Genomic DNA, 56,533 nt, shown 5'->3' on the forward strand with positions numbered 1-56,533 from the left:
GGGCCTCCTTATCGCGTCGCGCAACTGTTCGAGGATTGCGTCCCTTCCTTGAATTTTGATCTGGAGCCTTCCATTTGGAGGGCGGAGGGGAGCAGTCGGATTGGCGCCTGTAAGCCGCCTCCGTGATGCGTCTCTGCTAGATGAAGGGGTCTGCTGCAACTGCAGCCAAGCGACTAAAGCAGTGCTGACGGCTACAACGAATCCTCCGATTTCCGCAAATACATCGACGCTCATCTTCACAGAGTATGACTTCGCCGCTTGGGCGTCCAGACCGCGAAAGTGTGCCTGCTGTGGCTGGTGTGGTTAAAGCATTCATTTGATGCCAGGAAGGCCGTTGTGGACTTCAGGCGGCTCCAGTCCCTGGCCCCGCTGCCGCCCAGGCTATGCCTTCGACCATGCTCTTTCCTTATCGACATCGAGTAATCCAGTAAAAAAGGTACTCGTGTGTGATTCGATGTACGGGATACGCCAGATGTTCCAAGAGTAGCCCTTCGGCCTTACAAAAAGAATATTGAGAAAGTCATGATTGTGCCACCCCCAGGATGGCGCATAGGGCGCGATGGAGAGGGTGATATCGAGGTGATCTGTGTTTCGGGCCAGTGTGGCTGGGGGCTATTTTCTGGGCTGTCCCTTGACCTCGCACAACTTGCAGTAACCGGTCGCGACAGCAGGCCGCCAACCGCGTGCTATCCGCAGCAGGGGCACCGTTTGAGCGCAGCTTCGCACGACTGAATTCCTGGGGATCTTCCGCAAAGCCCGATGCAGCCCAAAACGAATTTTGGCAATCTCTGCCGCTGTCCTCACCCTGGAGCGGCAGTGGTGAAACGGTTTACGGCCTCAAGCTCTCGTCACCACTCGTCCGCCGCCGTGGCTCGCTTTGGTCGACAACATCGGTAGCGTGGCCGAGGCCCGCAGGGGGCTAAGCGAGACATACGCGTGCGTGGTTGGTCGGCGCACCCGCTGTCGTGGCTGACTGTCTTCGGCTGAGGTTCAGACAGCGCGCATGGAGGGTGCTGGCCGTCAGACGAGCGCGCCAAAGCTGGGCCGTCTCTGGGTCGTCCGAGGCTGCTCGACAGTGGCCAATGACGACCAACGGCGACGGCCAGGCGCCCGAACCCACCACCGCTTCTGAGCAGCGAAAACACAGATCGCCAAGATCTCCGGCAAGGCCCAGGGCAAGAAGACAGGCGACCTCACGCGTCTGGCTTACCGTGGGGGCCCGGGCTCCCCAAGGTCTTGGCGACAGAGTTGATTATCTGCTGGGTCGTCTCCAGGCCGTGGTGTGTCATCTCCTTGGTCTTGCCGATGGATCGGACCCGACGGTGCCGGTCCCCTGGCTTTTCTGGCGCCTTGAGGTCGAGTTCGTGCACGATTTCGTTGCGTGCAACGAAGAGGGGCTTTAGCTCGCCGATCCGCTTGCGCAACTTCGCATCTGTCACTCCCAGCGCGCCGGCAACCTTCTGGACCTGTTCTATCGACTGCAGCGATGAACCGGTCAGCTCGTACACATAGTCATCGATCAAGGCACCCCGCGGATCACCGCTCGTCAGGTACCTAGCCAGGTGCTTCGGAGCCTGCTCCTGGGCCAAGCGAGCTTCTGCATGTGCCTGAAACTTGGATGCAGACTCCTTGTTGACCGGCAACAGCGCAGCCAAGGTGTCTCGAATGAGTTGCTTCAGCGCCGAGTCAATGCCGGCTCCAGCGAACGTGAGCGCAGCGCGTAGTAGGTCTTCCTCGTTGGATGTCAGGCGCCCTCGTAGGTCGCCTCCTTCCTCTCGGCGCGCCAACCGAACGATCTCCAGGTTCGTCAGAACCGCTTCAACCGAGTCGTAGGCCGACGCCAGGAACCGTTGGGCCTTGTCGGTGTTGGGATGGAACCAAGCTGCGGACAAGCCGTCGAGATGCATGCTTGATCATACGAGCGCCGCCCTGCCTAGCGGCGGTGTTCGCGAACCGAGCCCAGCGGTAGGGCGTCGTGCCATTCGCATGCCAGATAAGGCGGGAAACCACGGGGACCAGCGGGGGACCACTCGCGGGCGCAACCTAAGCTCCAACGTGACTCCGCCGCAGGTCAGTGCACTGACTGCACCCAGAAGACCCAAGCTTCCCAAGCTGATAGCTCAACTGTGTGCAGATACGGGATGAGGCTGCGGCATCAGATACCTGGCACGCTACAGGGTACGGCCGTCTGGCGATCACCCGCTTACTTCACCATCATGAAGCCCTGCCGGTCGACACGAGGGGGATCAACCTGTGACCGACAACGTGCAGCAGCATGGCGGGCCGAACATGAACGCCGTAGACGACGCTGCCCGCGAGATGCTCCGCCAGAGCCGTCTCATCCAGAATGAGCGCTCTGATACAAGTGGACTTCTCTCGTGCTTCAACGAGCTAGCAGATCTAGTGGGCTGGGATCGTCGCGCGGACGCGCGAGATGCGCTCGCGCTGGCACGTCTTTGTAGGCACCTCGCTACGCTCATCCGCTCTGGCTCGTGGGCCATCTTGCGACATCGGGAGAAGTTGCCACCGGAGCGGCCGGCTCTGACGGAAGCGACGACCGCCGAAGAAGTCGGATACGCCTACCTAGGACTGCAAGCTTGCGGAGCGGTCGGTTGGGAGGCGAAAGCACTCGACGACGCCCTCTGGTGCGTGGTGAACAGCCAACTTGCCATTCCCGGTGCCTTCTGTACATCCCTGATCAACGACCTCGCGCGAGGAGTCCGTCAAGAGAGGAAGGGGGAGCTCGACCGAATCGTGCATGAAATCGCCCAACTCACGAGTCCAGTAACGTGCCTCAAGTCAACGCGCCTCAAGCCAACCCACCGCAAGCCCGGCTGGGGTCCCAGTTGAGTGCACCTTGCCCGGGGCCGCCTCCTCGGTAGCCATCACAACCGGCCAACTCGCCTCCGCGATATGACCACCTGACCGGGAGTTCTGGACTCAGGTCGCGTACTGCCTTCGTCCTCAGATGCAGGGAACAGCCGCGGTCAACACCGTTACCCGACAGGACTGGTTGCACAGCGAGGTGTACGAGGGGCCCCTACCCGTGGCCTGCGGGCCGGCGCTGACTGCCACAACCCGCGGGGCCGGAGGACGGTCACCGTCTCACTTTCCGTCTCATTCATCAGCATTCACGGCCGTTCAGGTGGGACTACGAACCCGGTGGCACACGAGAGGTAGCCATTTGTGAACGCAGGTGAACGCCCCCGAACCCGACATGAGAGGCCACCATCACAGTTGGAAAGCGTGCACTGCTCGGCCGTCAAGCCAGTCACGCTCTGAGGCAGGCGGGGCGCAATTCGGCAGTCGTGCGCACGTGCGCCCGTGATGCGCCCCATCGTCACTCGCTAGCTTGCCTCGTCTGCCACGGATGGCAGCACCAGAGCACTTGTCAGGAGCTGTGATGGTTCAAGCCGATCAGGACGCGTGGGCAAGTCACCTGGCGGAATATTCCGCACTCAGAAGCGAGATAAATACCAGAATTAGCTTGCAGCATCAAGTGCTGGCCCTCCACATGACCGCCGTTAGTGTTGTGCTATCCGTGGCATTGTCTGGGAAATCTCGATGGCCAGTCCTGTTGGTGATCCCTTTTATTGCGTACACATCAAGCGAGATCCTGGCGTCGCTCTTCCGTACAGTGGAAGGAATAGCAAAATACATAGACGAGGAACTTAACCCTAAGGTTCCTGGTGGTTTAGGCTGGGAGTCGTGGCTGGTTCATCAGAAACCAACCAGCGAAGTGCAAAAAATGACACACCCGTATTATTTACTTTTTCCTGGGATATCCATCATTTCACTGCTGTCCGTCTTTTCTATCGTGTGGGGCGGTCGAGTAGGCGGCCATCAACCCAACGTATCCTTCTGGATGGTAATATCTGCCTGGCCATTCGCAGCCGTCTTCACCGTGCTGTCCTTCAAAGCAATCCGACGGCTACGCGCACCCTTTTGAAACTGTTGCTGTGTCGTCTACCTCTCAGGGCGACCGCACAACTACCGCACCAGATCGAGCGGGGAAACACGGTGAAAGCTACTCAGGCCAAACAGGCCACTGGGCGGCCGTCAGCCCAGGTCAGAGCCCGAACCGCCTCCGAATGCCCACGGCTTCCCAAGCTGAGCGCACAGTGCCAGCCTTGGCCGACAGGTGTTCTTGGGCGGCTAGACCCTTCCATTAGCACTGCTGCGAGTGCTGTTCGTCGACATGGATAGCACGCTACCCGTTCTAGTTGCGGTTCTGGGCACGCTGCTTGGTTCAGCTGTGACGTACCTTTTCCAGCTCAAGTCATCGAAACAAGCGGAGGTCCACGCCCATCAGCGACAGTTGAGGTCAGATCGCATGGCGATCTATAGTGAGTTTGCCGGAGCAGTAACCGAATTCAGGAGATGCCAGTACAGTCGGTGGCACAGCGATCACGGATCTCCTGATGGCGGGGGCTCTCAAGCAGTCCTAGAAGCTCGTCGGGCCAGGGGTATCGCTCAGCACGTCGGATTTCGAGTTCAACTCATAGCCAGTAAACCAGCGCTGATCGAGTCGGCTCGTTGCGCGCTGGAAGCCACGGCCGCCATGCATCGTGCAGCAAGCGCCGAGCAGCTTCGTGCCAAGGACGCTGAGGCCACAAGTTCGCTGGAGCACTTCATCGTGCTCGCCTCTGGCGACGTGAGGTAGGGGCTAATCGGGCATCCTAGTCCTACGTGCTTGTTGAGCCGTCCGATAGACCGCTTGGCAGCGGCTGACGACGATCGCTAGGCAGAGGGTGACTGGAACTCGTGTCACGCCGATTGTGTGCGTGTCTAACTGCGTGACAACGCCGACGCACAACGGCGGACGGGCACGGACGCCTACGGACCATCACCGCAGGTGACAGGTAGAGCAGCCCAAGGCAGAGCCCTCACCAAAGTTGCTTCGGGACGAAGAGGTCGTGGGTTCAGATCCCGCCACCCCGACAGTTGAAACAGCAGGTGAGGCTCCTACCGGGTTCGGTGGGGGCCTTTCCTGTTTCTGTGTGTGCAGGTATGCGTGACCGGTGGTTCGGGGCCTGCTCGGAGGGGGCGTGGGGGTGTGTATCGCGTCGCCTGTCATGTCCCCGCTGGCTACGCTGCACGGCGTGACCCTCGTTGAATCTTCCGTGGCCCCTGAGGCGCCCGTGCTCGTGCTGCTGCCTCGTGTGGCTGTTCGTGGGCAGGAGGTCACCGCGCCTCGGTTGCGGGGGCTGCTCGCTCTGCTTGCCGGGGAGTTGCGGGGTGGGTGCAGTACGGGGCGGCTGGTGGAGGGGCTGTGGGGGGACGAACTGCCCGAGCGGCCGGGGAAAGCCGTGCAGGTGCTCGTGTCCCGGTTGCGGGGGATCGTGGGGGACGGGGTCGTCGTCAGTACCGCGACCGGGTACCGGCTCCAGCTGAGTGATGAGCAGGTCGACAGCTCCGCGATCGTGTCGAGGTACGCGCGCGCTCTTGAGCTGGGGCGGGGCGGGGATCATCGCGGGGCGCTCGCCGAGGCCGAGGCCGGGCTGGGGTTGTGGGACGGGGGGTCGGGAGGGGGCGTCGGGGAGGAGTTGCATGATCCGGTCGCCGCGCTGAGGGCCGAGCGGGCGAAGACGCGGCGGGCGCTGGTGCGGGTGCGGGCGTTGTCGCTGGCCCGGGTCGGGCGGGGGGAGGAAGCGGTCGCGCCGCTCGTCGAGCTGGCCAAGCGGGCGCCCCGGGACGAGGAGGTGCTCGTCGCGCTGCTGCGGTGCGAGGCCGGGACGGCCGGACGGGCCGCGGCGCTCAGCCGTTACGACTCCTACCGGCGGCGGGTGCGCGATGAGCTGGGGGCCGAGCCGGGGCCCGAAGTGCGGCAGGTCTATCAGGAGTTGCTCCGGGACGACGCTCCGCTGGTGCGGCACGGGGTGCCCCATGAGGTGAATCCGCTGCTCGGGCGGGACGCGGATGTCGTCGCCGTCTCCTCGTTGCTGAGGAGCTCGCGGGTCGTGACCGTCGTCGGGCCCGGCGGGCTGGGGAAGACGCGGCTGTCGCATGCCGTGAGCCGGGCCGCGAAGGAACCGCTCGTGCACTTCGTCGCGTTGACCGGTGTCACGCAGGACGAGGCCGTGGCGCGGGAGGTGGCCTCGGCGGTCGGCGCGGCCGGGGAGGACGCCGTCGGCGGGATCGCCGCGGCGCTCGGCGGCGGGCCCGCGCTGCTGGTGCTCGACAACTGCGAGCAGGTCGTCGGGGGTGCCGCCGACCTCGTGCAGGCGTTGGTGGCGCGGGCCAGGGACGTGCGGGTACTGGCCACCAGCCGGGCTCCGCTCGGGCTGTCCTTCGAATCCGTCTACGCGCTGCCGGAGTTGTCGCCGGACAGTTCGGTCGAGCTGTTCGAGCAGCGGGCGCGGGCCGCCCGTCCCGGGGTCGAGCTGCCGCGCGAGCAAGTCAGCGCCATCTGCGCGCAGTTGGACGGGCTTCCGCTCGCCGTGGAGCTGGCCGCGGCCCGGGTGCGGGTGCTGTCCGTCGCCGACATCGGGCGGCGGCTCTCCGACCGGTTCGCGCTGCTGCGGGGCGGTGCGCGGGACGCGCCGGAGCGGCATCGCACGCTGCGGGCCGTCGTGGAGTGGAGCTGGAACCTGCTGGAGCCGGAAGGGCGGGCCGCGCTGCGGGCGTTGTCCGTCTTCCCTGGCGGGTTCGACGTCGCCGCGGCCGAGTTCCTGCTCGCCGGCCCGCTCGACGGCCCGCTCGACGGCTCCCCCGACAGCTCCCCCGACGACTCCCTCGACGCGCTGGAGTTGGTGGAGCAGCTCGCCGGGCAGTCGCTGGTCAAGGCGGACGACACTCCCGCCGGGGTGCGGTTCCACATGCTGGAGACCCTGCGGGAGTTCAGCGCCGGGCAGCGTGCCGAGGCCGGTGAGGAGGAAGCGGTCACCGGCCGATTCATGGACTGGGCGCGGGAGTTCGGGCGCGGGCACCATGACGTGCTGTTCGGGCGGGATCCCGTGCCGTCCTGGCTGCGCATCCGGGCCGAGCGGGACAACCTCGTGCTCGCGCTGCGGGTCGCCCAGGAGCGCGGCGACCTGCCGGCGCTGGCCGCCCTGACCGCCGTACTGGCCTCCTTGTGGGCCACCGACACCGAGTTCGGGCGGCTCGCGGCGCTCGCGCGGGAGACCGGTGAGCCGTTGTCGCGGTTCCGGCCCGGGCCCGAGGACGTCGAGCCGGCGCGCAGTGCGGCGGCGGTGTGCGCGGCGAGCCTCTTCATGGCCCACGGGCCGCACGCCATACGGCAGTTCGCCACCCTGCGCAGGCTGCCGCCCGCCGCGCCGGACACCCTGATGCGGGCGGTGTCGATCGTGCTGTGCGCGATCCCGGAGATACGGCCGCCCCAGTACGCGCGGCTGACCGAGCTCTGCGAGGCGCGCGAGCCGCTGCTGGCCGGCACGGCGGCCTGTGTCGCCAGCTATGTGTGGGAGGCGCGGCACGACACCGAGCGGGCCCTGGAGTACGCCCGGCGGATGCTCGGCACGCTGGTGCCGCTGGGCAATCCGCCGATGCTGCTGCTCACCCACGGCCGGATCAGCGAGCTGTGCCTTCAGTCCGAGCGCGCGGAGGAGGCGTACGAGCATCTGCGCGCGGCGCTCGACGCGCTGGACGAGTACGGCGACTGGTCGGACTCGATCGGTGTGCGCTGGGGGCTGGTGCTGGCCTCGCTCCAGCGCGGGGAGTTCGACGAGGCGGAGTACTGGCTGGAGCTGGCCGCCCTGGAGACGCCGTCGGAGTCGTCGCAGGTGTTCACCCCTGATCTGCCGGCCCGCGCGGAGATCGCGCTGGCCCGGGGGCTGACCGAGGTCGGACTCGGGGTGTGGCGGCGGGCGGTGGAGCAGATCGGCAGGGAACGCGCCCGGCACACCGACGACCCGTTCGTCGAGTCGTGGGAGCTCCAGGTGCAGGCGGCGACGGTCGCCTCGCACGCCCAGCACGGGCGCCTGGAGCCGGTCGCCGGGCTCGCCGCGCGGCTGCGGGAGCGGCTGCTGGCCAAGCTGTCCGGCGCGGGCGACGACGACTCCCCGGTGGATGTCCCGGTGTACGGCACGGTCCTGCTCGCGCTGGGCTTCGCCGGGATCGCCCGGGGCGACCGGGGTGCCGTACGGCTGGTCGCGCTCGCCGAACGGATGCCGGTGATCCGGGAGTTCCCGACGCTCACCTCGGCGCGTTCGCGCGCCGCGGCCGAGGACGCCGACGGGGCGGCGTACGCCGAGGCGAGATCGGCGTACGCCGCCCTGGGGCGGGAGGAGCTGCGGGCGGCGGCGCTGCGCGAGCTCACCGCCGGGCCGCACCCGAGTCCCGTTCTCTGAGGCCTCACTTCTGCTGTTCGGTCTCGAACCGGGCCTTGGACCAGAGGTATCCGGTGACCGCCAGCGCCAGGCACCAGGCGACGGCGATCCAGCCGCGGTCGCCGATCTCGCTGCCCATCAGCAGTCCGCGCAGGGTCTCGATGGCCGGAGAGAAGGGCTGGTACTCGGCGAACCAGCGGAAGCCGTCCGGCATGGCGTCCACCGGGACGAACGCGCTCGACAGGAGCGGCAGCAGGGTCAGCGGCATGCCCAGGTTGCTGGCCCCCTCGGGGTTGGGGCTCACCAGGCCGATGCCGACGGCGATCCAGGTCAGGGCGAGGCTGACCAGCGTCATCAGTCCGGCCGCCGCGAGCCACTCCAGCGGTGAGGCGTCGGGGCGGAAGCCGATGGCGACCCCGATGCCGAGGATCACCACGAGCGCCACCAGCGTCTGGATCACGCTGCCGATCACATGGCCCGTGAGGACGGAGGCCCGGGAGATCGCCATGGTGCGGAAGCGGGCGATGATCCCCTCGGTCATGTCGGAGCACACCGACACCGCGGTGCCGAGCGAGGTCATGCCGACGGTCATCAGCAGGATGCCGGGGACGATGTAGGCGACGTACGCGGAGCGGTCCGCGCCGCCGCCGGTGAGGCCGGCGCTCATCACGTCGCCGAAGACGTAGACGAAGAGCAGCAGCAGCATGACCGGCGTGAGCAGGAGGTTCAGGGTGAGGGAGGGGTAGCGGCGGGCGTGCAGCAGGCTGCGCCGCAGCATCGTCAGGTTGTCCTGGAGGGCGGTGGCGTTCATCGGGCGGACTCCTTCTCGGAGGACGTGGCGGTGGTCGCGGGGCTGGTGGCGGTGGTCGCGGGGCTCGCGGTCAGGGCGAAGAACACGTCGTCCAGGTCCGGGGTGTGCACGGACAGCTCGTCCGCCTCGATCCCGGCCGTGTCGAGCCAGTCGAGTACGGCCCGCAGCTCGCGCTGGCTGCCGTCGCTGGGGATCTGGAGGGTGAGGGACTCGTCGTCGCGGGTCACCTCGCGCAGGGCGGTCGCCGCGCTCTCGTAGGCCCCGGGGTCGGAGAAGCGGAGGCGGACGTGGCCACCGGGGACGAGGCGCTTGAGTTCCTCGGCGCTCCCCTCGGCGACGAGCCTGCCGCCGTTCAGGACCGCGATCCGGTCGGCGAGCTGGTCGGCCTCCTCCAGGTACTGGGTGGTGAGGAAGACGGTCGTCCCGCCGGAGACCAGTTCGCGGATGATCTGCCACATGGTGTGACGGCTGCGCGGGTCCAGGCCGGTCGTCGGCTCGTCGAGGAAGATGATCCGGGGGGCGCCGACGAGGGTCATGGCGATGTCCAGGCGGCGCTTCATGCCGCCCGAGTAGGTGGACGCGGGCTTCTTCGCCGCCTCGACCAGGTCGAAGCGGTCCAGCAGCTCGGCGGCGACCCGCCTGCCCTCCGCCTTCGGCAGATGGTGCAGGTCCGCCATCAGCAGCATGTTCTCCTCGCCGGTGATCAGACCGTCCACCGCCGAGAACTGGCCGGTGACGCCGATCGCGGCCCGTACGGCCTGGGCCTCGGCCCTGAGGTCGTGGCCGGCGATCCGCGCGTGGCCCGCGTCCGCGGAGACCAGCGTGGACAGGATGTTCACCGCCGTGGTCTTGCCCGCTCCGTTGGGGCCGAGCAGGGAGAAGACGGTGCCGGCCGGTACCTGGAAGTCGATGCCGTCGAGGACGGTCTTGTCCCCGTAGGACTTGCGCAGCCCGTGGGCCTCGATCGCGAGTTCTCGTTCGGATGTCGTCGTCATGGGCAGTACGGTGCGGGCGCCCGCCTTCAGAACGGCTTCAACCCGGTTTCAGCCCACGGGGACGGGAGAGCCGCCCTGAAACCGAGGCGGCCGGGGACGAACCCGGGGCGGTGGGAGGGGCGGGTGACGGGCATGGCCGCCGGGCGCGGAGCCAGGGGGGCGAGTGACGGGCGCGCTCGCCGAGCGAGGCACGGAGCCGGGGGCCAGAAGCCGGGTGAGGGGCACGACTGCCTGGCGGCGCAGGGCAGCCGCGGGCGATCAGCCGCTGCCGCGGCGGGCGACGGACGGGGCAGGCTTCCAACGGGAGGAGGAGGCCAGCCGAGAGGCCGGAAACGGAAAGCCGAGGGCCGGAGGAAGACAGTCGGCAGTGGGAATCCGAGGGCCGGAGACAGGAACCCAGGAGCCGGGGCCGATGGACAGAAGCCGAGGCCGATGGACAGAAGCCGAGGCCGATGGACAGAAGCCGAGGCCGATGGACAGAGGCCGAAGGCGCGAGGCCGGGGGCTGGAAGCCGGGGGACGGGAATCTCAGGGGCGCTCGTGGTCGTGCGCGGCGCCGCGCACCCTCGACCCGCCCCGGCGGCCAACCGCGGCACGATCCGAACGTGGGGTCCTGCCCCGACCCTGCCCGCCCCTGCCCCGACCCTGCCCGCCCCGCGACCGCCCTGCGTCAGCCGTGTGCCAGTCGTGCGTGAGTCCTGCATGAGTCCCGCGACCGCCCCGCGTCAGTCCCGCGTCGGCCCGGGCCCCGGCCCGTTCCGGCGCCGGTCCCTCCCCTCGTGGGGACCGGTGCCGGATGGTGTGGGCGGTGGCGGTGGCGCGGTGGCCATGGGGCGTGATCCTGCCAGCCGGGTCGTCCGGCGAGGAGATCCGATGGTCATCCGGAGGGTGAAACCGCAGGTCAGGCATATAAGGTGAGTTTTCCGGTCCGGATGTCCAGGCGGCGGAAGTGAGGGGTGGGGGCCTTGGGTCAGGGCTCGGGGACGGCACGTACGGCCTTCGCGGAACGGCTCGCGCTGCTGTACAAGGAGGCTGGCAATCCGCCGCTGAAGAGCGTGTCCGAGGCGGTCGTACGGCTTCAGCGGGTCGACGAGCGCGGGCGTCCGGTGCGGGTGTCCGCGCAGCGCATCAGCGACTGGCGGCGGGCCCGGAACGTGCCCGCCCAGTTCGCCGCCCTCGCCGCCGTCCTCCAGGTGCTCGTTCCCGCGGCCCGGCGCGCGCGGCCGACTCCCGTGGCGGCGGGGCTGTACGACCTCGGCCGCTGGCAGCGGCTGTGGGAGCGGGCCGTGGCCGATCCGGCCGGGGAGGAGGCGGAGCAGACCGCCGTCGAGGAGTCCGTGGTCGCCGGGGTCTGCCCCTACCGGGGGCTGGCGTCCTACCGGCAGGAGGACGCCCGCTGGTTCTTCGGCCGGGAGCGCAGCACCCGGGACCTGGCGCGCCGGCTGGAGGCCGGCGACGAAGGCGACGGCGGCGGCGACGGCCTGGTGATGCTGGTCGGGGCCTCGGGCGCGGGGAAGTCCTCGCTGCTCAACGCCGGGCTGGTGCCGGCGCTGCGGCGGGCCGGGCGGACCGTGGTGCAGCTCGTCCCGGGCGCCGATCCGGTCAAGGAGCTGAGCCGGCACATACCCGGGCTCACGGACCTGGTCGCGGAGGCCGCGGATCTCGCCGCCCTCGCGGACGGCGATCCCGGGCGGGACGACGCCGTACGGGCCGCGTTCTCCGCCTGGGCCGGTCCCGGGCCCGCCGCCACGGGAGTCGGCCGCCCCGTGCTGCTGGTCGACCAGTTCGAGGAGACCTTCACCCTCTCCGCCGAGGAGACCACCCGCCGCGCCTTCGTCCGGCTGCTGCACGCCGCGAGCACGTCCTCTTCCTCCGGGGACCCGGCACCCGCGCTGGTGGTGCTCGGGGTGCGCGCCGACTTCTACGAGCAGTGCCTCGCCCACCCGGAGCTGGCGGACGCCCTCCAGCACCGGCACATGGTGCTCGGACCGCTCACGGCGGCGGAGCTGCGCGAGGCGGTGACCGGTCCGGCCAGGGCCGTCGGCCTCGAACTGGAGCCGGGGCTCGCGGAGCTGATCGTGCGGGAGGTCGGCGGCGACGGCTCGCGCGGGGGGCACGACGCGGGCGCGCTGCCGCTGCTGTCGCACGCGCTGCTGTCCACCTGGCAGCGGCGCAGGGCCGGACGGCTCACCCTGGCCGGCTACCGGGCGGCGGGCGGCATCCAGGGCGCGGTGGCGGCCACCGCCGAGCAGGCCTGGTCGGAGCTGGACCCGGCCGCACGGGACGCGGCACGGCGGCTGCTGCTCAGGCTGGTCCGGCTGGGCGAGGACACCCAGGCGACCCGGCGGCGCGGGACGCGGCGCCTGCTCGCCGAGGAGTCGGCGGACCCGGGCAAGACGGAGGAGTCCCTGGAGGCGCTGGTGCGCGCCCGGCTGGTGACCCTGGACGCGGAGACCGTGGAGATCACCCACGAGGCGCTGCTGCACGCCTGGCCCCGGCTGCGGGACTGGATCGACGAGGGGCGCGGCGACCATCTGCTGCGCCAGCGCCTGGAGGAGGACGGCCGCTCCTGGCAGGAGTCCGGCCGGGACACCGCGCTGCTGTACCGGGGCTCGCGCCTCGACCAGGCCGGGACCTGGGCGGCCTCCGCCGCGGACACCGTGCTGACCCGGGGCGCCGTGGAGTTCCTGGCGGCCTCGGCCCGGCTGCGCAGGCGCACCACCTGGGTACGGCGGGCCGCCGTCTCGACGCTGGTCGTGCTGGCGATGCTGGCCGTGGGCGCGGCCTGGATCGCCCGCGAGCAGCGCAACGACGCCGTGTTCGAGCAGGTGGCCGCCGAGACGGACCGCTTCCAGTACACGGACCCCTCGCTCTCCGCCCAGCTCGCTCTGGTGGCGCACCGGCTGCGCCCGGACGACGAGGCCACGGACAACCGGCTCACCTCGATCGTCAACACCCCGCTGGCGACCTCGCTGCTGGGCCACACCGGGGCGGTCTACCTGACCGGTTTCAGCCCGGACGGCCGGACCCTGGCCACCGCGAGCTACGACCGCACGGTGCGGCTGTGGGACGTGTCCGACCCCTCCCGTCCCCAGGCCCTGGGCAAGCCCCTCACCGGCCATACGAGCTGGGTGAGCAGCGCCGTCTTCAGCCCCGACGGCACCACCCTGGCCAGTGCGGGCGACGACGGCACGATCCGGCTGTGGGACGTGCGGGACCCGGCCGCGCCGAAGCCCGTCGGCGCGCCCGTGACCAGCGGCCACGGCACGGTGTACCTGCTCGCGTTCGGCCCGGACGGCAGAACGCTGGCGTCGGTCGGCGAGGACGAGACCGTCCGGCTGTGGAGCGTGTCCGGCCGGTCCCGCCCCCGGGCCCTCGGCAAGCCCCTCACCGGGCACACCGCGCCCGTACGGGCCGTCGCGTTCAGCCCCGACGGGCGGACGCTGGCCACCGGCGGGGACGACGACGGGGTGCGGCTGTGGAACACCGCCGACCCGCGCCGGCCGGTGCCGCTGGGCCGGGTCCTGAGGGGGCACACGGCCACCGTGCACTCGCTGGCGTTCAGCCCGGACGGCCGGACCCTGGCGAGCGGCAGTTCCGACACCACGGTGCGGCTGTGGGACACCTCCGACCCCGGCCGGGCGTCCGCGGTGGGGGCGCCGCTGACCGGGCACACCGGGCCGGTGTGGTCGGTGGCGTTCGCCCCCGACGGCGGGACGCTGGCTGTGGCCAGCGCGGACAGCACGGCGAGCCTGTGGAACGTGGCCGACCCGGCGTACGCGTCGCAGGTCGGGGAGCCGCTCGCGGGCGCGAGCGGGGAGATGTTCGCGCTGGCGTTCAGCCCGGACGGCGGGACCCTGGCGACCGGCAGCGGGGACGGCGAGGTCCGGCTGTGGTCGGTGGCGGGGTCCGACATGGCCGGCCGCAAGGGCGCGTTCCGCCCGGACGGGAAGGTGCTGGCCACGGCCGCGCAGGGCGGCCGGGTGCGGCTGTGGAACGTGGCGGACCCCGACCGGCCCGTGGCGCTGAGCGCCCCGTTCATGGAGGCCGACGGCGGCAACCGCGCGCTGGCGTTCTCGCCGGACGGCCGCACCCTCGCGATCGTGGCCGGCAATCAGGCGCTGTACCTGTGGGACGTCGGCGATCCCGCGCACCCGGTGCGCCACCGCCCGCCCGTCGCCCTGCGCACCCGGTACACGGACGCGCTGGCCTACAGCCCGGACGGCCGGACGCTGGCCACCGTCTACGACGACCACACCGTCCAGCTGTGGGACGTGACCGACCCGGCGCGGCCCGCGCCGTACGCCGAGCGGCTCACCGGGCACAAGGGGTACGTCCTCGCGCTCGTCTTCAGCCCGGACGGCCGGACGCTGGCGAGCGGCGGCGCGGACGGCACGGTCCGGCTGTGGGACACCGCCGACCCGGCCCGCCCGGGGCGTCTCGGCGACGTGCTGCTGGACCATCACGGCACCGTCAGCGACCTCGTGTTCAGCCCGGACGGCTCGACGCTGGCCAGCGCGGGCGACGACGACAAGGTGCGGCTGTGGGACGTCACCGATCCCGCGGCGGCGCGGCTGCTGGGCTCGCCGCTGACCGGGCACACGGAGGCGATCGTGTCGCTGTCGTACAGCGAGGACGGCCGGACCCTGGCGAGCGGCGGCAACGACAACACCGTGCGGCTGTGGAACGTCTCCGACCCCGCCGACGCCTCCCCCATCGGCCAGTCGATGAGTCCGGGGGCCCGCACCGGCGAGTTCCTGTCGTTCAGCCCGCACGGGCAAACGCTCGGCGTCTCCAGCGGCGCCGGCACCATCCGGCTGTGGAACCTGGACGTGGACCGGGCCGTCCGGCACATCTGCGCGGCGACCCGGGGCGTGCTGACCGAGGAGAAGTGGCACGAGTACCTGCCGAGGCTGTCCTACGAACCGCCCTGCGAGACGTAGGACAAACCGGCACCCCCTCCCGTCCGGACGGCGACCTTGTTAGGGTTGGCCGCAGCCCGGTCGCTGACGCATCCCCCGTCGTCAGCGACCGGGCGCTTTCGCATTCACAGAAGGGCACCGTCGGGTGATCGTCTTCGGCACCAAGGGCTACCTGTACCAGCTCGCCATCCTCACGCTCGTCTGCGGCAGCTGCGGCAATCCCGCCGCGCACACGCTGCGCAAGCGCGTCACCAAGTTCACGCTGTTCTTCGTGCCCCTGTTCCCGTTCTCCACCAAGTACGCCACCCAGTGCACGTTCTGCGGCACCGAGGTCAAGGTCGAGCGGGAGCAGGCCGAGCAGCTCCAGGCGCAGGCCGCCGGGGGCCCGGCGGGCCAGGCCCGGCAGCCCTACCAGAACTGACGGTCGCTCCGCGGTCGCCGGCCGGACGGCTCAGTTGTTCCACGTCTCGTCGTACGGGTCGGCGGGTGTCGCCACCGGCCGCGACGAGGTGACCGTCAGATAGGGGATCGGGCCCCTGTTCACCGGGTCCTCGGTCCGCTTCGGCGAGTAGACGCCGGTCACCTCCAGCCAGGCGTCCGGGCGCAGCACCGGGGGGATGTCCCCGGTGAGGGCGATCTTCACCGGCTGCGCGTCCGCGGCGCAGCAGTTGAGGGCCATCCGCACCAGGTAGGGCCGGCCGGCGCCGTCCAGGGCGACGAACCCGGTGACCCTGATCTCCCGGCCGCGCAGCTCCCGCCCGTGGTCGTACACCGCGCGCCCCGCGTAGTCGGCCACCCCGAGCCTGAGCGGCCCCTGGGCGGGCAGCTTCTGGTAGCCGTAGGCCTGTTGCAGGGCCGTTCCGGCGCGCATGGCGCTGTAGGAGCCGAGGGCGGGCGGGGCGACGAGGACCAGGGCGAGCAGCGGCAGCACCAGCAGCCAGGAGACCCGGGGTTCGTGGTGCCGGTGCTCCGTCCTCGGCGCCCGTCGTTCGTACCAGAGCGTCGCGACCGCCGACGCGATGAGCACGGCCCCGGCGAGCAGGAGCAGCGGGCGCAGGCCCGCCTTGACGTACCGCAGGTACAGATCGGTGAACCCCGCGTGCAGCAGGGTCGCGCCGAGCAGGAAGAGGACGGCGGACTGCGCGTGCCGGTTCACAGGAGCACCGCCGAGGTGAGGACCGCGACGAGGATCGCGAGGACGAAGGTGGCGGGCGCGAAGCGCAGCGCGAAGCCCCGGCCGAAGGTGCCGGTCTGCATCGCGAACAGCTTCAGGTCGATCATCGGGCCGACCGTGAGGAAGACCAGCTTGGCGGTGAGGGAGAACTGGGTGAGGGACGCGGCGACGAACGCGTCCGCCTCCGAGCAGATCGACAGCAGCACGGCGAGGACGGCGAGCGCGAGGACGGACACCAGCGGGTTGTCGGCCGCCGTGCGCAGCCAGGTCTCCGGGACGACCGCCTTCAGCGTCGCCGCCGCCATCGCCCCGACGACGAGGAACCCGCCCGCGTGCACGGTGTCGTGACGCACCGAACCCCAGAACGCCGCGCCCTTGCCCTGCCCCTCGTGGGAGTGCCGGGCCGGAGGCTTCAGCCAGTCGGTGCGGCCCAGGCGCAGCCAGATCCAGCCCATGGCGCAGGCCGTGAGCAGCCCGGCGACGAGCCGGGCGAGGACCATCTCCGGGTCGCGCGGGAAGGCCACGGCGGTCGCCGTCAGCACGATCGGGTTGATCGCGGGCGCGGACAGCAGGAACGCCAGCGCCGCCGCCGGGGTCACCCCGCGCCGCACCAGCGCCCCGGCCACCGGCACCGACGCGCACTCGCAGCCCGGCAGCACCGCCCCGGCCACCCCCGCGACGGGCACCGCGAGGACCGGGTTGGCGGGCAGTGCCCGGGCGAAGAACGAGGCGGGCACGAACACCGCGATCGCCGCCGACAGCAGCACCCCGAGCACCAGGAACGGCAGCGCCTGCACGGTCACCGCCACGAACACCGTCATCCAGCTCTGCATCACCGGCGTCGACAGCAGCCCGCGCACCGGGCCCTGCGCGAGCAGGACCACGAGCAGGCCCATGGTGAGCAGCAGCGGCGAGTCGAGGTGCCGGCCCTGGTCCTCGGGCGGCGGCTGCGCGCCCGCCTTCCGGTCCGGCGCCTCTTTGGTCATCGCCACGGGCGGGTCACCTCCAGCGGTGCGTACGGTCGCCTCCCCTCTCCTACGGCGGGATCCGGCCGCCCGTTCACCGTGTGATCGACTCCTCCGGTCAACTCCTGGAACCACCCGTCACGTTGAGGCAGTCTTCTCCCTCGTGGCGAGCGTTCCGAATCAAGGACAGGCGGCGGACGCGTCCGCGCACATGGTGGTGTGCGGGGACGACGGTCTCGCGCACCGGCTGGCCGCCGAACTGCGCGGCGTCTACGGCGAGCAGGTCACCCTGGTCGTGCCGCCCGCCGAGCGCGGGGTGCGCACCCCGGTGGTGGGGCGGGCGCGGGCCGCGTCGGCGGCGCTGCTGGACCGGATGGTCGCCGCGGCCGGGCGGGGCGGCGCGGGTGAACCGGTCGGCGGCGAACGGCAGATGGAGGCCGCCGAAGCCACCGAGGCGGTGCTCGCGGACGCGGGCGTGGCCCGGGCCGCGGCGCTGGCGCTCGTGTACGACGACGACGAGACCAACATCCGGGCCGCGCTGACCGCCCGGCGGCTCAACCCCCGGCTGCGGATCGTGCTGCGGCTCTACAACCGGCGGCTCGGCCAGCACATCGAGGCGCTCCTCGACCAGGCCGCCGCGCTGGCCTCCGGCGACGGCTCCGGGGCCGGCGGGCCGGGGGCGGGCGGGTCGGGGGCGGACGCCTCCACGACCGTGCTGTCCGACGCGGACACCGCCGCGCCCGCGCTGGTCGCGTCCGCAGTCGCCGGGACGAGCAAGGTCCTGCAGACCGACGGGCTGCTCCTGCGGGCGGCGGAACGGCTGCCGGGACAGTCCGGCGACCCGGGCCTGGCCACACTGGCGCTGCTCTCCGACAGCACCGGCGACGGCGCCGAGCGCGGGCCCGAGCTGCTGCCCGACGCGGACGCGGTCCGGGAGGCCGCCGGACGCGGGACCGTCGTGCTCCAGCAGGTGTCCTACGCGGGGCCCTCGCTGCCCGCCGGACGCGGCGGGGGCGGGGGTGTGGTGCCGCCGTTCGCCTCGCTGTTCTCGCGGCGGCTGCGCTGGTCGCTGGCCGGCGTGGTGGGCTGTGTGGCGGCGCTCGCGGTGGCCCTGACCCTCGTGACCGGGGAGCACCCGCTCTACGCCACCTACCAGACCCTCCTCGACCTCTTCGCCATCAACGAACCCGCCCTGCACCAGCCGCTGGGCCGGCAGATCCTCCAACTCCTCGCCGGACTGCTGGGGTTGCTGCTGCTGCCGGTGCTGCTCGCCGCGGTCCTGGAGGCGCTCGGCACCTTCCGCACCGCGTCCGGGGTGCGCAAGCCCCCGCGCGGGCTCGGCGGTCATGTCGTCCTCCTCGGGCTCGGCAAGATCGGGACACGGGTGCTGGTGCGGCTGCGGGAACTGGACATCCCGGTGGTCTGCGTCGAGGCCGGGGCGGAGGCCCGCGGTCTGGCCACGGCCCGGCGGCTGCGGGTGCCGGTCGTCCTCGGCGACGTCACCCAGGAAGGCGTCCTGGAGGCCGCCAAGATCCACCGCGCGCACGCCCTGCTCGCGGTGACCAGCTCGGACACCACCAACCTGGAGGCCGCGCTGTACGCCCGCACGGTGCGGCCCGATCTGCGGGTCGTGCTGCGCCTGTACGACGACGACTTCGCGACCGCCGTGTACCGCACCCTGCGCGCCGCCCATCCGCAGGCCTCCACACGCAGCCGCAGCGTCACCCATCTCGCCGCGCCCGCCTTCGCCGGGGCGATGATGGGCCGGCAGATCCTGGGGGCGATCCCGGTCGAGCGGCGGGTGCTGCTCTTCGCGGCCCTGGAGGTGGGCGCGCACTCCCAGTTGGAGGGCCGGACCGTGGGCGAGGCGTTCCGGCCGGGAGCCTGGCGGGTGCTGGCCCTGGACACGGCCGCCTCCGGCGGGGAACCGGCCGCGCAGGGGGCGCAGGAGGAGCTGGCGCCGCCCTCCGGGCTGCTCTGGGACCTTCCCGACACGTATGTGCTGAAGGCCTCGGACCGTGTGGTGCTCGCCGCCACCCGGCGCGGCCTCGCCGAGCTGCTGGGCCGGCGGGGCCGGGAGGATGCCCTGCGGTGACAGAGCACCCTCCGCACCTCGCTAGGCCAGGTGCCGTGCCGCGAAGTCCAGTTCCAGTCCCACCTGCTTGATCCGCTCGTCCACGACGAGGGAGCCGTGGCCCGCGTCGTAGCGGTAGACCTCGTGGACGGCGCCGCGGGTCTCCAGCCGGTCGACGTAGTTGTCGATCTGACGGATCGGGCAGCGCGGGTCGTTGACGCCGGCGGAGATGTAGACGGGCACCTTGACCTGGTCGACGTAGGTCAGGGGCGAGGACGCCTCGAAGCGCTCGGGGACCTCTTCCGGGGTGCCGCCCAGCAGGGTGCGGTCCATGGCCTTCAGGGCTTCCATCTCGTCGTGGTACGCCGTGACGTAGTCCGCGACGGGGACGGCGGCGATGCCCAGCGCCCAGGAGCCGGGCTGGACGCCCAGGCCGAGCAGGGTGAGGTAGCCGCCCCAGGAGCCGCCGGTGAGGACGAGCCGGTCGGGGTCGGCCAGACCCGAGGTGATCGCCCATTCCCGGACCGCCGCGATGTCCTCCAGCTCGATCAGGCCGACCCGCACCTTCAGCGCGTCCGTCCACGCCCGGCCGTAGCCGGTGGAGCCCCGGTAGTTGACGCGGACGACCGCGTAGCCGTGGTCCACCCAGGCCGCCGGGCCCGCGGCGAAGGCGTCGCTGTCGTGCCAGGTGGGGCCGCCGTGGATGTCGAAGACCGTGGGCAGCGGGCCGCTCGCGCCGGCCGGCTTCTGCACCAGGGCGTGGATCCGGCCGCCGGGACCCTCCACCCACACGTCCTCGACGGCCACCGAGCCCGGGGACTTCAGACCGGGCGGGTCCAGGACCACGCCGCCCGAGGTGGAGCGCACCGCGGAGGGCTGTGCCGACGAGGACCAGAGGTACTCGACGCTGCCGTCGGGCCGGGCCGTCGCCCCGGACACCGAGCCGGGCGGGGTGTCGATGCGCTCCAGCTCGCGGACGGTGAGGTCGTAGCGGAACAGTTCGCTGCGGGCCTCGAAGCTGTGCGCGATGAGCAGGCCCGAGCCGTCCGGGTACCACTCCGCGCTGACGTCGCCGGGCAGGTCGAGGGCGAGGTCGCTCTCCACGCCCGTGGCCACGTCCCACACCAGGGGCTCCCAGCGGCCCCGGCGCTGATGGCCGATGAGCAGCCGGGTGTCGCCGTCGACGGGGGCGAACCCGAGGACCTCCAGGCCCAGTTCCTCGCTGCCGCCGCGGGTGTCGTCCAGTTCGGCGACGGTCGTGCCGTCGGGGCGGACCACGCGCAGCGCCGAGTGCATCGCGTCGCCGTGCTCGGTGTGCTCCAGGGCGATCAGGGAGCCGTCGTGCGAGAGGTCGCCGACGCCCGCGGACTCGGGGTGGCGGTAGATCTCCACCGGGGCCTCGCCGGTGCGGGCGACGTAGATCGTCGTGCCGTCCTCGTCCGTGGAGCGGCCCACGACCGCGGTGCGGCCGTCCCGGCCGAGCGCGAGACCGGCCGGGTAGGAGGCGTCCAGGCCGGGGGCGGCGAGCTCGTTCTCCCCGCCGGTGAACGGCTGGCGGCGCCAGACCCCGAACTCGTCGCCGTCCTTGTCGTCGAACCACCAGATCCAGGCGCCGTCCGGGGAGAGCACCCCGTCCGTCGTGCCGTTGGGACGGTCGGTCACCTGGCGCTGCTCGCCCGTGGCGCGGTCCCAGGCGTACAGCTCGTACGTGCCCGTCGCGTTCGACACGAACAGGGAGTGGTCCGGTGCGTCCTCGGCCCAGTCGGGCAGGGAGACCCGTGGCGCCCTGAAGCGCTTCTCCCAGTCGGGCATCGATGCGTTCCGCTCGGCCTCGGCGGACTCGTTGCTCTCAGTCATGGCCCCATACTGCCCGTCCTCACAGCTGATCCGCAGGCGAGGTCCCCTGCCTGTGGACAACTTCTCGCGCTCCCCTTACCCAGCAGGTCAACGCGGGTTGCCAGGGGCCGGGCGCGGGGGGCGGTGGAGTGCCCCGTACCGTTGAGGTGTGTACCGGTTTCTGCTGACACCGCGCTGGTGGGGCATCAACGTCTTCGTGCTGCTCGCCATCCCGTTCTGTGTGTTCATGGGCTCCTGGCAGCTCGGCCGGTTCGAGGACCGGATGCGGGACCAGGACGCGGCGACCGCCCAGGCGAGCACCGCGAAGACGGAGCCGGCCCGGCCGCTGGCCGAGCTGCTGCCGGTGGACAAGGCGACCACCGGCCGCCAGGCCACCGTCAGCGGGCGCTACGACGAACAGCTCCTGGTGCCGGACCGCACGCTCGACGGCCGCAGCGGCTACTACGTGCTGACCCTGCTGCGCACCGACGACGGCCGGGCTCTGCCCGTGGTCCGCGGCTGGCTGCCCGGGACGGCCGACGCGGCGAAGGCCCCGGCCGCCCCGAAGGGCGAGGTCACCGTCACCGGCGCCCTCCAGTCCTCCGAGCAGCCCGGGGAGAACGGCGTCAGCGCCCGCGGCGGCCTGCCGGCCGGGCAGACGGCGGCGATCAGCGCCGCGTCCCTGGTCAATCTGGTGCCGTACGACGTGTACGACGCGTGGATCACCCTCGACACGGCGGACGCGGGGATGAAGGCGGTGCCCGCGACCGCGCCCGCCGACAGCGGACTGAACCTGAAGGCCTTCCAGAACCTCGGCTACACCGGCGAGTGGTTCGTCTTCGCCGGGTTCGTGGTCTTCATGTGGTTCCGGCTGCTGCGCCGCGAGGTGGAGTTCGTCCGGGACGCGGAGCTGGGGCTGATCCCGGACGAGCGGGCCGCCGGCCCCGTCCAGGGACCGGCGGCGGCCGTTCAGGAACCGGCGAGCACGCCCGTCCAGTAGATCGCCCCGGCGCACGCGTTGCTCACCGTCGTCGACGCGGCGGCGACGCCGCCCTCGGCGGAGTTGGTGAGGGAGACGCTGCCGTCGAGGGTGCCCTCGGCGACCAGGAGCTGCGTCGTGGTGCCCGTGTCGCCGCCCGTGGAGGTGCCCTCGCTGCCGCTGCTGTCGCCGGTCGGCGTCGGGGTCGGCGTCGGGGTGGGCGTGCTGGTGTCGGTGGGGCAGGTCGCGGAGGGCACCCAGGCGAACTTCACGTCGTAGGACGAGCCGGGCTGGAGGACCAGCGCGGTCAGTTCCAGGGACGGGTCGGGCAGGGAGACCGCCGCGTCGCCGGAGACGTGCCGGTTCACGCCGATCCGGGTGGCGTCCGCCGCGCCGCCCGTGGCGAAGCTCAGGGTGCCGGGGCCGGTGACCGTGCACGCGGCGGTGGCGGTGTTGGTGTAGTGGAAGGTGCCGTAGACGACGCCGGTGGAGTCGGCGGCGGCGGCGTACGCGGTGGCCGAGCCCAGTTCGGCGGCCGTACAGGCGGCGACGCCCGCGGTGGTGCTGGTCGAGGGGTCGGTGCTGGTGGAGCCGTTGCCGTTGCCGGAGCCCTTGCCGGAGTCTCCGCCGGAGTGCTCGCCCTTGCCCTCGTCCTGGCTCCTGCCGGAGGAGCCGCCGGAGGTCGACTCGCCGCCGTCGGGCCCCTTGCCCTGGCTCGCGCCGCCCTGGGCCTGCGAGTAGTGGCCGGCCATCGAGGGGTCGGCGTCGGACCCGGTGGCGCCGGAGACGTGCACCAGGGCCGGGATCGCGGTGCCGACGAAGAGCGCGGCGGCGGCCATGCCGACGAGGGCCTGGCGCTTGCGGGCCCGCCGGGCGGGGACCGCCTGGCGCAGGTGGTCCAGCGTGCCGTCCCGTGGCTCGATCTCCTCGACCGCCTGGTGCAGCAGGCGGCGCAGCGCCAGCTCGTCCGAGTCGAACCCGAGGGGGTTCTGGTCGTCTGGGCCGTGGTTCACAGTTGCGTTCCCAGCGTGCGATTGCTTCGGATGGTGCTGCTCGTCCGTTCCCGGTTCGTGCTCGTGGGGAACGTCCTGCGGCCGTCCGTCCCGGTCCTCGCTCATGCCGTCGCCTCCATGGCGACGCGCAGGGCGGCGATACCGCGGGAGCCGTACGCCTTGACCGAGCCGAGGGATATCCCGAGCGTCTCGGCGACCTGCGCCTCCGTCATGTCCGCGAAGTAGCGCAGGACGAGGACCTCGCGCTGGCGGCGCTGGAGGCCCTTCATCGCCTTGATGAGGGAGTCGCGCTCCAGCTGGTCGTAGGCGCCCTCTTCGGCGCTCGCCATGTCCGGCATCGGCTTGGAGAGCAGCTTCAGGCCGAGGATGCGGCGGCGCAGCGCGGAGCGGGACAGGTTGACGACCGTCTGGCGCAGATAGGCGAGGGTCTTCTCGCGGTCCCGGACCCGCTTGCGCGCGGAGTGGACGCGGATGAACGCCTCCTGCACGACGTCCTCGCAGGACGCGGTGTCGTCGAGGAGGAGGGCGGCCAGCCGCAGCAGCGAGCTGTAGTGCGCCCGGTAGGTCTCGGTGAGGTGGTCGACGGTGGTGCCGGCCGTGACGGCCTCCTCCGCACCGTCACGCTGACCGGGTATGCGGGCGGGCCGCGCTGCGGGCATGGGCGCGATCACCGGCATGCCGCCGGACGCGCCGGGCATGCGGGGTCGCAGGCCCGCCGGGCGGGGCCGGAGGGCCGTACCGCCGCGTGCCGAACTGAACTCGAGAACCTCTGCCACGCCTGTTGGACACCGCTGACCCCATGAGGGTTGTACGTGCCGGGCGTCACGTTCGCGCCGGACTCCGCCGCCCCCCGTGACCCGGCCGACCGTCTGGTGTCAGGCAGCACAACCGACCCTGCGTCAAGCGCCCTCATGCCTACCCGCTCTTCCCCTGTGTCCTGAAGGATCCGGACGTCCCCACGCCCGTTCAAGCATCCGCGCACCCCCTGAAGGGCGTTCGCAAAGACGCTCCCCGCCCGTCACGCGGTTGCGGAGAGCGGAGAGCAAATTTTCGGTCGCGGAGACGGCTCGGATCAAGTGGTCCAGGCCATCGCGCGCGCCACAGTTTTCTGAAAGATCCTACAAAGGCGCGCTTCCCGGGCCAGGGGTTTTTCGGCGGGGAGGAGTGGCCGCCGGAGACCCGGCGGCCGTCGTGTCCGGTTTGTCAGACCAGTTCGCGGGCGACGAGCTCGGCGATCTGAGCGGTGTTCAGGGCGGCGCCCTTGCGCAGGTTGTCGCCGCAGACGAACAGTTCGAGGGCGGTGGGGTCGTCGAGCGCCCGGCGCACCCGGCCCACCCAGGTCGGGTCGGTGCCGACGACGTCGGCGGGGGTGGGGAACTCCCCGGCGGCGGGGTTGTCGAACAGGACGACGCCCGGCGCGGTCGCGAGGATCTCGCGCGCCCCGTCGACGGTGACCTCGCCCTGGAAGCGGGCGTGGACGGTCAGGGAGTGCGTGGTGATCACCGGCACCCGGACGCAGGTGACGGCGACGGGCAGGCCGGACAGCCCGAGGATCTTGCGGGTCTCGTCCCGCACCTTCATCTCCTCCGAGGACCAGCCGTCCTCGCGCAGCGACCCGGCCCACGGGACGACGTTCAGCGCGACGGGCTCGGGGAAGGGCCCGGTGTCGTCGCCGACGGCGCGGCGCACGTCCCCGGGGTGGGTGCCCAGCTCCGTGCCCGCGACGAGGTTCAGCTGCCGGCGCAGCGTCTCGACGCCGTCCCGGCCCGCACCGCTGACCGCCTGGTACGAGGAGACGACCAGCTCGCGCAGCCCGAACTCGGCGTGCAGGGCGCCGAGGGCCACGATCATCGACAGGGTCGTGCAGTTGGGGTTGGCGATGATCCCGCGCGGCCGGACCCGGGCGGCGTGCGGATTGACCTCGGGCACCACCAGGGGCACCTCCGGGTCCATCCGGAAGGCGCCCGAGTTGTCCACGACGACGGCACCCTTGGCCGCGGCGACGGGGGCCCAGCGCGCGGCGACGTCGTCGGGCACGTCGAACATGGCGACGTCGACCCCGTCGAAGGCGTCCTCCGTCAGGGCCGTGACCTCGACCTCCTCGCCGCGCACGGCCAGCTTGCGGCCGGCCGAGCGCGGGGAGGCGACGAGTCGGATCTCGCCCCAGATGTCCGCGTGCTGGGACAGGATCTGGAGCATGACCGTGCCGACGGCACCGGTCGCCCCCACGACCGCGAGCGTCGGTCGGTCGGTTCCCGCCATCAGCGTCCGGTGCCTCCGTAGACGACGGCCTCGTCGCTGTCGGAGTCGAGTCCGAAGGCGCTGTGCACGGCGCGCACGGCCTCGTTGACGTCGTCGGCACGGGTGACGACCGAGATGCGGATCTCGGAGGTCGAGATCAGCTCGATGTTCACACCGGCCTCGGAGAGCGCCTCGAAGAACGCGGCGGTGACCCCGGGGTTGGTCTTCATCCCGGCGCCGACGAGGGAGATCTTGCCGATCTGGTCGTCGTAGCGCAGCGAGTCGAAGCCGATGCCGTCCTTGCGCTTCTCCAGGGCGTCGATGGCCTTGCGGCCCTCGGCCTTGGGGAGGGTGAAGGAGATGTCCGTCAGACCGGTGGACGCGGCGGACACGTTCTGCACGATCATGTCGATGTTGATCTCGGCGTCCGAGATCGCACGGAAGATCGTGGCGGCCTCGCCCGGCTTGTCGGGCACGCCGACGACCGTGATCTTGGCCTCGGAGGTGTCGTGCGCGACACCAGAGATGATGGCCTGCTCCACCGGCTTGTCTCCCTGATTGATGGGCTCACTGCTGACCCAGGTGCCCTGGAGCCCGCTGAAGCTGGACCGGACGTGGATCGGGATGTTGTAGCGGCGGGCGTACTCCACACAGCGGTGGAGGAGCACCTTGGAACCGGAGGCCGCGAGTTCCAGCATGTCCTCGAAGGCGATCCAGTCGATCTTCTTCGCCTTCTTCACCACCCGCGGGTCGGCGGTGAACACACCGTCGACGTCGGTGTAGATCTCGCAGACCTCCGCGTCGAGGGCGGCGGCCAGCGCGACGGCGGTGGTGTCGGAACCGCCGCGGCCCAGCGTGGTGATGTCCTTCTTGTCCTGGCTGACGCCCTGGAACCCGGCGACGATCGCGATGTTGCCCTTGTCCAGGGAGTCGCGGATACGGCCGGGCGTGACGTCGATGATCCGGGCTTTGTTGTGGACCGAGTCGGTGATGACGCCTGCCTGGCTGCCGGTGAAGCTCTGGGCCTCGTGGCCCAGGTTTTTGATCGCCATGGCCAGCAGGGCCATGGAGATACGCTCTCCGGCGGTCAGCAGCATGTCGAACTCACGCCCGGCAGGCATCGGGGATACCTGCTCGGCGAGATCGATCAGCTCGTCCGTCGTGTCGCCCATCGCGGAAACGACGACGACCACCTGGTGGCCGTTCTTCTTCGCTTCCACGATCCGCTTGGCGACGCGCTTGATGCCCTCGGCATCGGCTACGGAGGAGCCTCCGTACTTCTGCACGACAAGGCCCACGTGCGCTCCTCGCTCAGTCCGTGTGTGTCGGCTCAGTTTAACGAGCGCCCGAATATCGCCTCCGCGGTATCGCATCGTGAGATCCCGGCGCCCAGGTCAGCGCATGCCCAGGAATGAACGCCGGGAAAAGTGCGGAGCGTCACAGCGGGGGTTTCCGGGGGGCGTTCGGACGTGCGCGGACGGCCGCCCACGCGCCCCTGTCGCAGCCCTGTCGCGGCCCGCCCGGATGGCGGAGGATGCGTGATCATGACGACCAACGGCTGGCCCGGCGACGTCCTGCTCACCGCGATCGTGCTGCTCGGCTCCTCCGTGCAGTGGCTCACCGGCATGGGCTTCGCGCTGGTCTCCGTACCGGCGCTGATCCTGCTGCTCGGCCCGGCGCAGGGCGTCGTGCTCGCCAACTGCGCGTCCGGGGCGATCTGCCTGGTGGGCCTCGCGAGCGGCTGGCGCCTCGTCCGCCCCGCCGCGATGCTCCCGCTCTGCGCGGCGGCGGCCTGCACGGTGCCGGCGGGCGCCTGGACGACCCGGCACCTCCCCCAGGCGTGGCTGCTGCTCCTGATGGGCGGGCTCGTCACCTGCGCTGTCCTGCTGGTCATGCGGGGGCTGCGGGTGCCCGCCCTGGGCGGGACCAAGGGCGCGGTGGCGGCGGGTGCCACCGGCGGTTTCATGAACGCGGCGGCGGGGGTCGGCGGCCCGCCGGTCTCCCTCTACGCCCTCAACGCGGGATGGACGGTACGGGAGTTCGTGCCGAACGCGATGTTCTACGGCGTGTTCGTCAACGTCTTCTCCGTGGCGGCGAACGGGCTGCCGCAGCTGAGCCCTCCGAGGTGGGTCGCGGTGCTCGCGGCGATGTCCGTGGGCGGCCTCATCGGCAGGGCGCTCGCCTCCCGGGTCCCCGAGCGGCGGGCCCGCACCCTGGTCCTGCTGCTGGCCCTGACGGGCGGGATCACGACCCTGGGCAAGGGGCTGTGGGGAATGTGGTGACCGCGGTCAGTCCGCGAACTCCTTGAGGGGCTCGGTGTCGAGGCTGATGTCCACCGGGTCGGGGAGCGTGAGGGTGGCGCCGAAGGGTTCGTTGAGCTGACGGCGGTAGCGGCCGTCCTTCGGTTCGGTGAAGACGGTGACGGTGCAGTCGTCGCGGTCGACGAGGAGGTAGACGGGGATGCCTGCGGCGGCGTAGCCGTCGGGTTTGTCGATGCGGTCGCGCTGGTTGGTGTCGGAGTCGTACGAGGTGATCTCTACGGCCATGAGCACCCCTTCGGCCTCGGACCACTCTCCATGCCCCTTGAGGCTTCGCCTGGGAACCAGTACCGCGTCCGCCCGGGCGCGTCCCTTCCGGTACGACTCCGTCTTGAGGCCCCGCTCGGGATGGAGGCGGAGGTCAGGGCGCAACCGCATGCACTGTTCCAGAAGCCACATGTAGATCTCACTGTGGTTGCCGTCCGGCACGCCCTTGACCTGGACCTTCCCCTTGATGAACTCCAGCCGCACGGTGTCCGGGGCACGGCGTTCCAGTTCCTCGAACTCCTCGACGGACATCTGCGGCCGGTCTTCGATCCTGGGGGTCATGGCGTCGCCTCCTCGACCCCATACTGCCCCGGCCGCCGTTTCCCGCACCCTCACAACAACCCCGCCGCGCGGCGAAGCGCGTCCACGCGGTCGGTGACGTCGATGACCTCGTCGGCACCCGGCAGCGCGCCGCCGTCGCGCTGGGCGGGGAGGAACGTGCGGGGAACCGGGTTCTGGTGGACATACACCGGCCCGTCCGCCTCGACCAACGCCAGGCACTCGCCGCACAGCCCGTTCACGATCTCGGCCGTCCGCTCGTCGGCGTCGCAGAGGCCGCAGGCCATGAGGGCGCGGGTCACACGGGCGCGGCGGGCGGGCTTCTGCCGGATCTTCGCCTTCTTCGGGGGCATCTTGGTCTCCAACCGGGTACGGGCGAGTCCGCCCGGGTTGCTGACGACCGACGGGAGCCCGTCGGTCAGGGCCTGGGTGATCTCCTGGGGCGTGGCACCGAGGTCCAGCCACCGGACGACGAGGTGTTCGAGGTTCTGGCAGTCCTGCTCGGAGAGCGGCATACGGGAGTCGACGGACTGCACGTCGGCGAGGGTCCGGTAGGCCTCGCTGGGCTCTTCGGCGAGCGGTTCGTCCGGCTCCGACGGCCGGTCCTCCGCACGGGCCAGTCCCGGCAGGTGGTCCTCGGTCACGTCCTTGCCGTCCCGGTCCCGTACGAAGTCCGCCCACCACTCCGGTGACCTGGGCGTTCGCGACCAGTACGTCCGGGTCACCCACCGCATCGAGTTGTCCTCGACGGTGATGTGCTCCTTGATCCAGCGCAGATGACCGGCGAGGGTGATGCGGCCCATCGCGGAGCGGACCGCCTGCTGGCCGTACATCGGGTGTGCCGCCGCGATCGCCTTGTAGCCCATCGCGTGGCCCTCTTCGAGATGGTCGACGAAGACTGCGATCTCGCGCTCACGGGGGCTCAGATGTGCGAAGTCCGTTTCGGCGTGCGGGTCTTCGTCACCTGCGGGGCGCTTCCCGTAACCCGTTTTGGCCATCGGGTGGGACGGGGAGGGGAGAGCGGGGCTAGGCTGGGCGTCAGCCACGATCGAACCTCGTATTCGATGGTAGGTCAGGCCCCGGAGCCGGTGTTGGCGCACCGACCGGGGTCGAACTATTTGCTGGTGTTTGCGGCGAACCTAGAGCGGTTTCACGCTGCAACGCAAGCCGGTCACGGAACGTCACCCATTCGAGGTATGGCTCCCTAACTCCGGTTCAAACTTGGTCAGTTGGGTTGGAATTTCAACCAAACCCAAAACCAGAACCCCATGGAAGAGCTCGGGGCTCGGGGCTCAAGCCCCGGGCTGAACTGCGGCGATGAACGCCGACCAGGCGGGTGCGGGGATGTGGAGCTCGGGGCCGGTCGGGAGCTTGGAGTCCCGGACGTGGATCGCGGTGGCGAACGCGACCTCGACGCAGTCGCCGCCCTCGTTGTCGCTGTAGCTCGACTTGAACCACTTCAGCTGGTCACTCATTTGACTGATCCACCATCCGTTCGATGAAGCAGGCCGACTGGGCAAGGCCGAACGCCTGCGTGCGGATCATGCCAATGCCGTAGCAGGCAACGTTTGCCCTGTCGCCGCCTGGGGCGTCAGCTCGTGCTGAGTGGTGCGCTCTCCCCAGCGTCGAGCTGGTGGTCCGCCCAGATGTAGCTTTCGGGAAGCAGGTCGGTTACGGGTGCCATCCGGAGGCCGTCGCTTGTCCCGACGATGACCTTCAGGGCTGGGAAGTAGTCAAGTAGTACCTGGCGGCAGCGGCCGCATGGGGGCACGACGCCTCGGTCACGGTCGCCCATGGCGACGATGGTGTCCAGGTGGTAGGCGCCCTGGGCGGCAGCAGCGCCGATGAGGACCAGCTCCGCGCAGGGGCCTCCGGTGAAGTGGTAGGCGTTCACCGCGGTGATGATCCGGCCGTCTCGGGCGCGGGCCGCAGCCGCCATGGTGTGGTTGTCGCCCTGGCAGCGTGTGGCCGCGACGTGCGCCGCTGCCCAGATCAGCTCGTGGTCGACGCGGTCGGTCTGTGTGGTCGTCTTCTCCGCCTTCATGCTGTTTCAGGCTCTGGGCTCAAGCCCCGGGCTGAACTGCGGCGATGAACGCCGACCAGACGGGGGCGGGGACCTGGAGCTCGGGGCTGGAGGGGAACTTGGAGTCCCGGATGTGGATCGCGGTGGCGAACGCGACCTCGACGCAGTTGCCTCCCTCGGAGTCGCTGTAGCTCGACTTGAACCACTTCAACTGGTCGCTCATGGCTGATCCACCATCCGCTCGATGAGACAGGCCGACTCGACAGGGCTGAGCGCCTGCGTGCGGATCATGCTAAGTCGCTCGGATGCCCGATTGACAACGTCCGGATCGGCCAAGAGTTCACTGGCGAACGGGCCTTCCACAAAGGCGAATCGCTCGTGATCTCGCGTCTCCAGCAACACCATCGGCCCCATGAGGGCGGCGGGGACGACCTGTTCGAACAACAGCACCTGCACGACGACGTTACGCAGACGGGACACCTCCAGCAGGTGCCGCAACTGCTCCCCGTCCACCTGGGGAGGACGCAGAACCGCCTCGTAGAGGACGAAGCTCAGCCCCACTGGGGGCTTCTGTCCGGTGAGGATGGACTGCCTTTCCATGCGCGCGGCGATCCGCTGCTCCACCGTCTCGTCGTCGAGAGGCGGGACGTGGTTCTCGATCAGAGCCCTCGCATAGGCCTCTGTCTGCAACAGGCCCGGGATGTACATGGCTTCGTAGGACCAGAGGCTGATGGCCTCCCCCTCCCGTTCCATGAAGTCCTGCGCCCGCTTCGGGAACTTCTCCCGCTGCAAGTACTCCTTGGCCGAGCTCAGCATGCCCTGCGCCCCGCACAGCTCGTCGGCGACGTCCAGCACGCGTGGCGTCGGCATCCGTACGCCCTGTTCCATGGCCTTGATCGTGTCCGGTGAGTAGTTGGAGGCGGCGGCCAGTTCCTCACGGCTGACGCTCGCCTTGGTACGCCAGCGCTTGAGCTGGTTGCCGCTGTAGCGCCAGGCCACCGGCGCCGGCGAGGGGGAGTTGTACCGACCTGACACAGGACGCACCTCCGACGGACACGGCACCGTTCGTGGAGGCGGCGAAGCTGTGGACGACGCTGGAGGTGTAGGCCGGGCGCGCGGGGCGCGGCCTGATCGCCGCGCCCCGCGCCGTACGAAGTGAGCCGGTTACTTCGCCGGGCGCAGGCCCAGCGGGCCCGCGATCTCCTCCGCCATCACCCGGCCCGCCTCGAACTCCAGCGTCTCGTCGCCGACGGACTGGTCGGTGTCGAGGCCGTCCAGCTCCTCCAAGGGCTGGTTGAGGCGGACGTGGGCCAGGACGGAGTGCAGGGCGCGCAGGGTCGCCGAGGCCGTCGTGCCCCAGTTGGAGAAGTAGGAGAACTGCCACCACCACAGGGCCTCGGTGGTGCGGCCCGAGCGGTAGTGGGCCATGCCGTGGCGCAGGTCGGTGATGACGTCCGTGAGGTCGTCGGAGATGCGCGCCGGGACCGGTGCCGTACGGGGCGCGTACGGGTCGAAGACCTCGGAGTAGACGTCGATCGGCTCCAGGATGCGGGCGAGGTTCTCGCGCAGCTCGTCCACGTCGCCCTCCGGGCCCAGGTCGGGCTCGTAGCGCTCGTCGGGGACGATGTCCTCGTGGGCGCCGAGACGGCCGCCGGCGAGGAGCAGCTGGGAGACCTCCAGGAGGAGGAAGGGAACGGCCGCCTCGGGCTCGTCGCCCTTGGCCACCTCCGTCACCGCCACCAGGAAGCTCTCGATCTGGTCCGCGATCTGGACGGCGAAGTCGTCCGGGTTCTGGCTGGTCGCGTGCAGCGTGGCGTCAGACATCTAGGAGTCGTCTCCCCTCGAAGGCGCGGCCGAGGGTCACCTCGTCCGCGTATTCCAGGTCGCCACCCACCGGGAGGCCGCTGGCCAGGCGGGTGACCTTGAGGCCCATGGGCTTGATCATGCGGGCGAGGTACGTGGCCGTGGCCTCGCCCTCCAGGTTCGGATCCGTGGCCAGGATCAGTTCCGTGACCGTCCCGTCGGCCAGCCGCGCGAGAAGTTCTCGTATCCGCAGGTCGTCCGGTCCCACCCCTTCGATGGGGCTGATCGCCCCGCCGAGCACGTGGTAGCGGCCACGGAACTCCCTGGTCCGCTCGATCGCCACCACGTCCTTCGGCTCCTCGACCACGCAGATGACCGACAGGTCGCGGCGCGCGTCGCGGCAGATGCCGCACAGCTCCTCCTGCGCCACGTTCCCGCAGGTCGCGCAGAAGCGGACCTTCGCCTTCACTTCGAGGAGAGCCTGCGCGAGACGCCGTACGTCCGTGGGTTCCGCCTGAAGGATGTGGAAGGCGATCCGCTGCGCGCTCTTGGGACCGACGCCGGGCAGCCGCCCCAACTCGTCGATGAGGTCCTGGACCACGCCTTCGTACACGGACTGCCGTCCTTCCTGGGTGCCTTGGGTACGTACGGTAGTCGGCGAACGCCCTGATTAGAAAGGCAGACCGGGGATACCGCTGCCGCCGCCGCCCAGCCCCTGGGCCAGCGGGCCCAGCTTCTGCTGCTGGAGGTTCTGGGCGTTCTCGTTGGCCGCCTGCACGGCCGCGACGACCAGGTCGGCGAGGGTCTCGGTGTCGTCCGGGTCCACCGCCTTCGGGTCGATCCTCAGCGCCCTGAGCTCACCGGCGCCGGTCACCGTCGCCTTCACCAGGCCGCCGCCCGCCTGGCCCTCGACCTCGGTCCGCGCCAGTTCCTCCTGCGCGTTCGCCAGGTCCTGCTGCATCTTCTGGGCCTGCTGAAGCAGCTGCTGCATATTGGGCTGGCCACCACCGGGGATCACGATCAGCTCCCAATCTCAGATCGGCGTTCTGGTTCCGCGTTCTCGGTCCGCGTTCTGGTTCTGCGTCTTCGTCCGCTTCGTGCTCTGTGCTGAGCCTACGTGCTCGACGCAGCCGTCGCCCCAGCACTCTTTCGAGTGAGATGACGTCGAGTCCTATACCTGATCAAGCCCCACTTCCGGGCGGAAAAGGAGCGAAACCCATCTCTTCGCCACCCATTGGGAGGTAGGAAAGGTCCGGCACGTCGGCATCATGCGTCACACGCGCATGACGCAGCGTGATGGGCGCGCGAGGGGTACGTGATCGGTCGTGGAGGGAGTGCCGGGTGGGTCAGCCGGAGATGCAGCCCGAGGGTCCGCCTCAGGACGGGCGGGGCGAGGAGGCGGCGGCCGGGCCGCGGGCCGGCGATCTGGCGGGGCGCACGTTTCCGCTCGGTGACTGGGGCGAGCCCGCGCTCCGCCTGGACGAGCTGTACCGGTGGGTGGAGAGCGGGGCGCTGGAGACGGCGTCCTGGTACCTCACCGACCGGGTCTGGAAGCGGCGGGGCGCTCGCGCGCTGCGCGCCGGGGCCGCGGCGGGAGCCGCCACCGGCGCGGCGCTGCCCCTGCTCGACCTGACCGGTGTCGTCGGCGGGGTCGCCCCCTGGGGGTATCTGGCGCTGATGATCGCGGTCGCGTGCGTGGCCGTCGACCGGTTCTTCGGCGTCACGTCCGGCTGGATAAGGGACGTGGCGACCGCGCAGGCCGTGCAGCGGCGGCTCCAGGTGCTCCAGTTCGACTGGGCCTCGGAGAGCGTGCGGGAGGTGCTCGGCCCCACGGACGGCACCGCCGGTGAGGCGGCGGAACGATGCCTCGCGGTGCTGCGGAGGTTCTCCGAGGACGTGACGGAGCTGGTGCGGGTGGAGACCGCGGACTGGATGGTGGAGTTCCGCACCGGGTCGGCGCCCCTCGGCATCCAGGCCGCCGTCAGCGGCGGCGGGCGCGGTCAGGACGGGGTGGCGGTGCCGGGACGGTTCCCGCTGCCGCCGCAGAACGGGACCCGGCCCAACATGCCCCGGCAGAGGCCGCCCGAGCCCCGCTGAGCCGCTCCGTCCGCCCGGGCCGCTACCCGCACAGCTCCTCCTCGCGTGCGCAGGGCAGGTGGCCCTTCTCCCGGATGACGTCCTGGCTGGTCGTCTCGTCCAGGTAGGCGAGGAAGGCCGCGGTGAGCGAACCGGGCTTCGGCGCGCGGTAGGTGTAGGCGTACTCGACGCCCCGGTACGGATAGCGGTCCGTCCGCACGGAGGGGGCGACCCCGTCGAGGGGGACCGTGCGCACGCCGTTCTCGCCCGCGGCGAGGGTCGTCTCGCTGTAGCCGACGGCGCCGGGCACCGCCGCGACCTTGTCCAGCACCTCCTGGGTGGAGCCGAGTTCGCAGCGCACGACGGCCGCGGACCGGTCGTCCTTGCGCAGGCAGTCCAGGGACGTGCTGGGCACCCGCTCCCAGGTGCCCAGCACCCGCTGCTGGAAGGTCTGGCGGGTGCCGGAGTCGGCGTCCCGGCTGACCAGGACGACGGGGAGGTCGGGCAGGGCGGGGTCGAGCTGCCGCCAGCGGGTGACGTCGCCGCTGTACAGGCGCCGCACCTGCGCACGGGTGAGGCCGTCCGCGCCGAGCCGTACGCCGTCGTTGACGACGAGCGTGAAGGCCGACAGGGCGACCTTCTCGCCGTGCAGGCCGAGCCGGTCGCCCATGGCGCCGTCGGAGAACGCGATGACCTCCGACTCGCCCTCGGCGGCGGCGAGTTCGGCGACCCCGGCCTCGCTGCCGCGTGCGTCCACGGTGATGTCGGCGCCCTCGCAGTCCTTCTCGTACTCCTTCGCGAGGGTCGTCACCACGGGCGCGAACGCCGTCGAACCGGCGATCCTGAGGCTGCCCGTCTCGCAGCCGAGCGGCGGACGGCTGTCGTCCCCGGCGAGGATGATCCCGGCGAGCACGACCACGGAGAGCGTGAGCAGCGCGGTGAAGATCCGTGCCGGGCCGCTGAGCAGGGGCGGCGTCTCGTCGGGGGTGGCGCTGCGGTTGGGGTGGACGACGCCCTCGCGCAGCCCGCCCATCAGCCGGACGTCCCGGCCCACCGCGCCGCCGGACAGCAGCACCAGCAGCTTGTAGTGGTCGCCGCGGTTGAGCGGGACGCGCGGGATGCGCAGCCGGTTGTCCTCGTAGCCGAAGCCGCGTTCGGGCGTGAAGTGGTCCATGAGGTGGTCGCGGTCGCTGGGCTGGGTGACCGAGACGCCCATGATCGTGCGGTCGGTGAAGACCGCGGTCAGTCCGTGCGTGGTGGGGCTCGTGTAGTCGTCGCGGTCGACGCCCTGCGAGCCGTCGTTCTCGACCCGGATCAGCACGAGGGTGGCGTCCGCCATCATCGGGGCCTCGCTGAACAGGCCGAGCCGTACGTTGGCCCGGCCCAGGCGGATGTCGTCGCCGACCGGGGCGTCCATCTGGACGCGGTACCCGATCCGTTTGCGGCGCGGCACCCGCCGCTCGTACCAGACCATCACCCCGGAGGCGGCGATGCCGAGCACCGCCGTGCCGACGGCCACCAGGTTCTCCGCGTTCAGCCAGTCCACGGGTCGATCGTGCGGCCGTCGCACGGCCGTGCGACGGCCCGCGGGCGAAAGTTCGCCGTACGTTCAACCGGAGCGGGACGGCTCACTGCCGGGTGTACGCCAGTTTCTCCCCGGTGCCGCTGTTGACGCGTTCCAGCGTGCCGTCGGAGAGCAGGGTGATCCGGGAGGCCCCGCCGGGGCTGCACGAGGAGGCGGGCTCGCCGACGCTCACCGTGGACGGGCCGATCTCCAACGGCCCCTCGGCGGAGGGCTCTTCGGTGAGCGCGGCCTGGAACACACAGTGGTAGTCGGGGCCGTCCGCGACGAGCGAGAGCACCGTGTCCCCCACCTCGCCCTCCTGGACGGTGAGTTGACGGGTGTGATGGCCGTCCGCGTTGTCGATCGACGCCGCCCAGGTGCCCAAGTACCCCTCGGGCACGGCCCCTTCGGCGGGTGCCGAGGTGGTCGGGGTGGGGGACGGCGTGGGCGTCGGGGACGTCGGCCCGGGCGTGGTCGGCGCGCTCGCCACGGGTGTGCGGTCGCCCCCGCCCTTGCCGTCACCGCGGTCCTCGTCGCCGCTGCTCATCAGCGCGTACACGGAACCGCCCGCGCCGAGCGCGACGACGAGCGCCACCGCGATCAGGGCGGCGGTGGTCCGGCCGCTGCGGCCGGAGGGCTGCGGGGCGGCCCCGGGCCCGTACGGCTGCGTCACACCGGGCCCGCCTCCGCCGTACGGGTTGTACGCGGGCGGGGGTGCCCAGGACTGCTGCTGAGGGTGCGGGGGGTACGGCTGAGGGTGCTGCTGCGGATAGCCGTAGGCGGGGTGGGCGACCGGCGTGGGGGCGAGCGCGGGCGCCTGCGCCGGGGGATGACCGGCCGCCGGCACCGTGGGCGGCTGCTGCGGCGGCGGGGCCGCGACCGGCACCCCCGAGGGGTCCTCGGCGACGGGCGCGTGCTCCGGCGAGGTCTCCTCGTCCACCGCCCCCTCCGGGTCCTCGGTGTCCAGCAACCGCACGGCGTGCCGCCCGAGTTGGGCCACCAGCGCGCTGGGCAGCCACGGATCGCGGGAGCGTCCGTCGGCCACCGTGTCCGAGGCCCCGGTGCGCGCCCGCACCTGCGCGAGGCTCGGCCGCGCCGCCGGATCCTTCCTCAGACAGTCCCGTACGAGGTCGGCGAGGCCCTCGGGCACGCCCGTGAGGTCGGGTTCCTCCTGGGCGATGCGGAACATCAGCGCGTGCACGCCGCTCCCGCCCGTCCCGAAGGGCAGCCGGCCGGTCGCCGCGTAGGCGAGCACGGAGCCGAGGCAGAAGACGTCGCAGGCGGGCGTGATGCGGTCGCCGCGCACCTGCTCGGGCGCCATGAACCCGGGGGAACCGACGAGGGCGCCGGTACGGGTGAGGCCGCCGTCGGTGACGGTCTCCAGGGCCCGGGCGATCCCGAAGTCGATCACCCGGGGGCCGTCGATGGTGACGAGCACGTTGGACGGCTTCAGGTCCCGGTGCACGATCCCGGCGGCATGGATGTCCTCCAGCGCGCCCGCCAGACCCGCCGCCATGATCCGCACCGACCGCTCGGGCAGCGCCCCGTGGTCATGCCCCACCACCCGCTGGAGGCTCGGCCCGGCGACGTACCCGGTGGCCACCCACGGCACCGCGGCCTCGGTGTCGGCGTCCAGCACGGGCGCGGTCCAGTACCCGCCGACCTGCCGGGCGGCCCGCACCTCCTGCCGGAACCGGTCCCGGAACTCCTCCTGCGCGGCGAGCTCCTCACGCACCAGCTTCACGGCGACGGTACGGCCCCGCTCCGAACGCGCGAGGTACACCTGCCCCATCCCGCCGGCCCCGAGCCGCGCCAGCAGCCTGTACGCCCCGATCCGCGGCGGGTCCCCGGCCCCCAGCCTCTCCATCGCAGGCCCTCCCCCGATACGTGCCTGTGCGTCGGGCCCACGATAGTGCGCCGCCCCGACCCGCCGGACGCCCCACCGTCGACGGTTCCGTAACAGGCGGACCGGGCACCTCCGGCGGACCCGGCCCCGGCCCCGGGGCCCCGCCCGGCGCCGCGCCGACCCCGCCGTCCGACACGCGACAACCTGTCGCGTAAAGCCTCCGAGCGCAGACAGGACGCCCATACCTTTTCCGGATCGCGGACTTCTACGCTCGGCGCCATGACCCCTCAGCCAGACCCCGAGGCCGGCGCGGCAGTGAAGGCCGCGGACCGTGCGCATGTCTTCCACTCCTGGTCCGCCCAGGAGCTCATCGACCCGCTCGCCGTCGCCGGTGCGGAGGGGTCGTACTTCTGGGACTACGACGGCCGGCGCTATCTCGACTTCACCAGCGGCCTCGTCTACACGAACATCGGCTACCAGCACCCGAAGGTCGTCGCGGCGATCCAGGAGCAGGCGGCCCGGATGACGACGTTCGCGCCGGCCTTCGCCGTCGAGGCGCGCTCGGAGGCGGCCCGGCTGATCGCGGAGCGGACACCCGGCGACCTGGACAAGATCTTCTTCACCAACGGCGGCGCCGACGCCAACGAGCACGCGCTGCGCATGGCCCGGCTGCACACGGGCCGCCCGAAGGTCCTCTCGGCGTACCGCTCCTACCACGGCGGCACCCAGCAGGCGATCAACCTCACCGGCGACCCGCGCCGCTGGGCCTCCGACAGCGCCTCCGCCGGGGTCGTCCACTTCTGGGCGCCCTACCTGTACCGCTCGCGCTTCTACGCCGAGACGGAGGAGCAGGAGTGCGCGCGGGCGCTGGAGCACCTGGAGACGACGATCGTCTTCGAGGGTCCCGCCACCGTCGCCGCGATCGTCCTGGAGACGATCCCGGGCACCGCGGGGATCATGGTCCCGCCGCCCGGCTACCTCGCCGGCGTCCGCGAGCTGTGCGACCGGTACGGCATCGTCCTGATCCTGGACGAGGTCATGGCCGGCTTCGGCCGCACCGGCGAGTGGTTCGCGGCCGACCTGTACGACGTGACGCCCGACCTGATCACCTTCGCCAAGGGCGTGAACAGCGGATACGTGCCGCTCGGCGGCGTCGCGATCTCCGGCGCGATCGCCGAGACCTTCGCCCGGCGCCCCTACCCCGGCGGCCTCACCTACTCCGGGCACCCGCTGGCCTGCGCCGCCGCCGTCGCGACCATCAACGCCATGGCGGAGGAGGGCGTCGTCGAGAACGCCCGCACGCTCGGCGAGACGGTCGTCGGTCCCGCCCTGCGCGAGCTGGCGGAACGGCACCCCTCGGTCGGCGAGGTGCGCGGCGTCGGCATGTTCTGGGCGCTGGACCTCGTCAAGGACAAGGAGACCCGCGAGCCCCTCGTGCCGTACAACGCGGCCGGCGAGGCGAACGCGCCGATGGCGGCCTTCGGCGCCGCCGCGAAGCGGCACGGCCTGTGGCCGTTCATCAACATGAACCGCACCCATGTCGTGCCGCCCTGCAACGTCTCCGAGGCCGAGCTGAAGGAGGGCTTCGCGGCCCTGGACGCGGCGCTGACCGTGGCGGACGAACACACCGTGTGACCCCTGCTCCGGAAATGAGCGGCGAAATGCCGAACGCGTAAGGTGGCGTGCTCGTAGACATATACGTGCACGCCACCCCAACGCCTCGGAGGAGACAGCCGACCATGTCCGGCAGCAGCGGCAGCGGCGCCGTGACCCGCAGCACCCTGCGGCAGCAGATCGCCGACGCGCTTCGCGACGAGGTGCTGGCCGGACGGCTGCAACCCGGTCAGGAATTCACGGTCAAGGAGATCGCCGAGCAGTACGGGGTCTCCGCGACCCCGGTCCGCGAGGCGCTCGTCGACCTGTCCGCGCAGGGTCTGCTGGAGGCGGACCAGCACCGCGGCTTCCGGGTCCACGAGTACTCCATGGCCGACTACCGCGGCATAGTCGAGGCGCGCCGCCTCGTCACCGACGGCATGTTCCAGGCCCTGGACGACGGCCACCGGGGCCTGAAGGACAACCCCGACGACCCGCGGATCGCGGCGGCCCTCGCCGGGGTGCGGCGCCGCGCCGAGGAGGCCCAGCGGGCGGCCCTGGCCGGCGACCTGACCGTGCTGATCGGCTACGACCTGCGTTTCTGGCGGGAGTTGGGCGCCCTGTTCGGCAACACCTACCTCTCCGACTTCCTGCACCGGCTGCGCGTGCAGTCCTGGGTGTGCGCGGTGCAGCATCTGCGGATGCTGACCGACCTGCGGGGCGAGCTGTGGTCCGGGCACACCGACCTGGTCGACGCGCTGGTGCTGCGGGACACCGGTGAGGCGCGGGCGATCGTCGCGGCGTACAACACCCACTCCCTCTCGGTCATCGAGCGGCTGACAACGAGCTGACCCCGACCGGGGGGAGGCCTTGGGGCACGGCAGCGATTACGCTTCCCAGACCGCATGGCTACGCCCAGCGATGCGGCCGGACGTCCTGACCGACCCGAGGAGCCCTCTTTTGGCCTGTGACCTGTGGCTGGTACCGCTCGTCGACGTGTTGTGCCACACGCCGGACAATCCGTTCGCCGAGGAACTCGCCCAGTACAACAAGGTGCTCGCCGAGTCCGGGCTGCCGCCGGTGCCGGTGTACCAGTACATGCCGGGCCTGTCCGGCGAGGTCGCCCCGGTGGCGGGCTTCGACTACGACGCGCTGCACTTCCTGCGCCGCGCCTACCTGTTGCAGGTGTGCGGTCTGCCGGTGACCCCGGTCGACGAACTGGGCGGCGACTACGAGCAGTTGCTGGAGATGTTCGAGTCGACGGCCCAGCAGTCGCATCTGGTCTGGCACTACGACCACGCCGGGGCGTACGTCCCCGTCGACTTCCCGCACCCGCTGGCCAACGACGAACTCCTCGCGGGCGGCGGCCCCTTGGGCTCCTCGCAGACCCTGCTGCGCGAACTGGAGCTGGTGGCCGCGTCGATCGGCATCGACGCCGCCAACCCGCCCACCCCGCCGCAGGCCCCGCTCGCCCCGACCGAGCTGGAGGAACCGGCCGTCCCCGCCCCGTACGACCCGAGCCCCTTCGCCCGGGAACGGCACGTCTGGCTGGGTCTGCACGCGGCGGCGACCCGCAGCCTGGCCCAGGGCTCGATGATCATCTTCAGCTGACCGGGCCCGGCCGGGCTCAGTGGAGCCGGGACAGGCCCGTCCTCAGGTCCTCGGCGTTCATGACCGGGAAGATCTCGACCTCCGCGTCGAGCTGGGAGAAGAACGGTTCGCCGATCGGGGGAAGGTCCGCGCTCTCCTGCATGTCGAAGACGAGGAAGCAGGTCCGCCGCCCGCCCGCGGGGCCGAAGTACGCGGCCTCCGGCTTGATGTGCTCCATCATCTCGGCCATCAGGTCCTGCATCTTGCCGCTGCCCAGAACCTCGTTGGCCTTCGCCGTGTCCAGGGTCGCCCTCAGCATCACGCGCATCGCACTCACCTTCTTCTCCTCGGTGCATACGCGTACGCATACAGCGTAATCCCGTTCCCGCCCGGGTACCCGGGCGGGCGAAGCTGAGTACGGCTACTCAGGCGGACGACCGCGCCCGGACGCCATCGTGGAGGCCACGAAGAGCACCGACCCGGTCCCAGGAGGCACTCCCATGAGCGGCATACGTTCGTCCCTCGTCCCGGCCCTGCGCACCCCCGTCGCCCTCGGCTACCTCGGGATCGTGGCGGCCGTGTCGGTGTGGGCCGCGGTGGACGTGCTGTTCGTCGAGCACGCGGGGGTGAGCCTCGCCGGGGTGTGGGCCTTCCTGGTCACCGCGCCGACCTCGCTGCTCTTCGTGATGCTTCCGGCGCCGCTCGCGTGGACCGGGGTCGTGATCGGGGCGGTCGTCCAGGCGGCGGTGCTCGGACAGGGGTACCGGCAGCTCAACGGCTACCTCGCGCGCCGCACCGGACCGGGCACCGCCTGAACCCGCCTCCCCACGGCCTCACTTCACCCAGTACCGGGCGAGCGCTCCCTCCTTGTACGGGGCCGGGCTGACGTTCAGATCGCCGGCGAAGGGGCGGTCCAGGACGACGACCAGGAGCAGGCTGAACCCGACGAGCCCGGCGACCGAGGCGACGAACAGCAACTGCACCCGGAGCTTGCGCATGCCGTACAGGAACGTGAGCGGGACCAGGATCAGCGCGCCGCCGACGGCCAGCACCTGGAGCAGCGGCGGGAGTTCCTGCCGGGCCATGGTGAGCCGGGCGCGGCGCTGCGAGGCCACGTCGTCGAGATGTCCGACGGCCTGCTCGTAGAAGACCTGCTCCGTCCGGGTCCTCGGGTCGTACGCCTGGAGCACCTCGAACGCCGACCGGAGATGGGTCTCCGTCGCCCCGTAACCGGGCCGACCCTCGCGCATCCTGGGCCACTGGTCCTCGACGACCGCGTGCACGTACCCGCTCATCGCCTCGTCCAGTCGCGCCCGCACCGGCGCGGGGAAGGCCGCCGCGTCCCGGGCGATGAGCGCCGCGTCGGTGGCCTCCGTGGCGACGACGGTCTGGGTGTCGTCCAGCTGCGTCCACAGGGTGACGATCACGAACGCCAGGATGATCCCGTAGATCGCCCCGAACATCCCCAGCGTCACCCCGACCATCTCGTTGTGCTCGCCCGCCGCCAGCGACGGGTACCTGCGGCGCAGCAGCAGGCTCCCCGTGACGGCCAGGAGCGCGGTTCCGCCGACGATGACGACGGCCAGGGTGAACGAGCTGAAGTGGTTGAGCAGCCATAGGGACATGTGCGCGGAGTCTAGATCGGCCGCAACACCCCAAAAGCACGCGCAGGGTGACGATTGCCGCCATTACGGGGGAAGTTCACACCACCGAGTGGCCGCGCCCCGCCCGGCCCCGCCCCGCTCAGCCGCGCAGCAGCTCGTCCAGTTCCGCCTCGAACAGCAGGCCCGCGTCGAAGCCCATCCCCGTGAAGTGGCCCGCGAGTTCGAGGGAGAGCAGGCCGTGCAGGCGGGTCCAGAAGGTGAGCGCGCGGTGCAGGATCCGGGGCGGGGCGGGATGGTCGGCGGCCCACTGGCGGTGGGAGGCGAGGTGCTTGTCGAACGGGGTCGTGGGGGCGGGCGCCGACGTCACGCAGGCGTCGAGGAGGGTTTCCATGATCTCGCGGGCGATGCCGGTGATGTCGTCCGGCGCGTGATAGCCGGGCACGGGGGTGCCGTAGACGAGGAAGTACCGCTGCGGGTCGGCCAGGGCCCATTCGCGCAGGGCGTGGGCCAGGACGGCGGGGTCGGGGGCGGGGCCGGACGCCGCCGCCGCGCGGAGGGTGTCGGCGAGGCTGCGGTAGGCGTCCCGGACCAGTTCGGTGATCAGGTCGTCGCGGCTGGCGAAGTAGCGGTACAGCGCGGGACCGCTCATCCCCATCTTCTTGGCGATGGCGTTGAGGGAGAGCGCGGACGCCCCCGCCGTCGCGATCTGCTCCCACGCGTGCGCCTTGACCTCGGCGCGGACCTGGGCGCGGTAGCGCTCCCGCGGAGTCGCCTTCTCTTCGTTCACCATTGTTAGAGGTTATCACTGAAGCTATTGACAGTCACCGGACGAGACGGCTACAACTGAGCCCAGGAGTTAGAGCCTGTAACGAACACGAGCACCACTAATGAACGCGATCGCCACGGAGGCCGCCATGAACGCCGAGATCACTGAGCCCACCCCGTCCGCCGAAGAGCTCACCGAGATCGTCCTCCCGGGCAAGGTCGAGCCGGAGGGCCTCCGTATCCGCCGCGGCACCGTCCCCACCCCCGGCCCCGGACAGGTCCTGGTCCGGATGGAGGCCACCGGCGTCTCCTTCGCCGAGCAGCAGATGCGCCGCGGCAAGTACTACGACCAGCCGGCCTTCCCCTTCGTGCCGGGCTACGACCTGGTCGGCACCGTCCGCGCCACCGGCGCCGGGGTCGACCCGCAGCTGACCGGCGCCCGGGTGGCCGCGCTGGTCAAGACGGGCGGCTGGGCCAGCCATGTCCTCGTCGACGCGGCGGACGCCGTGCCGGTGCCCGCGGGCGTCGAGGCGGCGGCGGCCGAGACCCTCGTCCTCAACGGCCTCACCGCCTGGCAGATGCTGCACCGCAAGGCCCGGGTCCGCGCGGGCGGCACCGTCCTGGTGCACGGCGCGAACGGCGGCGTCGGCACGGTCCTCGTCCAGCTCGCCCGCGCGGCCGGCATACGGGTCATCGGCACCGCGTCCGCCCGCCACCACGACGCGCTGCGCGCCCAGGGCGTCGAGCCCGTCGACTACCGCACCGAGGACGTCCCCGCGCGCGTCCGCGCACTGGCCCCCGGCGGCGTGGACGCCGTGTTCGACCACGTCGGCGGCCCGGGTGTCGTCGACTCCTGGCGGCTGCTCGCGCCCGGCGGCACGCTCGTGTCGTACGGCAGCGCCTCCACCCGGGACGACGAGGGCTCCAAGCAGCTGCCCGTGCTGAAGCTGCTCGGCCGGGTGTGGCTGTGGAACGCGCTGCCCAACCGCCGCCGCGCCTACTTCTACAACGTGTGGGCCGGGCGCGCCCTGGCGAAGAACCGGTTCCGGTCCCTGTTGCGCGCCGACCTCGCCCAGGTCTTCGACGCCCTGCGGCGCGGCGACCTCACCCCGGGCATCGCGGCCCGGCTCCCGCTCACCGAGGCCGCCCGGGCGATGCGGCTGGCCGAGTCCGGCACGGTGGCGGGGAAGGTCGTCCTCGACGGCGCCGTCGGGTGAACCGCCCCGCCGGACGCACACCCCGGCCCACGCGAACCCCCGCGGACACACCCGTGCCCCCGGCCACGATCGGCGGCCGGGGGCACGGGCACGTACAGGGAGGGGTGTCCTGCGGTCCTGCGGTCCTGCGGGGTCCTACAGGAACGAGTTGATCTCGATCGTCTCGTCCCGGCCCGGGCCCACGCCGATCGCGGAGATCGGGGCGCCGGACATCTCCTCCAGCGCCTTGACGTACGCCTGGGCGTTCTTGGGCAGGTCGGAGAAGGACTTCGCCTGGGTGATGTCCTCGGACCAGCCCGGCAGGGTCTCGTAGATCGGCTTCGCGTGGTGGAAGTCGGTCTGCGAGTACGGGAGTTCCTCGACGCGCTTGCCGTCGATCTCGTAGGCGACGCAGACGGGGATCTGCTCCCAGCCGGTCAGGACGTCCAGCTTGGTGAGGAAGAAGTCCGTCAGGCCGTTGACGCGGGTCGCGTAGCGGGCGATCACCGCGTCGAACCAGCCGCAGCGCCGGTCACGGCCGGTGGTCACGCCCCGCTCGCCGCCGATGCGGCGCAGCGCCTCGCCGTCCTCGTCGAGCAGCTCGGTCGGGAACGGGCCCGAGCCGACGCGGGTCGTGTAGGCCTTGAGGATGCCGATGACCCGGCTGATCTTCGTGGGGCCGACGCCGGAGCCGGTGCAGGCACCGCCCGCGGTCGGGTTCGACGACGTCACGAAGGGGTACGTGCCGTGGTCGATGTCGAGCAGGGTGCCCTGACCGCCCTCGAAGAGGACGACCTTGTCGGCCTCGAGGGCCTGGTTGAGGACGAGGACCGTGTCGGCGACGTACGGCTTGAGCCGGTCCGCGTAGGACAGCAGTTCCTCGACGACCTGGCCGACCTCGATGGCACGGCGGTTGAAGACCTTGGTCAGGAGCTGGTTCTTGCCGTCGAGAGCCGCCTCGACCTTCTGGGTCAGGATCGACTCGTCGTACAGGTCCTGGATGCGGATGCCCACGCGGTTGATCTTGTCCGCGTAGGTCGGACCGATGCCGCGTCCGGTGGTGCCGATCTTGCGCTTTCCGAGGAAGCGTTCCGTCACCTTGTCCACGGTGACGTTGTACGGCGTGATGATGTGTGCGTTACCGCTGATCAGGAGCTTGGACGTGTCTACGCCTCGCTCGTTCAGCCCGTTCAGCTCGGAGAACAGGACCGACGGGTCGACGACGACGCCGTTGCCGATGACCGGGGTGCACTCCGGGGAGAGAATGCCGGAGGGCAGAAGGTGGAGGGCGTACTTCTGGTCGCCGACGACCACGGTGTGGCCGGCGTTGTTGCCTCCCTGGTAACGGACCACGTAGTCGACGGATCCGCCGAGCAGGTCAGTGGCCTTACCTTTACCCTCGTCACCCCACTGAGCACCGAGCAGCACAAGTGCGGGCACGCGCGTACACCCCTTCCGGGCGGGGCATGTCCAAGGTCAGGGGCGTACGTCACACCTGTGTGAGTGCGCACACCGGCGGCCTGCGTCGGCCGCCGACGGCCGTCTTCGGCCGCGAACCCGTCGGACCCGGATGCCCCGGAATAGACGAAGCCCCTGGCGCAATAGCGCAAGGGGCTCTTGCACAAAGATGCTACCCGAGGAAGCGAGGCAGGACCGAGGTGGCGACTTCAGCGACTTCCGATCGACTGCTGGTGGTCATCGATCCGGTCGCCCGGCGGACGGACGGCGAGTCCGTCCGGATCGCGAAAGACGTGCTCAGCGCGGGTGCGGCGGGGACGAAGGTGTGCCTGCCGGAGGACCCGGAGGACTTCGCCCGGATGCTGGCCCGGCGGGGCGCGCGGCGCCCCGTGGTCGTCGGTGACGACCAGGCGCTGGTGCGCACGGTGTCCCTGCTGCACCGGCGCCGGGAACTGGCCGGATGCGTGCTCTCGTACGTCCCCGTCGGCGCGGCCCTGTCGGCCGCGCGCTCGCTCGGCGTGCCCACGGGCGCGGTGGCCGCCGCGCGGGCCGTGCTGGACGGCGCGGAGCGGCGGCTGGACCTGCTCGTCGACGACAGCGACGGGGTGGTGCTCGGCGCGCTGCGCATCCCGGCGGTGGCCGGGCCGCAGGCGACGGCGTCCGACGCCCGGCGGCCCTGGCTCTCCCGGGTCCGCACCCTGGTGCCGACCCGGGAGGCCCCGGGGCCCGCGCCGCGGCCCGCCCTGCTGCGGGTGGAGGTCGACGGGACGACGGTGGTCGACCTGGACCAGCCGGTCGAGACGGTGTCCGTCACGCCCGGCCGGGGCGGGTTCGCCGAGGTGGAGGTGCGACCGCTGACCGCGGGCGCCCAGGCGTGCCCGCTGCTGGCGCGGGGCCGCACGGTGACCGTGTCCGGCGCGGACTTCCGCTACCGCGCGGACGCCGCCGAGGCCGGCCCGGTCCGGCGGCGCACCTGGACGGTGTGGGAGGGCGCGCTGGGGCTCACGCTGCCGCGGGCCTGACCGACGCGCCGGTGCGCCGGGCCGCGGACGGTGCGCTCAGTCGCCGAACGTCTCCGCCCGGTGGACCCGCCAGCGTTCCATCAGGACCGTCAGCTCGCCCTCCAGGTACTCGAAGAAGGCGAGGGTCTCGACCAGACGCCGGCCGCCGGGGGACTCGGAGCCGAGGCTGCTGACGCCGTCGCGCAGGGTGTGCTCCCAGCGCTTGAGGACGGCGTCCCGGTTGGTGAGGGCCTCGTACCACTGGTCGGAGTGGACGCGGTAGCGCTCGCGCCGGGAGCCGGGCTCGCGCTCCCGGGAGACCATGTGGACCTGGGAGAGGTAGCGGACGGCGCCGGAGACGGCGGCGGGGCTGACCCGGAGCTGCTCGCCGAGCTCCGCGGAGGTCATCGCCCCGGTGTCGGAGGCGAGCAGCGCGGCGAAGACCCGGGCGGCCATGCGCTGCATCCCGGCGTCGACGAGCTGGGCCGCGAAGGCCTCCACGAACCTCGACACGGCCTCGGCGTCCCGCGCCCCGCCCGTCGCCGCCCCGCCCGTCGCCGCGCCGCCCGTCGTCCCGTCGGGCGTCTTCCCGTCGGCCGTACCACCCGTCGCGCTCATGCCTCCACCCTACCCACCGTTTTCACTCTTCCTTAACTTCACAAATTTCTGAAAGAAGCGTACGTTCGTGAGCCATGACGACGGCGATCAGCGTCTCGGGGCTCCACAAGTCGTTCGGTACGACGCACGCGCTCGACGGGCTGGACCTGGAGGTCGGGACCGGCGAGGTGCACGGCTTCCTCGGACCCAACGGCTCCGGCAAGTCCACCACGATCCGCGTCCTGCTCGGCCTGCTGCGCGCCGGCTCCGGCACGGCCCGGGTGCTGGGCCGGGACCCGTGGCGGGACGCGGTCGAGATCCACCGGCGGATCGCCTACGTCCCCGGTGACGTCACCCTGTGGCGCAACCTCACCGGCGGCGAGGCCATCGACCTGCTCGGCCGGCTGCGCGGCGGCCTCGACCCGAAGCGGCGCGCCGACCTCATCGGGCGCTTCGAGCTCGACCCCGCCAAGAAGGGCCGCACCTACTCCAAGGGCAACCGGCAGAAGGTCGCCCTGGTGGCCGCGTTCGCCGCCGACGCGGACCTGCTGATCCTGGACGAGCCGACGTCGGGCCTGGACCCGCTGATGGAGGAGGTCTTCCAGGCCTGCGTGGAGGAGGAACGGGACCGGGGCCGCACGATCCTGCTCTCCTCCCACATCCTCAGCGAGGTCGAGGAGCTGTGCGACCGCGTCAGCATCATCCGGCGGGGCCGCACCGTGGAGACCGGCTCCCTCGCCGACCTGCGCCACCTCACCCGTACCTCCGTCTCCGCCGAACTCGCGGGCCCGCCGCACGGGTTGGACGGACTGCCGGGCGTGCACGATCTCGACGTCCGGGGCAACCGGGTCCGCCTCCAGGTCGACACCGACCACCTCGACGCGGTGCTGCGGCAGTTGAGCGAGGCGGGCGTGCGCTCGCTGACGTCGACGCCGCCGACCCTGGAGGAGCTCTTCCTGCGCCACTACCAGCCGGAGGCGACCGCCCGGTGAACACCCTCGCGGGCACCCCCGTCCTGCTGCGCTTCGCCCTGCGCCGCGACCGCCTGACCATCAGCCTGTGGGTCGCCGTGGACGCGCTGATGGTGCTGTCGATGCCGAACACCCTCGAGAGCCTGTACGGCACCGCCGCCGAACGCGCCTCCCTGGTCCACCAGGTCGGCACCAACGCCTCCTTCCGCGCCCTGATCGGCCCCGTCTTCGACACCTCGCTCGGCGCGCTGACCGCCTGGCGGGTCGGGGTGTACGCGGCGCTGGTCGCGGCGGCCATGAGCCTGCTGATCGTCGTCCGGCACACCCGCGACGAGGAGGAGAGCGGACGTCAGGAACTCGTCGCGTCGGGGGCGGTGGGCCGCCGGGCCTCCCTCACGGCGGCCCTGCTGACCGCGGCGGTCGCGAACACCGCGCTGGCGCTGCTGGTGACCGCGGGCCTCGCCGCCCAGGGCACGGCGGGCGCGCTGGCGCTGGGGCTGGGCCTCGCGGCCGTGGGCATGGTCTTCGCGACCATGGCGGCGGTCGCCGCCCAGCTCACCGAGAGCGCTCGGCCGGCCCGGGGCCTGACCGCCGGGGCGCTGGGCGCGGCCTTCGTCCTGCGCGCGGCGGGCGACTCGGCGTCGGCGGACGGGAGTTCGGCCCTGACCTGGCTGTCCCCGCTGGGCTGGCTGGAGAACCTGCGCCCCTACGCGGACGAACGCTGGTGGGTGCTCGGCCTGTTCGCGGCGGCGATCGCCCTCCAGGCCTGGGCCGCCTACGCGTTGGCGGGCCGCCGGGACGTCGGCATGAGCTTCTTCCCCACCCGCCCGGGACGCCCGGTGGGCCGCATGGGCACGGCCGGCGCCCTGGCCTGGCGGCTGCAACGCGGCTCCGTGTACGGCTGGGGGCTCGCCTTCTTCGTCGTCGGCGTCGTCTACGGCGGGCTCACGGACGGCGTCGCCGACCTGGTCGGCGACAACGACGGCGCCCGGGAGATCTTCGAGCGGATGGGCGGCCACGGCGGCCTCACGGACGCGTTCCTCGCGTCGATGGTCGGCATGATGGGCCTGGTCGCGGGTCTGTACATCACCGGCTCCGTCCTGCGGCTGCACGGCGAGGAGACCTCCGGGCGCGCGGAACCGGTCCTCGCCACCGCGGTCGGCCGGCTGCGCTGGGCCGCCGGCCATCTCACGGTCGCCTTCGGCGGGTCCGTGCTGCTCATGCTGGCCACCGGCCTCGGCTTCACGGTCGGCTACGGCCGGCGGGGCGGCGCGATCCTGGCCGCCTGCCTGGTGCAGGTCGTCGCGGTGTGGGTGATCGGCGGCCTGGCGCTCGCCCTGTACGGCCTGTTCCCGCGGGCGGCCCCCGCAGCGTGGGGCGTGGCCGGGGCGGTCCTGCTGATCGGCTGGGTGGGCCCGGCCCTGGACGCCCCCCAGCCCGTCCTGGACCTCTCCCCCTTCACCCACCTGCCCAAGCTCCCCGGCCACACCATGACCTGGCCCCCGGTCCTCACCCTGACCGCCCTGACGATCGCGCTGGTCGCCGCAGGCCTGACAGGCCTCCGCCACCGCGACCTCACCACCTGACCACACTGCCCGCCACAGGCCCGACGCGGCTACGCCACCGCGACCTCACCACCTGACCACACTGGCCGCACGCCCGACGCGGCCGCGCCACCCCGACCTCACCGCCTGGCTCCCGCCGGGAACCCCGCGACCGTCCGCGCGCGTCCATGCCGGGCATGGGGCAACGAAGGGAGGCCGCCGCGGGGTGTCTGACGGCGGTGGTCGGGGCGGGTGCGGGGCTCGCGGTGTGGTGTGTCGGGTTCAAGGGGCGATTCTGGCGGTTCGAGGCCGCTCCCGACTGGAGCGTCCTCTACGCCGAGCTGCCGCTCGCGGTGCTCGGCGGGACCATGGCCGCCCTCGGGCTGTGGGCCCTCGCACGGCGCCTCAGACGGTGACGGCGAGCCCCTCCAGCCCACGGATCACGAAGTTCGGCTTGCGCACGGGCTCCTCGGCGAGGGCCAGAGCGGGCGCCTTCTCCAGGAGCGCGGTCATCGACGCGGCCAGCTCGATCCGGGCCAGGGGCGCGCCGATGCAGTAGTGGATGCCCGCCGAGAACGAGATGTGCGGGTTCTCCGCGCGGCCCAGGTCCAGCCGCTCCGGCTCCCGGAAGACGGCCGGGTCGTGGTTGGCGGAACCGAACAGCATCGCGATCTCGGCGCCGCGCGGGACCGTCGTCCCGTCGATCTCGACGTCGTCGAGGACCCAGCGCTCGAAGAGCTGGAGCGGGGTGTCGTAGCGCATCAGCTCCTCGATCGCGGACGGGATCAGGGAGTGGTCGGCGCGGAGCCGTGCGAGCTCGCCGGGGTTGCGGAACAGCGCGTACCAGCCGTTGACCGTGGCGTTGACGGTCGCCTCGTGGCCGGCGTTGAGGAGCAGCACGGCCGTCGAGATCATCTCCTGCTCGGTGAGCCGGTCGCCCTCGTCGTGCGCGGCGATCAGCCCGGAGATCAGGTCGTCCCCCGGACGCTCACGCCGTACGGCGATGAGGTCCCGCAGATACTCCGAGAACTCGACGGAGGCCCGGACGGCCCGGTCGGCGACGTCCTGCGGCGGGTTCAGCTCGTACATCCCGCAGATGTCCGCCGACCAGGGGCGCAGCGGGCCGCGGTCGGCCTCCGGGATGCCGAGCATCTCCGCGATGACGGCGACGGGCAGCGGTTCGGCGACATCGCCCAGCAGATCGCCGGAGCCCTTCTCCACGAGCTGCTCCACCAGCTCCCCGGCGAGCCGGGTGACGTACGGCTTGAGCCGCTCGACCGTGCGCGGGGTGAACGCCTTGGAGACCAGGCGGCGGATCCGGGTGTGGTCCGGGGGCTCCAGGTCGAGCATGCCGTGGTCGTTGAGCGTGTGGAACGGCTCGTGCTCGGCGGGCGGGGCGGTCCGCCCGAACTCCTCGTGCGCGAAGCGGTGCTGGTACGTCCGGCCCAGGCGCCGGTCGCGCAGCAGGGCCGAGACGTCGGCGTGGTGCGGGACCAGCCACTGGTCGGTGGGCTCGAAGTACTGGACGCGGCCCCGGCCCCGCAGCTCGGCGTAGGCGGGGCTGGGGTCGGCGAGGAAGTCCGGGTCCCACGGATCGAAGGCTGCCATGGACGGACGGTATGCCGCCGCTCCCCCATCTGACCAGGGCCGTCTCATGGCTAGCCCGGCGTGACCAGCCGGGCCTCGTACGCGAACACCGCCGCCTGGGTGCGGTCCCTCAGGCCCAGTTTCACCAGGACGCGGCTGACATGGGTCTTGATGGTCGACTCGGCGACCACGAGACGCTCGGCCATCTCGGCGTTGGACAGGCCGCGGGCGATGAGGACGAGGACCTCCGTCTCGCGCTCGGTCAGCTCGCCGTAGGCCGCGTGGGCGGAGGGCATCAGCCGGGCCGTCTCGGAGAGCCTGGAGAACTCCGTGATCAGGCGCCGGGTCACCGACGGGGCCAGCAGCGCCTCACCGGAGGCCACCACCCGCACCCCTTCGGCGAGCCGGCGGGCCGAGGCGTCCTTGAGGAGGAAGCCCGACGCCCCCGCGCGCAGCGCCTGGTAGACGTACTCGTCGAGGTCGAACGTCGTCAGGACCAGGACCTTCGCCGTGCCGTCGGCCGCGACGATCTCCCGGGTCGCCTCGATGCCGTTCAGCTCCGGCATCCGGATGTCCATCAGGACGACGTCCGGGGCCAGTTCACGGACCTTGGCCACCGCCTCCCGGCCGTTGACGGCCTCGCCGACCACCTCGATGTCCGGCATCGCGTTCAGCAGCACCGAGAACCCCTCGCGGACCATCATCTGGTCGTCGGCGATCAGCACCCGGATGGCGGGCGCGCTCACGCGTCGGCCTCGCTCGCCGACGGCACCGGCAGGAACACCGTCACCTCGTAGCCCCCGTCGTCCGTCGGACCCGCCGTCATCTCGCCGTTCAGCATCGACACGCGCTCCCGCATGCCCGTGACACCGTGCCCGGCCCCGGGGGACGGCTTGACCAGCGACCCCCTGGGCATCGGCGTGTTGACCACCCGCAGGCCCAGACCGCCCAGGACATAGCCGATCTCCACCCGGGCGCTCGCCCCCGGCGCGTGCCGCAGCGTGTTGCTCAGCGCCTCCTGCACGATCCGGTACGCCGACAGCTCCACGCCCTGCGGCAGCTCACGGACCGCGCCCGTCACCGTCCTGTCCACCTCAAGGCCCGTGTCCCGGACGTTGGCCAGGAGCGCGTCCAGGTCGGCGAGGGTGGGCTGCGGGGCGTCGGGGGCCTCGTAGTCCTCGGCGCGCACCACGCCCAGGACCCGGCGCAGTTCGGTGAGCGCCGCCACCGCGTTCTCCCGGATCGTCACGAAGGCGCGCTCCAGCTCGGGCGGCGGGTTCTCCACCCGGTAGGGCGCCGCCTCCGCCTGGATGGCCACGACGGACATGTGGTGGGCGACCACGTCGTGCAGCTCACGGGCGATCGTGGAGCGCTCCTCCAGCAGGGTCCGCCGGGACCGCTCGTGCGCGGTCACCGTCCGCTGCGCGGTCACCTCCTGGCGGGCCTGGCTGCGGATGTGCCGGACCGAGACGAGCAGCAGGGACATCGCGGAGACGACCAGCATGGGGCCGGTGTTGGTGACGTAGTGGCCGCCGCCGAAGACGGTCTCGACGAGCAGGCCGTACACGCCCGTGACCACCCACATCCAGGCGGCCGTCCGGGGCCGGGTGCGTATCGCCACCACCGTGAGGACGGTGAGGTGGGTGAGGAAACTGCCCGGCAGCCAGGGCCAGTTGGACCAGGTCATGCTCAGCACGGCGACCGCGGACGTCGAGCCGAGGGACAGCCAGAACGCGGCGACCGGCCTGACCAGCGTGAGCAGGACGGGGCCCAGGGTGAAGAGGCCGCAGAGCAGCGCCTGCACCTGGCCCGTCGCGCTGCCCCAGGCGGCGAGCATCGCGATCAGCCCGGCCGCCGCCACCAGCGCGTGCGGCGTCCAGGCCGCGCACTCCCGCAGCCGGCCGCCCAGCCGGCGGGTGACCGGTCCGTCGACCGCCATGGGCGGCAGCGGGCGGTAGGCGAGGACGTCCTGGAGCAGGTCCTGGCGCATCCCGCGCAGGGCGTCCAGGGCGGCCCGCACCTCGGGGCTGCGCGGCTCGTACGGGTCGGACCCGGACCCGGACCCGGGTCGCGAGGGTGTGGCGTGGGTGTCGGTCGTCGTGTCGGTCACGGTGAAACCGTAGGCCGGACCCCCCGATCCCGTCGTCACCTGTGAGAAGGGTCCTTCCCCCTCCCTCTCAAGTACTACGGGTCCCGTGAGGGCCGGACGGGCCGGGAGGACGGGAAGGGACGCCGGGCGCGGCTCCGGGGTCGCGGTGCCCGCCGGTCCCTCTCACCCCGTGCCTCGGCACCCATGCCCCGCTCCTCCCCGGCCGTCCGCCCGGCCATCGGGCCTCACCGACGGGGAAGTCACGGAGACGCACAGGCAGTCCGCGTCACGCTGCGGAGCTCACCTCGGCCGTAGCTCTCAGGCGTGACGGGTACGACGGGGGCGGGGCGAATCCGCGGGGAGGGGGCGTCACCACCCGGGCTCACCAGGCCAGTTGGGCGATCTCCTCCACGACGACCGCGCACGCGTCCGCCACCGGGTCGATCAGCGGGAAGTGCCCCACGTCCTCCAGCAGCGTCAGCCCGACGACCTCGCCCGCCTTCGCCGCCGCGTCCGCGTAGGCCTCGGCGACGGCCTGCGGGACGACGTCGTCCGTGCGGCCCTGGACCAGGGTCGTCGCGATGCCCGTCGGCAGCAGCAGCGCGGGGTCCGCGTGCGGCTGACGTTCGGCGAAGTGCTCCTCGCCGCCGAGGAGTTGGAGGGCGGCGCCGCCGCACACCTCCAGCTTCCCGGCGACCGCGAAGTCCGCGATCGGCGCCAGCGCGACCACCCCGCGCAGCGGCGCGGGGCCCGCCGTGCGCCATGGCGAGCCGGCCGGCAGGACGTGCCGTGCCGCCGCCCAGAGCGCCAGGTGGCCGCCCGCCGAGTGCCCCGTCAGGACGGTCCGGCGGGGATCGGCGCGCGGGAGGGACCGCCGGGCCAGCTCCGGCAGCGCGTCCAGCGCCGCCGCCACGTCGTCGAAGGTGTCGGGCCAGCGGCCCGCGACCGGACCGTCACCGCCCTGCGCGGGCAGCATCGCGCCCCGCCGGTACTCGACGTTGGCCACGGCGAACCCGCGCCGGGCCAGCGCGTCCGCGAACGGGGTGATGTGCGCGCGGTCGTAGGGGGCCCGCCACGCGCCCCCGTGCAGGACCACGACCAGCGGCGCCGGGCCGTCGGAGCCGTCGCCCCTGGGCGCGTAGAAGTCGATCACCTGGTCGGGGTGATCCCCGTACGCGGCGCTGACGTCCGCGTCGACGGGCGGGTGGGAGAAGGCCGACTCCTCCTCGGCGGCGGACCGGGCTGCTGCGGAGTCGTCCGGCATGCTCCAACCTCTCAGCGACGAAACAGGTGTGGCGAAACAGGTTTGAACGAGACACGTGCGAGGGACCAGGAGGAATCCAGCCGTGTGTGCGGGACGGTATCAGGCCGATGACGTGCGCCGACACCGGGATGTCACGCTCGGTGAGGCTTAAACGGTTCGCCACCCGGCGGAGGATCTCGCGTGCGCGCACCGCGAGTTGGTCCCGGGACCGGCCGCGGGCCGGCCCCGGGAACCGGTCACCGCGCCAGCACCTCGCCCAGCACCCGCGCCGCCCGCTCCACGTCCCCGAACCCGACGTAGAGCGGCGTGAACCCGAAGCGCAGCACGTCCGGGTGGCGGAAGTCGCCGACCACGCCCCGCTCGACGAGCCGTTCCATCACGTCCCCGGCGTCCGCGCAGCGCAGCGCGACCTGGCTGCCGCGCTCCGCGTGGGCGAGCGGGGTCAGCGACTCCACCCGCTCCTCGGGCACCTGGGCGGCCACGCACTGGAGGAAGAAGTCGGTCAGGGCGAGCGACTTGGCGCGCACCGCCTCGATCGTCACCCCGTCCCACACGTCGAGCGCCGCCTCCAGGGCGAGCATCGACAGGATGTCCGGCGTCCCGACCCGCCCGCGCACCGCGCCCGGCGCCGCTTCGTACGACGGCCGCATCCCGAAGGGCTCCGCGTGCGAGTTCCAGCCCGGCAGCGGCGAGTCGAACCGCTCCTGGAGACCGTGCCGCACATACAGGTAGGCCGGTGAACCCGGGCCGCCGTTCAGGTACTTGTAGGTGCAGCCCACCGCCAGGTCGACGCCGTGCGCGTCGAGCCCGACGGGCAGCGCGCCCGCGCTGTGGCACAGGTCCCAGACGGCGTAGGCGCCCGCCTCGCGGACCGCCGCGGTGAGCGAGGGCAGGTCGTGCAGCCGTCCGGTGCGGTAGTCGACGTGGTTGAGCAGCACGGCCGCGGTCCGCGACGACAGCGCGCCGGGCACCTCCCGCGGGGTCACCGGCCGCAGGGTGCGGCCGGTGAGCCGGGCGGCGGAGGCGGCGATGTACCCGTCCGTGGGGAAGGTGGTGGCGTCGACGAGGATCTCGTCCCGCGCGTCGCCGGAGTCCTCCTGCGCCATCCGGACGGCGGCCACGAGGGCCTTGAAGACGTTGACGCTCGTCGAGTCGCCGACGACGATCTGCCCGGCCGCCGCGCCGAGAAGCGGGGCGATCCGGTCGCCGATCCGCTCGGGCGCGGTCCACCAGCCGCTCTCGTCCCAGGACCGGATGCGCAGCTCGCCCCACTGCCGCCGCACGACGTCCTCGACGCGTCCGGGGACCGCGGCGGGCAGGGCGCCCAGCGAGTTGCCGTCGAGGTAGACGGCGTCGTCGAGGACGAACCGGCCCCGGACCGGGGCGAGTTGGTCACCGGCATCCAACTCTGCCGCCTTGAAGGCGAGTTCGGGGGCGCGCTCAGACATAGGACCTGGCCGTCCACAGCTCGGGGAACACGTTCTTGCGGGCACGCTTCTCCAGCCAGGCCACCCCGGCCGAGCCGCCGGTGCCCGCCTTGGCGCCCATCGCGCGGCGGGTGGCGACCAGGTGGTCGTTGCGCCAGCGCCAGACCAGTTCGGCGACGTCCGTCAGCGCCTCGCCCAGGCGGGCGACCTCGGTGCCCGCGTCGCCCGCGTAGACCGCCGTCCAGGCGGCCTCGACCTGCGCCGACGGCTCGTACCGCAGGGCCACGTCCCGCTCCAGGACGGCCGCCGGGATCGGGTGCCCGCGCCGCGCGAGCAGCCGCAGGACCTCGTCGTACAGGCTGGGCTCGTGCAGG

At 71.7% G+C, this 56,533-nt stretch carries 51 protein-coding genes (2 of these 51 only partly in view); 18 read left to right on the plus strand and 33 right to left on the minus strand.

The window, feature by feature from the left end:
- Both ACIPSE_RS14455 and ACIPSE_RS14460 read right to left on the minus strand, forming a co-directional pair.
- On the minus strand, positions 1-234 hold the 5' portion of the coding sequence (locus ACIPSE_RS14455; RefSeq protein ID WP_401662126.1) for a tetratricopeptide repeat protein. 1,959 nt of this gene lie to the left of the window's left edge; only the first 234 of its 2,193 coding nucleotides appear in the window; it begins with the start codon at positions 232-234; its stop codon lies off the left edge, out of view.
- Between the two features lie 959 nt (positions 235-1,193).
- Complete coding sequence (locus ACIPSE_RS14460; RefSeq protein WP_401662128.1) at positions 1,194-1,907, minus strand: hypothetical protein; 714 nt, start codon at positions 1,905-1,907, stop codon at positions 1,194-1,196.
- Between the two features lie 346 nt (positions 1,908-2,253).
- On the opposite strand from ACIPSE_RS14460, the gene ACIPSE_RS14465 reads away from it, so the two are divergent.
- From ACIPSE_RS14465 to ACIPSE_RS14475, 3 genes are all read left to right on the plus strand, one after another.
- Positions 2,254-2,850, plus strand: coding sequence for a hypothetical protein (locus ACIPSE_RS14465; protein WP_401662130.1), 597 nt, complete (start codon positions 2,254-2,256; stop codon positions 2,848-2,850).
- A 520-nt stretch (positions 2,851-3,370) separates the two neighbouring features.
- The gene (locus ACIPSE_RS14470) at positions 3,371-3,949 is read left to right on the plus strand and encodes a hypothetical protein (RefSeq protein ID WP_401662133.1); all 579 of its coding nucleotides are present in this window, start codon (positions 3,371-3,373) and stop codon (positions 3,947-3,949) included.
- A 1,192-nt stretch (positions 3,950-5,141) separates the two neighbouring features.
- On the plus strand, positions 5,142-8,309 hold the full coding sequence (locus ACIPSE_RS14475) for an ATP-binding protein (RefSeq protein ID WP_401663091.1): 3,168 nt from the start codon (positions 5,142-5,144) through the stop codon (positions 8,307-8,309).
- Between the two features lie 4 nt (positions 8,310-8,313).
- On the opposite strand, the gene ACIPSE_RS14480 is transcribed toward ACIPSE_RS14475, so the two are convergent.
- Both ACIPSE_RS14480 and ACIPSE_RS14485 read right to left on the minus strand, forming a co-directional pair.
- Positions 8,314-9,099, minus strand: coding sequence for an ABC transporter permease (locus tag ACIPSE_RS14480; protein WP_401662136.1), 786 nt, complete (start codon positions 9,097-9,099; stop codon positions 8,314-8,316).
- Positions 9,096-10,094: an ATP-binding cassette domain-containing protein gene (locus ACIPSE_RS14485; RefSeq protein WP_401662139.1), complete on the minus strand. Its 999-nt coding sequence runs from the start codon at positions 10,092-10,094 to the stop codon at positions 9,096-9,098. The genes ACIPSE_RS14480 and ACIPSE_RS14485 overlap by 4 nt, the downstream gene beginning before the upstream one ends.
- Before the next feature lie 955 nt (positions 10,095-11,049).
- Here ACIPSE_RS14485 and ACIPSE_RS14490 point away from each other — a divergent pair.
- Both ACIPSE_RS14490 and ACIPSE_RS14495 read left to right on the plus strand, forming a co-directional pair.
- Entirely contained in the window at positions 11,050-15,036 is a 3,987-nt protein-coding gene (locus ACIPSE_RS14490; RefSeq protein WP_401662142.1) for an AAA family ATPase, read from the plus strand.
- A gap of 124 nt (positions 15,037-15,160) precedes the next feature.
- Entirely contained in the window at positions 15,161-15,436 is a 276-nt protein-coding gene (locus tag ACIPSE_RS14495) for a zinc-ribbon domain-containing protein (RefSeq protein ID WP_401662145.1), read from the plus strand.
- Between the two features lie 30 nt (positions 15,437-15,466).
- Here ACIPSE_RS14495 and ACIPSE_RS14500 read toward each other — a convergent pair whose 3' ends face one another.
- Positions 15,467-16,171, minus strand: coding sequence for a TIGR03943 family putative permease subunit (locus ACIPSE_RS14500; RefSeq protein WP_401662147.1), 705 nt, complete (start codon positions 16,169-16,171; stop codon positions 15,467-15,469).
- Positions 16,168-17,181: a permease gene (locus ACIPSE_RS14505; RefSeq protein WP_401662150.1), complete on the minus strand. Its 1,014-nt coding sequence runs from the start codon at positions 17,179-17,181 to the stop codon at positions 16,168-16,170. Before ACIPSE_RS14505 ends, ACIPSE_RS14500 begins: the two co-directional genes overlap by 4 nt.
- 184 nt (positions 17,182-17,365) lie before the next feature.
- On the opposite strand from ACIPSE_RS14505, the gene ACIPSE_RS14510 reads away from it, so the two are divergent.
- Complete coding sequence (locus ACIPSE_RS14510; RefSeq protein WP_401663093.1) at positions 17,366-19,249, plus strand: potassium channel family protein; 1,884 nt, start codon at positions 17,366-17,368, stop codon at positions 19,247-19,249.
- A gap of 21 nt (positions 19,250-19,270) precedes the next feature.
- On the opposite strand, the gene ACIPSE_RS14515 is transcribed toward ACIPSE_RS14510, so the two are convergent.
- The gene (locus ACIPSE_RS14515; RefSeq protein WP_401662152.1) at positions 19,271-21,085 is read right to left on the minus strand and encodes a prolyl oligopeptidase family serine peptidase; all 1,815 of its coding nucleotides are present in this window, start codon (positions 21,083-21,085) and stop codon (positions 19,271-19,273) included.
- Positions 21,086-21,233: 148 nt separating this feature from the next.
- Between ACIPSE_RS14515 and ACIPSE_RS14520 the strand changes: the two genes are divergently transcribed.
- Entirely contained in the window at positions 21,234-22,064 is an 831-nt protein-coding gene (locus ACIPSE_RS14520) for an SURF1 family protein (protein WP_401662155.1), read from the plus strand.
- Here ACIPSE_RS14520 and ACIPSE_RS14525 read toward each other — a convergent pair.
- The 4 genes from ACIPSE_RS14525 to ACIPSE_RS14540 all read right to left on the minus strand — a co-directional run bounded on the left by ACIPSE_RS14525 (position 22,034) and on the right by ACIPSE_RS14540 (position 26,595).
- Positions 22,034-23,056, minus strand: coding sequence for a hypothetical protein (locus ACIPSE_RS14525; protein ID WP_401662158.1), 1,023 nt, complete (start codon positions 23,054-23,056; stop codon positions 22,034-22,036). The two genes, ACIPSE_RS14520 and ACIPSE_RS14525, sit on opposite strands and share 31 nt — an antisense overlap.
- A 101-nt stretch (positions 23,057-23,157) precedes the next feature.
- A complete protein-coding gene (locus tag ACIPSE_RS14530) occupies positions 23,158-23,832 on the minus strand; it encodes a SigE family RNA polymerase sigma factor (protein ID WP_401662161.1) in 675 nt (224 codons plus the stop codon).
- A 427-nt stretch (positions 23,833-24,259) separates the two neighbouring features.
- On the minus strand, positions 24,260-25,318 hold the full coding sequence (locus tag ACIPSE_RS14535) for an aspartate-semialdehyde dehydrogenase (RefSeq protein WP_401662164.1): 1,059 nt from the start codon (positions 25,316-25,318) through the stop codon (positions 24,260-24,262).
- Positions 25,318-26,595, minus strand: a complete 1,278-nt coding sequence (locus ACIPSE_RS14540; RefSeq protein WP_401662167.1) for an aspartate kinase — start codon at positions 26,593-26,595, stop codon at positions 25,318-25,320. Before ACIPSE_RS14540 ends, ACIPSE_RS14535 begins: the two co-directional genes overlap by 1 nt.
- Positions 26,596-26,841: 246 nt before the next feature.
- Here ACIPSE_RS14540 and ACIPSE_RS14545 point away from each other — a divergent pair, with 246 nt between their 5' ends.
- Positions 26,842-27,579 (plus strand): sulfite exporter TauE/SafE family protein, encoded by a 738-nt coding sequence (locus ACIPSE_RS14545; protein WP_401662170.1) that lies wholly within the window; start codon positions 26,842-26,844, stop codon positions 27,577-27,579.
- 6 nt (positions 27,580-27,585) lie between these two features.
- Here the strand turns inward: ACIPSE_RS14545 and ACIPSE_RS14550 are convergent, their stop codons facing one another.
- From ACIPSE_RS14550 to ACIPSE_RS14590, 9 genes are all read right to left on the minus strand, one after another.
- A complete protein-coding gene (locus ACIPSE_RS14550) occupies positions 27,586-28,164 on the minus strand; it encodes a Uma2 family endonuclease (RefSeq protein ID WP_401662173.1) in 579 nt (192 codons plus the stop codon).
- Between the two features lie 50 nt (positions 28,165-28,214).
- Positions 28,215-29,159, minus strand: a complete 945-nt coding sequence (locus ACIPSE_RS14555) for a hypothetical protein (protein ID WP_401662175.1) — start codon at positions 29,157-29,159, stop codon at positions 28,215-28,217.
- Positions 29,160-29,453: 294 nt separating this feature from the next.
- Positions 29,454-29,636, minus strand: coding sequence for a DUF397 domain-containing protein (locus ACIPSE_RS14560; RefSeq protein WP_401662178.1), 183 nt, complete (start codon positions 29,634-29,636; stop codon positions 29,454-29,456).
- Between the two features lie 116 nt (positions 29,637-29,752).
- Entirely contained in the window at positions 29,753-30,205 is a 453-nt protein-coding gene (locus ACIPSE_RS14565; RefSeq protein WP_401662181.1) for a cytidine deaminase, read from the minus strand.
- A 19-nt stretch (positions 30,206-30,224) separates the two neighbouring features.
- Positions 30,225-30,407, minus strand: a complete 183-nt coding sequence (locus tag ACIPSE_RS14570; protein ID WP_401662183.1) for a DUF397 domain-containing protein — start codon at positions 30,405-30,407, stop codon at positions 30,225-30,227.
- Positions 30,404-31,183, minus strand: coding sequence for a helix-turn-helix domain-containing protein (locus ACIPSE_RS14575; RefSeq protein WP_401662186.1), 780 nt, complete (start codon positions 31,181-31,183; stop codon positions 30,404-30,406). Before ACIPSE_RS14575 ends, ACIPSE_RS14570 begins: the two co-directional genes overlap by 4 nt.
- Before the next feature lie 165 nt (positions 31,184-31,348).
- The gene (locus tag ACIPSE_RS14580) at positions 31,349-32,008 is read right to left on the minus strand and encodes a DUF5063 domain-containing protein (RefSeq protein WP_401662189.1); all 660 of its coding nucleotides are present in this window, start codon (positions 32,006-32,008) and stop codon (positions 31,349-31,351) included.
- Complete coding sequence (recR, locus tag ACIPSE_RS14585; protein WP_234512258.1) at positions 32,001-32,600, minus strand: recombination mediator RecR; 600 nt, start codon at positions 32,598-32,600, stop codon at positions 32,001-32,003. Before recR ends, ACIPSE_RS14580 begins: the two co-directional genes overlap by 8 nt.
- Before the next feature lie 57 nt (positions 32,601-32,657).
- Entirely contained in the window at positions 32,658-33,005 is a 348-nt protein-coding gene (locus ACIPSE_RS14590) for a YbaB/EbfC family nucleoid-associated protein (protein WP_401662192.1), read from the minus strand.
- Positions 33,006-33,328: 323 nt separating this feature from the next.
- Between ACIPSE_RS14590 and ACIPSE_RS14595 the strand changes: the two genes are divergently transcribed.
- Positions 33,329-34,084, plus strand: coding sequence for an SLATT domain-containing protein (locus ACIPSE_RS14595; RefSeq protein ID WP_401662194.1), 756 nt, complete (start codon positions 33,329-33,331; stop codon positions 34,082-34,084).
- Between the two features lie 22 nt (positions 34,085-34,106).
- On the opposite strand, the gene ACIPSE_RS14600 is transcribed toward ACIPSE_RS14595, so the two are convergent.
- Together ACIPSE_RS14600 and ACIPSE_RS14605 are read right to left on the minus strand one after the other, a co-directional pair.
- Positions 34,107-35,609 carry a PstS family phosphate ABC transporter substrate-binding protein gene (locus ACIPSE_RS14600; RefSeq protein ID WP_401662197.1) on the minus strand — a complete coding sequence of 501 codons (1,503 nt, stop codon included), beginning with the start codon at positions 35,607-35,609 and terminating at the stop codon, positions 34,107-34,109.
- Positions 35,610-35,691: 82 nt separating this feature from the next.
- Entirely contained in the window at positions 35,692-37,494 is a 1,803-nt protein-coding gene (locus ACIPSE_RS14605; RefSeq protein WP_401662200.1) for a serine/threonine-protein kinase, read from the minus strand.
- Between the two features lie 258 nt (positions 37,495-37,752).
- Between ACIPSE_RS14605 and ACIPSE_RS14610 the strand changes: the two genes are divergently transcribed.
- The 3 genes from ACIPSE_RS14610 (at position 37,753) to ACIPSE_RS14620 (ending at position 40,677) form a co-directional block, all read left to right on the plus strand.
- Entirely contained in the window at positions 37,753-39,108 is a 1,356-nt protein-coding gene (locus tag ACIPSE_RS14610) for an aspartate aminotransferase family protein (RefSeq protein ID WP_401662203.1), read from the plus strand.
- Positions 39,109-39,212: 104 nt separating this feature from the next.
- Positions 39,213-39,917 (plus strand): GntR family transcriptional regulator, encoded by a 705-nt coding sequence (locus tag ACIPSE_RS14615; RefSeq protein ID WP_401662206.1) that lies wholly within the window; start codon positions 39,213-39,215, stop codon positions 39,915-39,917.
- Between the two features lie 109 nt (positions 39,918-40,026).
- Positions 40,027-40,677, plus strand: a complete 651-nt coding sequence (locus ACIPSE_RS14620; protein WP_401662209.1) for a hypothetical protein — start codon at positions 40,027-40,029, stop codon at positions 40,675-40,677.
- A gap of 16 nt (positions 40,678-40,693) precedes the next feature.
- Here ACIPSE_RS14620 and ACIPSE_RS14625 read toward each other — a convergent pair whose 3' ends face one another.
- Positions 40,694-40,984, minus strand: coding sequence for a DUF3303 family protein (locus tag ACIPSE_RS14625; protein WP_401663095.1), 291 nt, complete (start codon positions 40,982-40,984; stop codon positions 40,694-40,696).
- 172 nt (positions 40,985-41,156) lie between these two features.
- Here ACIPSE_RS14625 and ACIPSE_RS14630 point away from each other — a divergent pair, with 172 nt between their 5' ends.
- Positions 41,157-41,471, plus strand: a complete 315-nt coding sequence (locus ACIPSE_RS14630) for an SCO4225 family membrane protein (protein ID WP_401662211.1) — start codon at positions 41,157-41,159, stop codon at positions 41,469-41,471.
- An 18-nt stretch (positions 41,472-41,489) separates the two neighbouring features.
- On the opposite strand, the gene ACIPSE_RS14635 is transcribed toward ACIPSE_RS14630, so the two are convergent.
- Positions 41,490-42,281 (minus strand): DUF4239 domain-containing protein, encoded by a 792-nt coding sequence (locus ACIPSE_RS14635; RefSeq protein WP_401662213.1) that lies wholly within the window; start codon positions 42,279-42,281, stop codon positions 41,490-41,492.
- A 118-nt stretch (positions 42,282-42,399) separates the two neighbouring features.
- On the minus strand, positions 42,400-43,050 hold the full coding sequence (locus ACIPSE_RS14640; protein WP_401662216.1) for a TetR/AcrR family transcriptional regulator: 651 nt from the start codon (positions 43,048-43,050) through the stop codon (positions 42,400-42,402).
- A 124-nt stretch (positions 43,051-43,174) separates the two neighbouring features.
- On the opposite strand from ACIPSE_RS14640, the gene ACIPSE_RS14645 reads away from it, so the two are divergent.
- On the plus strand, positions 43,175-44,242 hold the full coding sequence (locus ACIPSE_RS14645; protein ID WP_401662218.1) for a medium chain dehydrogenase/reductase family protein: 1,068 nt from the start codon (positions 43,175-43,177) through the stop codon (positions 44,240-44,242).
- A gap of 135 nt (positions 44,243-44,377) precedes the next feature.
- Here ACIPSE_RS14645 and ACIPSE_RS14650 read toward each other — a convergent pair whose 3' ends face one another.
- A complete protein-coding gene (locus tag ACIPSE_RS14650) occupies positions 44,378-45,661 on the minus strand; it encodes an adenylosuccinate synthase (RefSeq protein ID WP_401662221.1) in 1,284 nt (427 codons plus the stop codon).
- A 218-nt stretch (positions 45,662-45,879) separates the two neighbouring features.
- On the opposite strand from ACIPSE_RS14650, the gene ACIPSE_RS14655 reads away from it, so the two are divergent.
- Complete coding sequence (locus tag ACIPSE_RS14655; RefSeq protein ID WP_401662223.1) at positions 45,880-46,701, plus strand: diacylglycerol kinase; 822 nt, start codon at positions 45,880-45,882, stop codon at positions 46,699-46,701.
- A gap of 36 nt (positions 46,702-46,737) precedes the next feature.
- Here the strand turns inward: ACIPSE_RS14655 and ACIPSE_RS14660 are convergent, their stop codons facing one another.
- Positions 46,738-47,298, minus strand: a complete 561-nt coding sequence (locus ACIPSE_RS14660; protein ID WP_401662226.1) for a GbsR/MarR family transcriptional regulator — start codon at positions 47,296-47,298, stop codon at positions 46,738-46,740.
- A 74-nt stretch (positions 47,299-47,372) separates the two neighbouring features.
- Between ACIPSE_RS14660 and ACIPSE_RS14665 the strand changes: the two genes are divergently transcribed.
- From ACIPSE_RS14665 to ACIPSE_RS14675, 3 genes are all read left to right on the plus strand, one after another.
- The gene (locus ACIPSE_RS14665; RefSeq protein ID WP_401662228.1) at positions 47,373-48,269 is read left to right on the plus strand and encodes an ATP-binding cassette domain-containing protein; all 897 of its coding nucleotides are present in this window, start codon (positions 47,373-47,375) and stop codon (positions 48,267-48,269) included.
- Positions 48,266-49,834, plus strand: coding sequence for an ABC transporter permease (locus ACIPSE_RS14670; RefSeq protein ID WP_401662230.1), 1,569 nt, complete (start codon positions 48,266-48,268; stop codon positions 49,832-49,834). The genes ACIPSE_RS14665 and ACIPSE_RS14670 overlap by 4 nt, the downstream gene beginning before the upstream one ends.
- A gap of 155 nt (positions 49,835-49,989) precedes the next feature.
- Positions 49,990-50,208: a hypothetical protein gene (locus ACIPSE_RS14675; RefSeq protein ID WP_401662233.1), complete on the plus strand. Its 219-nt coding sequence runs from the start codon at positions 49,990-49,992 to the stop codon at positions 50,206-50,208.
- On the opposite strand, the gene ACIPSE_RS14680 is transcribed toward ACIPSE_RS14675, so the two are convergent.
- From ACIPSE_RS14680 to ACIPSE_RS14705, 6 genes are all read right to left on the minus strand, one after another.
- Positions 50,198-51,400: a cytochrome P450 gene (locus ACIPSE_RS14680; RefSeq protein ID WP_401662236.1), complete on the minus strand. Its 1,203-nt coding sequence runs from the start codon at positions 51,398-51,400 to the stop codon at positions 50,198-50,200. The genes ACIPSE_RS14675 and ACIPSE_RS14680 overlap by 11 nt on opposite strands.
- Positions 51,401-51,450: 50 nt before the next feature.
- Complete coding sequence (locus ACIPSE_RS14685) at positions 51,451-52,125, minus strand: response regulator (protein WP_401662239.1); 675 nt, start codon at positions 52,123-52,125, stop codon at positions 51,451-51,453.
- The gene (locus tag ACIPSE_RS14690) at positions 52,122-53,528 is read right to left on the minus strand and encodes a sensor histidine kinase (protein ID WP_401662241.1); all 1,407 of its coding nucleotides are present in this window, start codon (positions 53,526-53,528) and stop codon (positions 52,122-52,124) included. Before ACIPSE_RS14690 ends, ACIPSE_RS14685 begins: the two co-directional genes overlap by 4 nt.
- 322 nt (positions 53,529-53,850) lie before the next feature.
- A complete protein-coding gene (locus ACIPSE_RS14695) occupies positions 53,851-54,732 on the minus strand; it encodes an alpha/beta hydrolase (protein ID WP_401662243.1) in 882 nt (293 codons plus the stop codon).
- A gap of 236 nt (positions 54,733-54,968) precedes the next feature.
- Entirely contained in the window at positions 54,969-56,180 is a 1,212-nt protein-coding gene (kynU, locus tag ACIPSE_RS14700; RefSeq protein ID WP_401662246.1) for a kynureninase, read from the minus strand.
- Positions 56,173-56,533 carry the 3' portion of a tryptophan 2,3-dioxygenase family protein gene (locus tag ACIPSE_RS14705; RefSeq protein ID WP_401662249.1) on the minus strand. The gene runs 479 nt beyond the window's last position, so 361 of the gene's 840 nt are visible here — the last part of the coding sequence; its start codon lies beyond the right edge, outside the window; it ends in the stop codon at positions 56,173-56,175. Before ACIPSE_RS14705 ends, kynU begins: the two co-directional genes overlap by 8 nt.

It is taken from the genome of Streptomyces sp. NPDC090106 (assembly GCF_044747265.1).
GTDB lineage: Bacteria > Actinomycetota > Actinomycetes > Streptomycetales > Streptomycetaceae > Streptomyces.

Excerpts from the sequence above, each read along its gene's own strand:
- ACIPSE_RS14485 (WP_401662139.1), bottom strand. The coding sequence starts at position 10,094 with ATGACGACGACATCCGAACGAGAACTCGCGATCGAGGCCCACGGGCTG.
- ACIPSE_RS14515 (WP_401662152.1), bottom strand. The coding sequence starts at position 21,085 with ATGACTGAGAGCAACGAGTCCGCCGAGGCCGAGCGGAACGCATCGATG.
- ACIPSE_RS14645 (WP_401662218.1), top strand. The coding sequence starts at position 43,175 with ATGAACGCCGAGATCACTGAGCCCACCCCGTCCGCCGAAGAGCTCACC.
- ACIPSE_RS14460 (WP_401662128.1), bottom strand. The coding sequence starts at position 1,907 with ATGCATCTCGACGGCTTGTCCGCAGCTTGGTTCCATCCCAACACCGAC.
- ACIPSE_RS14560 (WP_401662178.1), bottom strand. The coding sequence starts at position 29,636 with ATGAGTGACCAGCTGAAGTGGTTCAAGTCGAGCTACAGCGACAACGAG.
- ACIPSE_RS14565 (WP_401662181.1), bottom strand. The coding sequence starts at position 30,205 with ATGAAGGCGGAGAAGACGACCACACAGACCGACCGCGTCGACCACGAG.
- ACIPSE_RS14580 (WP_401662189.1), bottom strand. The coding sequence starts at position 32,008 with ATGTCTGACGCCACGCTGCACGCGACCAGCCAGAACCCGGACGACTTC.
- ACIPSE_RS14550 (WP_401662173.1), bottom strand. The coding sequence starts at position 28,164 with ATGACCCCCAGGATCGAAGACCGGCCGCAGATGTCCGTCGAGGAGTTC.
- ACIPSE_RS14630 (WP_401662211.1), top strand. The coding sequence starts at position 41,157 with ATGAGCGGCATACGTTCGTCCCTCGTCCCGGCCCTGCGCACCCCCGTC.
- ACIPSE_RS14675 (WP_401662233.1), top strand. The coding sequence starts at position 49,990 with ATGGGGCAACGAAGGGAGGCCGCCGCGGGGTGTCTGACGGCGGTGGTC.
- ACIPSE_RS14615 (WP_401662206.1), top strand. The coding sequence starts at position 39,213 with ATGTCCGGCAGCAGCGGCAGCGGCGCCGTGACCCGCAGCACCCTGCGG.
- ACIPSE_RS14570 (WP_401662183.1), bottom strand. The coding sequence starts at position 30,407 with ATGAGCGACCAGTTGAAGTGGTTCAAGTCGAGCTACAGCGACTCCGAG.
- ACIPSE_RS14480 (WP_401662136.1), bottom strand. The coding sequence starts at position 9,099 with ATGAACGCCACCGCCCTCCAGGACAACCTGACGATGCTGCGGCGCAGC.
- ACIPSE_RS14555 (WP_401662175.1), bottom strand. The coding sequence starts at position 29,159 with ATGGCCAAAACGGGTTACGGGAAGCGCCCCGCAGGTGACGAAGACCCG.
- ACIPSE_RS14665 (WP_401662228.1), top strand. The coding sequence starts at position 47,373 with ATGACGACGGCGATCAGCGTCTCGGGGCTCCACAAGTCGTTCGGTACG.
- ACIPSE_RS14640 (WP_401662216.1), bottom strand. The coding sequence starts at position 43,050 with ATGGTGAACGAAGAGAAGGCGACTCCGCGGGAGCGCTACCGCGCCCAG.
- ACIPSE_RS14625 (WP_401663095.1), bottom strand. The coding sequence starts at position 40,984 with ATGCGCGTGATGCTGAGGGCGACCCTGGACACGGCGAAGGCCAACGAG.
- ACIPSE_RS14470 (WP_401662133.1), top strand. The coding sequence starts at position 3,371 with ATGGCAGCACCAGAGCACTTGTCAGGAGCTGTGATGGTTCAAGCCGAT.
- kynU (WP_401662246.1), bottom strand. The coding sequence starts at position 56,180 with ATGTCTGAGCGCGCCCCCGAACTCGCCTTCAAGGCGGCAGAGTTGGAT.
- ACIPSE_RS14605 (WP_401662200.1), bottom strand. The coding sequence starts at position 37,494 with ATGGAGAGGCTGGGGGCCGGGGACCCGCCGCGGATCGGGGCGTACAGG.
- ACIPSE_RS14660 (WP_401662226.1), bottom strand. The coding sequence starts at position 47,298 with ATGAGCGCGACGGGTGGTACGGCCGACGGGAAGACGCCCGACGGGACG.
- ACIPSE_RS14545 (WP_401662170.1), top strand. The coding sequence starts at position 26,842 with ATGACGACCAACGGCTGGCCCGGCGACGTCCTGCTCACCGCGATCGTG.
- ACIPSE_RS14510 (WP_401663093.1), top strand. The coding sequence starts at position 17,366 with ATGGTGGTGTGCGGGGACGACGGTCTCGCGCACCGGCTGGCCGCCGAA.
- ACIPSE_RS14635 (WP_401662213.1), bottom strand. The coding sequence starts at position 42,281 with ATGTCCCTATGGCTGCTCAACCACTTCAGCTCGTTCACCCTGGCCGTC.
- ACIPSE_RS14695 (WP_401662243.1), bottom strand. The coding sequence starts at position 54,732 with ATGCCGGACGACTCCGCAGCAGCCCGGTCCGCCGCCGAGGAGGAGTCG.
- ACIPSE_RS14610 (WP_401662203.1), top strand. The coding sequence starts at position 37,753 with ATGACCCCTCAGCCAGACCCCGAGGCCGGCGCGGCAGTGAAGGCCGCG.
- ACIPSE_RS14535 (WP_401662164.1), bottom strand. The coding sequence starts at position 25,318 with ATGGCGGGAACCGACCGACCGACGCTCGCGGTCGTGGGGGCGACCGGT.
- ACIPSE_RS14680 (WP_401662236.1), bottom strand. The coding sequence starts at position 51,400 with ATGGCAGCCTTCGATCCGTGGGACCCGGACTTCCTCGCCGACCCCAGC.